Source organism: Streptomyces sp. NPDC047880 (assembly GCF_040706515.1).
GTDB lineage: Bacteria > Actinomycetota > Actinomycetes > Streptomycetales > Streptomycetaceae > Streptomyces.
In genome coordinates this window covers 1-56,226 of sequence record NZ_JBEZOK010000036.1, presented here as the reverse complement: position 1 = coordinate 56,226, position 56,226 = coordinate 1, and the positions used below count along the sequence as shown (strand labels likewise).

At 71.9% G+C, this 56,226-nt stretch carries 52 protein-coding genes and 1 pseudogene (1 of these 53 only partly in view); 24 read left to right on the top strand and 29 right to left on the bottom strand.

The annotated features are described in order from the left end of the window. Positions 1 to 475, top strand: partial view of a hypothetical protein gene (locus tag AB0937_RS35835; RefSeq protein WP_366717947.1) — the 3' portion only. 326 nt of this gene lie to the left of the window's left edge; 475 of the gene's 801 nt are visible here — the last part of the coding sequence; its start codon lies beyond the left edge, outside the window; it ends in the stop codon at positions 473 to 475. An 8-nt stretch (positions 476 to 483) separates the two neighbouring features. Here AB0937_RS35835 and AB0937_RS35830 read toward each other — a convergent pair whose 3' ends face one another. Continuing rightward, positions 484 to 2,214, bottom strand: a complete 1,731-nt coding sequence (locus AB0937_RS35830; protein WP_366717945.1) for a hypothetical protein — start codon at positions 2,212 to 2,214, stop codon at positions 484 to 486. Positions 2,215 to 2,411: 197 nt separating this feature from the next. Here AB0937_RS35830 and radA point away from each other — a divergent pair, with 197 nt between their 5' ends. Both radA and disA read left to right on the top strand, forming a co-directional pair. Next, a complete protein-coding gene (gene radA, locus AB0937_RS35825; protein WP_366717944.1) occupies positions 2,412 to 3,821 on the top strand; it encodes a DNA repair protein RadA in 1,410 nt (469 codons plus the stop codon). A gap of 80 nt (positions 3,822 to 3,901) precedes the next feature. Beyond that, positions 3,902 to 5,026 (top strand): DNA integrity scanning diadenylate cyclase DisA, encoded by a 1,125-nt coding sequence (gene disA, locus AB0937_RS35820; protein WP_234850028.1) that lies wholly within the window; start codon positions 3,902 to 3,904, stop codon positions 5,024 to 5,026. Positions 5,027 to 5,138: 112 nt separating this feature from the next. Here disA and AB0937_RS35815 read toward each other — a convergent pair whose 3' ends face one another. Beyond that, positions 5,139 to 5,984 carry a hypothetical protein gene (locus tag AB0937_RS35815; protein ID WP_366717941.1) on the bottom strand — a complete coding sequence of 282 codons (846 nt, stop codon included), beginning with the start codon at positions 5,982 to 5,984 and terminating at the stop codon, positions 5,139 to 5,141. 629 nt (positions 5,985 to 6,613) lie between these two features. On the opposite strand from AB0937_RS35815, the gene AB0937_RS35810 reads away from it, so the two are divergent. From AB0937_RS35810 to cseC, 5 genes are all read left to right on the top strand, one after another. Beyond that, positions 6,614 to 7,549: an A/G-specific adenine glycosylase gene (locus tag AB0937_RS35810; RefSeq protein ID WP_366717939.1), complete on the top strand. Its 936-nt coding sequence runs from the start codon at positions 6,614 to 6,616 to the stop codon at positions 7,547 to 7,549. A gap of 294 nt (positions 7,550 to 7,843) precedes the next feature. After that, complete coding sequence (locus AB0937_RS35805; protein WP_053673910.1) at positions 7,844 to 8,383, top strand: SigE family RNA polymerase sigma factor; 540 nt, start codon at positions 7,844 to 7,846, stop codon at positions 8,381 to 8,383. Further along, entirely contained in the window at positions 8,371 to 9,027 is a 657-nt protein-coding gene (locus AB0937_RS35800) for a hypothetical protein (protein ID WP_366717937.1), read from the top strand. The genes AB0937_RS35805 and AB0937_RS35800 overlap by 13 nt, the downstream gene beginning before the upstream one ends. A 162-nt stretch (positions 9,028 to 9,189) precedes the next feature. After that, positions 9,190 to 9,891, top strand: a complete 702-nt coding sequence (gene cseB / locus AB0937_RS35795) for a two-component system response regulator CseB (protein ID WP_366717935.1) — start codon at positions 9,190 to 9,192, stop codon at positions 9,889 to 9,891. A gap of 14 nt (positions 9,892 to 9,905) precedes the next feature. Continuing rightward, on the top strand, positions 9,906 to 11,261 hold the full coding sequence (gene cseC, locus AB0937_RS35790; RefSeq protein WP_366717933.1) for a two-component system sensor histidine kinase CseC: 1,356 nt from the start codon (positions 9,906 to 9,908) through the stop codon (positions 11,259 to 11,261). 196 nt (positions 11,262 to 11,457) lie between these two features. Here cseC and AB0937_RS35785 read toward each other — a convergent pair whose 3' ends face one another. From AB0937_RS35785 to AB0937_RS35775, 3 genes are all read right to left on the bottom strand, one after another. Beyond that, entirely contained in the window at positions 11,458 to 11,904 is a 447-nt protein-coding gene (locus AB0937_RS35785; RefSeq protein ID WP_366717931.1) for a VOC family protein, read from the bottom strand. Positions 11,905 to 11,971: 67 nt separating this feature from the next. Next, complete coding sequence (locus AB0937_RS35780) at positions 11,972 to 12,406, bottom strand: helix-turn-helix transcriptional regulator (protein WP_366717929.1); 435 nt, start codon at positions 12,404 to 12,406, stop codon at positions 11,972 to 11,974. A gap of 103 nt (positions 12,407 to 12,509) precedes the next feature. Next, positions 12,510 to 14,093, bottom strand: a complete 1,584-nt coding sequence (locus tag AB0937_RS35775; RefSeq protein WP_366717927.1) for an MDR family MFS transporter — start codon at positions 14,091 to 14,093, stop codon at positions 12,510 to 12,512. A 123-nt stretch (positions 14,094 to 14,216) separates the two neighbouring features. Here AB0937_RS35775 and AB0937_RS35770 point away from each other — a divergent pair, with 123 nt between their 5' ends. Then, positions 14,217 to 14,813 (top strand): helix-turn-helix domain-containing protein, encoded by a 597-nt coding sequence (locus tag AB0937_RS35770; RefSeq protein WP_366717925.1) that lies wholly within the window; start codon positions 14,217 to 14,219, stop codon positions 14,811 to 14,813. A 36-nt stretch (positions 14,814 to 14,849) separates the two neighbouring features. On the opposite strand, the gene AB0937_RS35765 is transcribed toward AB0937_RS35770, so the two are convergent. Further along, positions 14,850 to 15,557, bottom strand: coding sequence for a M23 family metallopeptidase (locus tag AB0937_RS35765; protein ID WP_366717923.1), 708 nt, complete (start codon positions 15,555 to 15,557; stop codon positions 14,850 to 14,852). Positions 15,558 to 15,998: 441 nt separating this feature from the next. Here AB0937_RS35765 and AB0937_RS35760 point away from each other — a divergent pair, with 441 nt between their 5' ends. Further along, on the top strand, positions 15,999 to 16,637 hold the full coding sequence (locus AB0937_RS35760; protein ID WP_366717922.1) for an HAD family acid phosphatase: 639 nt from the start codon (positions 15,999 to 16,001) through the stop codon (positions 16,635 to 16,637). 67 nt (positions 16,638 to 16,704) lie between these two features. Here AB0937_RS35760 and AB0937_RS35755 read toward each other — a convergent pair whose 3' ends face one another. Beyond that, a complete protein-coding gene (locus AB0937_RS35755) occupies positions 16,705 to 19,230 on the bottom strand; it encodes an ATP-dependent Clp protease ATP-binding subunit (RefSeq protein ID WP_366717920.1) in 2,526 nt (841 codons plus the stop codon). 430 nt (positions 19,231 to 19,660) lie between these two features. On the opposite strand from AB0937_RS35755, the gene AB0937_RS35750 reads away from it, so the two are divergent. Beyond that, positions 19,661 to 20,356 carry an SCO3374 family protein gene (locus tag AB0937_RS35750; protein WP_366717918.1) on the top strand — a complete coding sequence of 232 codons (696 nt, stop codon included), beginning with the start codon at positions 19,661 to 19,663 and terminating at the stop codon, positions 20,354 to 20,356. A gap of 9 nt (positions 20,357 to 20,365) precedes the next feature. Here the strand turns inward: AB0937_RS35750 and AB0937_RS35745 are convergent, their stop codons facing one another. The 10 genes and pseudogenes from AB0937_RS35745 to AB0937_RS35700 form a co-directional block, all read right to left on the bottom strand. Further along, on the bottom strand, positions 20,366 to 20,701 hold the full coding sequence (locus tag AB0937_RS35745) for an Lsr2 family protein (protein WP_053673923.1): 336 nt from the start codon (positions 20,699 to 20,701) through the stop codon (positions 20,366 to 20,368). A gap of 264 nt (positions 20,702 to 20,965) precedes the next feature. Continuing rightward, positions 20,966 to 21,499, bottom strand: coding sequence for an amino-acid N-acetyltransferase (locus AB0937_RS35740; RefSeq protein WP_234850358.1), 534 nt, complete (start codon positions 21,497 to 21,499; stop codon positions 20,966 to 20,968). Positions 21,500 to 21,508: 9 nt separating this feature from the next. Next, entirely contained in the window at positions 21,509 to 21,982 is a 474-nt protein-coding gene (locus AB0937_RS35735; protein WP_366717916.1) for a BlaI/MecI/CopY family transcriptional regulator, read from the bottom strand. 148 nt (positions 21,983 to 22,130) lie between these two features. Next, entirely contained in the window at positions 22,131 to 22,319 is a 189-nt protein-coding gene (locus tag AB0937_RS35730) for a hypothetical protein (protein WP_366717915.1), read from the bottom strand. 18 nt (positions 22,320 to 22,337) lie between these two features. Next, a complete protein-coding gene (locus AB0937_RS35725; RefSeq protein WP_366717913.1) occupies positions 22,338 to 22,991 on the bottom strand; it encodes a hypothetical protein in 654 nt (217 codons plus the stop codon). Between the two features lie 133 nt (positions 22,992 to 23,124). Continuing rightward, positions 23,125 to 23,922 (bottom strand): type III pantothenate kinase, encoded by a 798-nt coding sequence (locus tag AB0937_RS35720; RefSeq protein ID WP_361113391.1) that lies wholly within the window; start codon positions 23,920 to 23,922, stop codon positions 23,125 to 23,127. 14 nt (positions 23,923 to 23,936) lie between these two features. Next, positions 23,937 to 24,746, bottom strand: a complete 810-nt coding sequence (gene nadC / locus AB0937_RS35715; protein ID WP_366717972.1) for a carboxylating nicotinate-nucleotide diphosphorylase — start codon at positions 24,744 to 24,746, stop codon at positions 23,937 to 23,939. A gap of 201 nt (positions 24,747 to 24,947) precedes the next feature. Next, a pseudogene (locus AB0937_RS35710) lies at positions 24,948 to 26,627 on the bottom strand (L-aspartate oxidase); the annotation flags it as partial. Continuing rightward, a complete protein-coding gene (gene panC / locus AB0937_RS35705; protein WP_366717911.1) occupies positions 26,624 to 27,625 on the bottom strand; it encodes a pantoate--beta-alanine ligase in 1,002 nt (333 codons plus the stop codon). The gene panC and the pseudogene AB0937_RS35710, both read right to left, overlap by 4 nt. Then, on the bottom strand, positions 27,622 to 28,551 hold the full coding sequence (locus AB0937_RS35700) for a DUF2520 domain-containing protein (protein ID WP_366717909.1): 930 nt from the start codon (positions 28,549 to 28,551) through the stop codon (positions 27,622 to 27,624). The genes panC and AB0937_RS35700 overlap by 4 nt, the downstream gene beginning before the upstream one ends. 232 nt (positions 28,552 to 28,783) lie before the next feature. Here AB0937_RS35700 and AB0937_RS35695 point away from each other — a divergent pair, with 232 nt between their 5' ends. Then, positions 28,784 to 29,989: a beta-eliminating lyase-related protein gene (locus AB0937_RS35695; protein ID WP_366717907.1), complete on the top strand. Its 1,206-nt coding sequence runs from the start codon at positions 28,784 to 28,786 to the stop codon at positions 29,987 to 29,989. Here AB0937_RS35695 and AB0937_RS35690 read toward each other — a convergent pair. Then, a complete protein-coding gene (locus AB0937_RS35690) occupies positions 29,982 to 30,185 on the bottom strand; it encodes a hypothetical protein (protein WP_366717905.1) in 204 nt (67 codons plus the stop codon). The two genes, AB0937_RS35695 and AB0937_RS35690, sit on opposite strands and share 8 nt — an antisense overlap. A gap of 159 nt (positions 30,186 to 30,344) precedes the next feature. Here AB0937_RS35690 and AB0937_RS35685 point away from each other — a divergent pair, with 159 nt between their 5' ends. Beyond that, positions 30,345 to 31,451 carry a DUF5937 family protein gene (locus AB0937_RS35685; RefSeq protein WP_366717903.1) on the top strand — a complete coding sequence of 369 codons (1,107 nt, stop codon included), beginning with the start codon at positions 30,345 to 30,347 and terminating at the stop codon, positions 31,449 to 31,451. A 136-nt stretch (positions 31,452 to 31,587) separates the two neighbouring features. Here AB0937_RS35685 and AB0937_RS35680 read toward each other — a convergent pair whose 3' ends face one another. Then, a complete protein-coding gene (locus tag AB0937_RS35680; RefSeq protein WP_234749908.1) occupies positions 31,588 to 32,256 on the bottom strand; it encodes a response regulator transcription factor in 669 nt (222 codons plus the stop codon). Positions 32,257 to 32,382: 126 nt separating this feature from the next. Beyond that, entirely contained in the window at positions 32,383 to 33,576 is a 1,194-nt protein-coding gene (locus AB0937_RS35675) for a sensor histidine kinase (protein ID WP_366717900.1), read from the bottom strand. Positions 33,577 to 33,694: 118 nt separating this feature from the next. On the opposite strand from AB0937_RS35675, the gene AB0937_RS35670 reads away from it, so the two are divergent. Then, a complete protein-coding gene (locus AB0937_RS35670) occupies positions 33,695 to 34,705 on the top strand; it encodes an SAM-dependent methyltransferase (RefSeq protein ID WP_366717898.1) in 1,011 nt (336 codons plus the stop codon). 3 nt (positions 34,706 to 34,708) lie between these two features. On the opposite strand, the gene AB0937_RS35665 is transcribed toward AB0937_RS35670, so the two are convergent. Then, positions 34,709 to 35,860 (bottom strand): NADH-quinone oxidoreductase subunit D, encoded by a 1,152-nt coding sequence (locus AB0937_RS35665; protein WP_366717897.1) that lies wholly within the window; start codon positions 35,858 to 35,860, stop codon positions 34,709 to 34,711. A gap of 31 nt (positions 35,861 to 35,891) precedes the next feature. Between AB0937_RS35665 and AB0937_RS35660 the strand changes: the two genes are divergently transcribed. Further along, positions 35,892 to 36,422: a PH domain-containing protein gene (locus AB0937_RS35660; protein WP_366717895.1), complete on the top strand. Its 531-nt coding sequence runs from the start codon at positions 35,892 to 35,894 to the stop codon at positions 36,420 to 36,422. After that, positions 36,419 to 37,753 carry a PH domain-containing protein gene (locus AB0937_RS35655; protein ID WP_366717893.1) on the top strand — a complete coding sequence of 445 codons (1,335 nt, stop codon included), beginning with the start codon at positions 36,419 to 36,421 and terminating at the stop codon, positions 37,751 to 37,753. Before AB0937_RS35660 ends, AB0937_RS35655 begins: the two co-directional genes overlap by 4 nt. A 430-nt stretch (positions 37,754 to 38,183) precedes the next feature. On the opposite strand, the gene AB0937_RS35650 is transcribed toward AB0937_RS35655, so the two are convergent. Together AB0937_RS35650 and AB0937_RS35645 are read right to left on the bottom strand one after the other, a co-directional pair. After that, on the bottom strand, positions 38,184 to 39,431 hold the full coding sequence (locus tag AB0937_RS35650; RefSeq protein WP_366717891.1) for a hypothetical protein: 1,248 nt from the start codon (positions 39,429 to 39,431) through the stop codon (positions 38,184 to 38,186). Between the two features lie 135 nt (positions 39,432 to 39,566). Further along, positions 39,567 to 40,685, bottom strand: a complete 1,119-nt coding sequence (locus AB0937_RS35645; RefSeq protein WP_366717890.1) for an alpha/beta hydrolase-fold protein — start codon at positions 40,683 to 40,685, stop codon at positions 39,567 to 39,569. Positions 40,686 to 40,969: 284 nt separating this feature from the next. On the opposite strand from AB0937_RS35645, the gene AB0937_RS35640 reads away from it, so the two are divergent. From AB0937_RS35640 to AB0937_RS35615, 6 genes are all read left to right on the top strand, one after another. After that, the gene (locus AB0937_RS35640) at positions 40,970 to 42,754 is read left to right on the top strand and encodes a phosphatidylglycerol lysyltransferase domain-containing protein (RefSeq protein WP_366717888.1); all 1,785 of its coding nucleotides are present in this window, start codon (positions 40,970 to 40,972) and stop codon (positions 42,752 to 42,754) included. A gap of 58 nt (positions 42,755 to 42,812) precedes the next feature. Further along, positions 42,813 to 43,703: a dihydropteroate synthase gene (folP, locus tag AB0937_RS35635; protein ID WP_366717886.1), complete on the top strand. Its 891-nt coding sequence runs from the start codon at positions 42,813 to 42,815 to the stop codon at positions 43,701 to 43,703. Next, positions 43,700 to 44,206, top strand: a complete 507-nt coding sequence (locus AB0937_RS35630) for a nuclear transport factor 2 family protein (RefSeq protein ID WP_366717884.1) — start codon at positions 43,700 to 43,702, stop codon at positions 44,204 to 44,206. The genes folP and AB0937_RS35630 overlap by 4 nt, the downstream gene beginning before the upstream one ends. A 238-nt stretch (positions 44,207 to 44,444) precedes the next feature. Next, positions 44,445 to 44,804 (top strand): dihydroneopterin aldolase, encoded by a 360-nt coding sequence (folB, locus tag AB0937_RS35625; protein WP_366717882.1) that lies wholly within the window; start codon positions 44,445 to 44,447, stop codon positions 44,802 to 44,804. Beyond that, complete coding sequence (gene folK, locus AB0937_RS35620) at positions 44,801 to 45,412, top strand: 2-amino-4-hydroxy-6-hydroxymethyldihydropteridine diphosphokinase (RefSeq protein ID WP_366717880.1); 612 nt, start codon at positions 44,801 to 44,803, stop codon at positions 45,410 to 45,412. The genes folB and folK overlap by 4 nt, the downstream gene beginning before the upstream one ends. A 60-nt stretch (positions 45,413 to 45,472) precedes the next feature. Then, complete coding sequence (locus tag AB0937_RS35615) at positions 45,473 to 45,961, top strand: DUF3180 domain-containing protein (protein ID WP_366717878.1); 489 nt, start codon at positions 45,473 to 45,475, stop codon at positions 45,959 to 45,961. A 145-nt stretch (positions 45,962 to 46,106) separates the two neighbouring features. On the opposite strand, the gene folE is transcribed toward AB0937_RS35615, so the two are convergent. The 6 genes from folE to dacB all read right to left on the bottom strand — a co-directional run bounded on the left by folE (position 46,107) and on the right by dacB (position 53,685). After that, positions 46,107 to 46,712, bottom strand: a complete 606-nt coding sequence (gene folE, locus AB0937_RS35610) for a GTP cyclohydrolase I FolE (protein WP_234749931.1) — start codon at positions 46,710 to 46,712, stop codon at positions 46,107 to 46,109. Positions 46,713 to 46,841: 129 nt separating this feature from the next. Further along, positions 46,842 to 48,881: an ATP-dependent zinc metalloprotease FtsH gene (gene ftsH, locus AB0937_RS35605; RefSeq protein WP_366717970.1), complete on the bottom strand. Its 2,040-nt coding sequence runs from the start codon at positions 48,879 to 48,881 to the stop codon at positions 46,842 to 46,844. Positions 48,882 to 49,068: 187 nt separating this feature from the next. Further along, complete coding sequence (gene hpt / locus AB0937_RS35600) at positions 49,069 to 49,629, bottom strand: hypoxanthine phosphoribosyltransferase (RefSeq protein ID WP_053669745.1); 561 nt, start codon at positions 49,627 to 49,629, stop codon at positions 49,069 to 49,071. Between the two features lie 61 nt (positions 49,630 to 49,690). Continuing rightward, positions 49,691 to 50,722, bottom strand: a complete 1,032-nt coding sequence (gene tilS, locus AB0937_RS35595; RefSeq protein ID WP_366717875.1) for a tRNA lysidine(34) synthetase TilS — start codon at positions 50,720 to 50,722, stop codon at positions 49,691 to 49,693. 195 nt (positions 50,723 to 50,917) lie between these two features. Further along, entirely contained in the window at positions 50,918 to 52,057 is a 1,140-nt protein-coding gene (locus tag AB0937_RS35590; protein ID WP_366717873.1) for a zinc-dependent metalloprotease, read from the bottom strand. Between the two features lie 89 nt (positions 52,058 to 52,146). After that, a complete protein-coding gene (dacB, locus tag AB0937_RS35585; RefSeq protein WP_366717871.1) occupies positions 52,147 to 53,685 on the bottom strand; it encodes a D-alanyl-D-alanine carboxypeptidase/D-alanyl-D-alanine-endopeptidase in 1,539 nt (512 codons plus the stop codon). Between the two features lie 127 nt (positions 53,686 to 53,812). Between dacB and AB0937_RS35580 the strand changes: the two genes are divergently transcribed. Together AB0937_RS35580 and AB0937_RS35575 are read left to right on the top strand one after the other, a co-directional pair. Continuing rightward, positions 53,813 to 54,304, top strand: coding sequence for an inorganic diphosphatase (locus AB0937_RS35580; protein ID WP_003975424.1), 492 nt, complete (start codon positions 53,813 to 53,815; stop codon positions 54,302 to 54,304). A gap of 119 nt (positions 54,305 to 54,423) precedes the next feature. Continuing rightward, on the top strand, positions 54,424 to 56,121 hold the full coding sequence (locus AB0937_RS35575) for a threonine/serine exporter family protein (protein ID WP_366717869.1): 1,698 nt from the start codon (positions 54,424 to 54,426) through the stop codon (positions 56,119 to 56,121). Positions 56,122 to 56,226 lie beyond the last annotated feature (105 nt).

Sequence of the window (56,226 nt, the reverse complement as noted above, 5' to 3'; positions counted from 1 at the left end):
GGGCGGCTGGGTCTCCGAGGACGAGGACGGCGAGCGGCAGACGCGGCCCTACCAAGGCTCGTGCATCTTCCAGAACCGGCCCGGCTTCCCGGGGGGCGCGGGCTGCTCGCTGCACATCCTCGCCCTGAAGGAGGGCCGCGAGCCGCTGGAGACGAAGCCGGACGTGTGCTGGCAGCTGCCGGTGCGGCGGACGTACGAGTGGATCGACCGGCCCGACGACACGCGTGTGCTGCAGGTGTCGATCGGCGAGTACGACCGCCGGGGCTGGGGCCCGGGCGGCCACGACCTGCACTGGTGGTGCACGTCGGCCACCTCGGCGCACGGCGCGGGTGACCCGGTGTACGTCTCCTACCGGCCGGAGCTGATCGAGCTGATGGGCAAGGCCGGCTACGACCGGCTGGTCGAGCTGTGCGAGGAGCGTCTGGCCTCGCAACTGCCGCTGGTGGCACCCCACCCCGCGGATCCGGTGGTCTGACGGCCCCGCTACGACGTGACCGGGCTCGGGTCGCCGCTGTCCGAGGGCGGCGGCGTCGAGTCCGTCGGCTCGGTCGGGCCGGGGTCCGTGGGCGTGGGGTCCGGATCGGCCGACGGGGGCGGGGTGGTCGGCGTCGGGTCGGGGTCCGGGGCGGAGGTCGTGGGCGTCGGGTCGGGGTGGGTCGGGGCCGGGTCGCCCGGGCCGCCGGGGCGCGGGCCCGGGTCAGGGTCCGGGTCCGCGGGGCTGGGCGCGGTGCCGTAGCCCTCGATGTGGACGACGGCGCCCACCGGTGCGACCGCCACCTGCGCCTTCCACGGGCCGGCGGGCTCCCGCAGGTGATCGACGTAGACCTTGATCGTCACCGACTCGCCGGGCCGGAGCGTTCCCGAGGACCGGCTGAGGTAGAGCCAGCGGGCCCCGGTGGACGCGGACCAGCGGACCGGGGCCGGGCCGGTGGCGGTGAGGGTGACCAGGGTGGTGTCGCCGCTGTGGCCGGCCGTGACCTCCAGGGCGCTCGCGCGGCCCGCTCCGGCGACGCCGATGACCTCCACGGAGACGTCGGCCTTGCCGTCCTTGCCGAAGCGGGGGCCGGGGCGGGTGCTCGCGTTGCCCGTGTTCTCGTAGCCGCCGCCCGCCACCTCGCCGTCCAGGGCGAACGGGGCGTCCGCCTCGCGCGCGGAGGCCGAGCGGCCGTCCTGGCCCTCGCCGACCGGGGTGCCCCGGTAGGCGGCCCACAGGGCCAGAACGGGGGCGGCCACCACGGTGGCGACGACGGTCGTGGTGACGGCACGTGCGCGCAGGCGGTCCCTGCGGGCGGCGTGGTCCTTGGGGTCCATCGGGAAGCCGCGCCGGTCGAATCGGGGCGCGGCGCTCCGCGCGCGCGGGTGGTGGGCCATGGCGACGTGCAGGGCCGCGCGGGGCGCCGCCAGCACAGGCAGTTCGGCGGGCGTCACGCTGGTGCCGGGCCAGCGGCCGGGGATGGCGCGCTCGGCGGTGCGACGGCAGCGCGGGCAGTCGTCGACGTGCCGGACGAGCTCGCGGCGCAGGGCCGTGCCGAGCACCAGCCGGTCGTCGCCGACGAGGTGCGCGACGCTCGGACATGCCCCCGTCTCGACCACGGCGAGAGCGGCACGCGTGCGTTCCACCTCGCACGCGGCGGAGGCGAGCAGGTCCCGGGCTGCGGCCGGGGCCATGCCGAGGACGGCGGCGACCTCGTGGGCGGCGAGGTGGTGACGCACGGCCAGTTCGAGCGCCTCGCGTTGCTCCGGGGTGGTGCCGGCGGCCTCCGGCCAGGCCAGCAGGGCCAGTTCGCGACGGCGTCGCTCCTGGACCTCCTCGGAGACCGCCGGAGCGGCCGGACGGTCGGCGCGCTGCCGGTCGGCACGGCCCGCAGCATGGCTGCTCTGACGTTTCTGCTTGATCTCGGCCAGCTTGCGCAGGCACGCCCAGCGGGCCAGCGCGTAGAGCCAGGCCCTGCGGTCGGCGGGTGCCTCGGGGGCCTGCCGGCCGCGGCGTTCGGCGAGTGCGAGGACGTCGCCCAGGGCCGCGGTCGCGGCCTCGTGGTCGCACAGCACCGACAGGCAGTAGGTGAACAGGCCGTCCAGGTAGGGCTCGTAGCTCGCGGGGGGCCGTTGCGCCAGCGTGCGCGCCGCCCCGCGGTCACGCGCTTCCCGGTGCGACCGGTGTGCGCCGGCCGAGCGGGTCGAGCGGGTCGAGATCTCCGGAGTACTGCTCGTCATTCGGCGACCGTAGGGGGCCGGAGGTGGCACCTTCCGGCGGCTTGAGCACATTTAATCCGTACGGGTGAAACGATCCCTCAATCGGGGAGCTGCACCGGTTGTCCCACGGCCTGCAAGGGGTGGCGAGCCCCTGGCGCGCAGGGGGGCGCCGGCGGCCGGTCTCCGCGATGTCAGTGCCTGCGGCTACGGTTCCGTCCATGGCTGCCCGTACGAAGACCACCAAGGACCGCCCGTCCTACCGCTGCACGGAGTGCGGCTGGCAGACGGCGAAGTGGCTCGGCCGCTGCCCCGAGTGCCAGGCCTGGGGGACGGTCGAGGAGTACGGCGCGCCCGCGGTGCGCACCACGACACCGGGCCGGGTCACCACCTCCGCCCTGCCCATCGGCCAGGTGGACGGACGGCAGGCCACCGCCCGCCCCACCGGCGTGCCCGAGCTGGACCGCGTACTCGGCGGCGGGCTGGTGCCCGGCGCGGTGGTGCTGGTCGCGGGCGAGCCGGGCGTCGGCAAGTCGACGCTGCTGCTGGACGTGGCGGCCAAGTCGGCGAGCGACGAGCACCGCACGCTGTACGTCACGGGTGAGGAGTCGGCGAGCCAGGTCCGGCTGCGGGCCGACCGCATCGGCGCCATCGACGACCATCTGTACCTGGCGGCCGAGACGGACCTGGCCGCGGTGCTGGGCCACTTGGACGCGGTGAAGCCGTCGCTGCTGATCATGGACTCGGTGCAGACGGTGGCCTCCCCCGAGATCGACGGAGCGCCCGGTGGCATGGCCCAGGTGCGGGAGGTCGCGGGCGCCCTCATCCGGGCCTCCAAGGAACGCGGCATGTCCACGCTGCTGGTGGGTCACGTCACCAAGGACGGCGCGATCGCGGGCCCGCGCCTGCTGGAACACCTGGTGGACGTCGTCCTGCACTTCGAGGGCGACCGGCACGCGCGCCTGCGTCTGGTGCGCGGCGTCAAGAACCGCTACGGCACCACCGACGAGGTCGGCTGCTTCGAGCTGCACGACGAGGGCATCACGGGCCTGGCCGACCCGAGCGGGCTCTTCCTGACCCGCCGGGCCGAACCCGTCCCGGGCACCTGCCTGACCGTCACCCTGGAGGGCCGCCGCCCGCTGGTCGCCGAGGTCCAGGCGCTCACGGTCGACTCGCAGATCCCCTCCCCGCGCCGCACCACCTCGGGTCTGGAGACCTCCCGCGTCTCGATGATGCTGGCCGTGCTGGAACAGCGGGGCCGGATCAGCGCCTTGGGCAAAAGGGACATCTACTCCGCGACGGTCGGCGGGGTGAAGCTCTCGGAGCCGGCCGCCGACCTGGCCGTGGCCCTCGCACTGGCGAGCGCCGCGAGTGACACACCTCTCCCGAAGAACCTCGTCGCGATCGGCGAAGTGGGTCTCGCGGGCGAGGTGAGACGGGTCACGGGCGTGCAGCGCAGACTGGCGGAGGCCCACCGTCTGGGCTTCACACATGCCCTGGTGCCGGGCGATCCGGGCAAGGTCCCGTCGGGCATGAAGGTCCTGGAAGTCGCGGACATAGGGGACGCCCTGCGGGTCCTCCCCCGCTCCCGTCGCCGAGAGGCCCCACAGGACGAGGAGGGTCGCCGGTAGACTTTGCCCTGGTCTCGCCCGTCCGTGCGAACCGAGCGCGCGACACGGGGGCGCCCAGAACCTGCGACCGGAGGAGTGCAGTGGCAGCCAACGACCGGGCATCGTCTCCCGGAAAGTCCGGCGGGAGTGCCGGTACCGATGGCCTGATGCGCGCCTCCCTGAGCGCCGTGGCACCCGGCACCGCCTTGCGTGACGGCCTGGAGCGCGTGCTCCGCGGCAACACCGGCGGGCTCATCGTGCTCGGCTCCGACAAGACCGTCGAGGCGCTGTGCAGCGGCGGTTTCGTGCTGGACGTCGAGTTCACCGCGACCCGTCTGCGCGAGCTGTGCAAGCTGGACGGCGGCATCGTGCTGTCCTCGGACCTGTCGAAGATCCTGCGCGCCGGCGTGCAGCTGGTGCCCGACCCGACCATCCCCACGGAGGAGACGGGCACCCGGCACCGCACCGCCGACCGCGTCAGCAAGCAGGTCGGCTTCCCGGTGGTCTCCGTCTCCCAGTCGATGCGGCTGATCGCCCTGTACGTCGACGGCCAGCGCCGTGTCCTGGAGGACTCGGCGGCGATCCTGTCCCGCGCCAACCAGGCGCTCGCGACCCTGGAGCGCTACAAGCTCCGCCTCGACGAGGTCGCGGGCACGCTGTCGGCGCTGGAGATCGAGGACCTGGTGACCGTCCGGGACGTCTCGGCGGTCGCCCAGCGCCTGGAGATGGTCCGCCGCATCGCCACGGAGATCGCCGAGTACGTGGTGGAGCTGGGCACGGACGGCCGGCTGCTGGCCCTCCAGCTCGACGAGCTGATCGCGGGCGTGGAGCCCGAGCGCGAGCTGGTCGTCCGGGACTACGTCCCCGAGCCCACGGCCAAGCGCTCCCGCACGGTCGACCAGGCCCTCGCCGAACTCGACGCCCTCACCCATGCCGAGCTGCTCGAACTGTCCACGGTGGCGCGGGCGCTGGGCTACACCGGCGCGCCCGAGACGCTGGACTCGGCGGTGTCCCCGCGCGGGTACCGCCTCCTCGCCAAGGTGCCCCGGCTCCCCGGCGCGATCATCGACCGCCTGGTCGAGCACTTCGGCGGGCTGCAGAAACTGCTCGCCGCGAGCGTCGACGACCTGCAGACGGTGGACGGCGTGGGCGAGGCCCGGGCCCGCAGTGTCCGCGAGGGGCTGTCGCGGCTGGCGGAGTCGTCGATCCTGGAGCGGTACGTGTAGCGACGCGCAGAACACCGTGCCGAGACGGCCGAGGGCGGTACCCGGGAAGGGGTACCGCCCTCGTGCGTTCTCGCCGACGGGCCCCGGCCAGGGGCGGCCGCCCGCCGCGGCCCTAGTCGGCCGAGAGCACGAACGACGTCTGTACCTTCGCGAAGCCCGGAGCCTTGGCTTCCACCAGGTACGTGCCCGACCCGGCCGAGCCGGCGGGAGGCGTGGCGCACTTGGGAGCGCTCGGCTTGCGGTCCCACTTCACGGTGTAGGTGATGCCGCTGCCGGCGGCGACCCGGTACAGCTGGTGCGCGGCGGCCTTGGGGCAGTCCTCGGAGGACCAGTAGTCGTCGTCGCTGCTCGCCGGGGCGATGGTGAACACCGCGTTCTTCGGCCCGAGATCGATCTTGCAGTCGCTGCCGGAGACGTTCCGTGCGGTCAGCAGGAACGTGGGCGTCTGCTCGGGGTCGTAGGTGTTGTGCCGGCTGCGCAGGCTGAACTTGACCGCACTGGCCGTGCAGTTGGGGAGGGTGGAACCGGCGGGCAGGGTGTCGCCCTCGCCGACGCCGCCCGCGGTGGCGCCGCTCCCCGGGCCGCCGTCACCGCCCGCCCCCTCGGAGCCGCCGGAGCCGGAACCGTCTCCCGAGCCGTCCCCGGAGCCGGCGCCCGGGTCGTCACCGGAGCCGGACGACGAGCCGCCCGAACCGCCGGAACCGCCGCCGCCCGACTCGTCTCGTCCGCCGGGTGCCTGGCTGATGGCCGGACCCGAACTCGACGGGCCGGGCGTGATGGAGGGCGCGGGATTCTTGCCGTTGGCGCCGTTGTCGCCGTCCTTGTCGCCCCCGCCGCCCATCATCACGATCCAGGCGGTCAGCAGCGCCAACACGGCGACCACAGACACCAGTACGACCCTCCGACGCCAGTAGATGGAGGAGGGAAGCGGCCCGACCGGATTGCGCAGTGATCCCACGGCCCAAACCTTACGAGAGATCGGCACGTTCACCGGTCCCACCCGCCGCTACGACCTACAACTTTTCCGGATCATCATCCCGGAAATCAGTCCCCACCCCGGTCTTTCGTCAGGTGCGGCACACGGTGATCGCGGGGTGTGACGATTTTTGGTCCGCCGCCCACCGTCCGTGATCACGCGCCGGGCACCCCGAGGTGGGTACAGCGCAGACCCGGACAGGGACGCAAGCCGGACTGCCGGTGGTCGCCGCGCTGTTCGCCGCGGACTGTGCGGTGCCCGCCACCACAGCCCCAGACCCTTGCTGCGTCGGCCCTTGCACCTCCGGCCACGTCGGGTGCGCGCCGACCCGGACACGGCGCCCTTCCCGTCGCACGAGACGCCCGTGCGCCCCTGAGCCGGGCCGCACGGCGCGCAGCCGGTGCGCAACGCCCGTGCGCCGTCCGGCAGTTAGCGGCTCGGCTCCCTCGGCACACCCAGGCGGAGGGGTGGTTGAGGGCGGACGAGGTGGCCGAAGCGGCCCCCTCGCGTGATCAGCCACTCGAACAGATGCCTGCGATCGCCGGGCGACCGCCCCGGCGGGGTGGCGGTGTGCCCGATTCGGCGCCTCACCGTGGCACCATCAAAGAGCCATGACTGCTCCCACGAAGCCCCAGCACCCCACCGCCGACTCCGCCTCCTCCGGCCGGCCGCTCGGAGAGGATCTGCACTCCCCCGTCATCGACTGGTTCGGCGAGAACGCCCGTGACCTGCCGTGGCGGCGTCCCGAGGCCGGGGCGTGGGGGGTGATGGTCAGCGAGTTCATGCTCCAGCAGACGCCGGTGAGCCGTGTCCTGCCCGTCTACGAGCAGTGGCTGGAGCGGTGGCCGCGCCCCGCCGACCTGGCCAAAGAAGCGCCGGGCGAGGCCGTCCGGGCCTGGGGGCGGCTCGGCTACCCCCGCCGCGCGCTCCGGCTGCACGGCGCCGCCGTCGCCATAACGGAACGGCACGGCGGTGACGTACCGGCCGACCACGCCCAGTTGCTGGCGCTGCCCGGCATCGGCGAGTACACGGCCGCGGCCGTCGCCTCCTTCGCCTACGGACAGCGGCACCCGGTGCTGGACACCAACGTGCGCCGGGTGTTCGCCCGCGCGGTCACCGGCGTGCAGTACCCGCCGAACGCCACCACCGCCGCCGAGCGCAAGCTGGCCCGCGCGCTGCTGCCCGAGGACGAGCCGACCGCCGCCCGCTGGGCCGCCGCCTCCATGGAGCTGGGCGCGCTGGTGTGCACGGCGAAGAGCGAGTCGTGTCACCGCTGCCCGATCGCCGCGCAGTGCGCGTGGCGGCTGGCGGGCAAGCCGGAGCACGACGGGCCGCCGCGCCGCGGCCAGACCTACGCGGGCACCGACCGGCAGGTGCGCGGACGGCTGCTCGCTGTGCTGCGGGAGTCCCACGGTTCCGTTCCGCAGGCGGCTCTGGACCGGGTGTGGCACGAGCCGGTGCAGCGCGCCCGCGCCCTCGACGGTCTCGTCGCCGACGGTCTGGTGGAGCCGCTGGAGGACGGTTCGTACCGGCTGCCGCTGACCTGACGCACAGACACATCACAGCGCGGGCCGCCGTCCGTCACAGTCCACGGCGTGCACCCGGGGTGGACAAATCACCTCTAAACCGCCTCAACACTCCCACCGCTCTACCCCGTTCGGATTTCCGTTACACAACCGACGGACAGCCGAGCGCTGGCCGCAGGCTGCTTCGGACAGCGCCGTGACAACGCCTCCGTACCTTCAGATGCGTTCCCGGACGACACGGGACGACTGAAGACCACAAGCAGTACACGGGCGGCGGGGAGCCGGCCCGAACGGGGAAACGGGAGGCGGTTCACCATGGCGCAGGGCGAGGTGCTCGAGTTCGAGGAGTACGTCCGCACCCGGCAGGACGCGCTGCTGCGCAGTGCCCGCCGCCTGGTCCCGGACCCGACGGACGCGCAGGACCTGCTGCAGACGGCGCTGGTACGGACGTACGGCCGCTGGGAGACCATCGAGGACAAGCGCCTGGCGGACGCCTACCTGCGCCGAGTGATGATCAACACCCGCACGGAGTGGTGGCGGGCGCGGAAGCTGGAGGAGGTCCCGACCGAGCAGCTCCCGGACGCCTCGGTCGACGACGCCACCGAGCAGCACGCGGACCGCGCCCTGCTCATGGACGTCCTGAAGGTCCTCGCCCCGAAACAGCGCAGTGTCGTGGTGCTGCGACACTGGGAGCAGATGTCCACGGAGGAGACGGCCGCCGCCCTCGGCATGTCGGCCGGAACGGTCAAGAGCACGCTGCACCGGGCGCTCGCCCGGCTCCGCGAGGAGCTGGAGTCCCGCGACCTGGACGCACGCGCGCTGGAGCGTGAGGAGCGGGAGCGGTGCGCGGCCTGACCGGCGAGGGTTCTGCACGGACCCGGGGCAGTATCCAGGCGGTGAGCGCGGCACTGGCCGTGCCCACCGCCCTCGCCCTTTTGGTGTCCGGGTGCGGTGCGGGCGGCACCGGCGCCCGTGACGAGGGCCCGGCGCACGCCGACTCGGTGGCGGGCGCCGCCGCCGCGACACCGTCCGCCGCACCGTCGAAGTCACCCGACACCGTGAACGCGGTCAAGCTCGTCAAGGACGACCCGAAGATCGCGCCCGAGGTGAAGCGCGAGCTCAAGCCGTGCGTGGGCAACGAGTACCCGGTCGACGTCTCCTACGGCAATCTCACGAAAGGCTCCGCGGACGACGTCGTCGTCAACGTGCTGACCTGCGGTGACGCGGTGGGCGTCGGCAGCTACGTGTACCGCGAGCACGGCGGCTCCTACGAGAACGTGTTCACGTCGGAGGAGCCGCCGGTCTACGCGGAGATCGACCGCGGCGACCTGGTGGTGACCAAGCAGGTGTACGACAAGGGTGACCCGGTGTCGAGCCCTTCCGGAGAGAACGTGATCACGTACAGATGGACCTCCGGCCACTTCGCCGAGAAGTACCGCACGCACAACGACTACGGGAAGGTCGCCGGCGACAGCGCGACGCCGGTGCCCGCGAGCTGAGGCGCGGGGCCGCGTGACCCGCTCGGGGACACTCGGACCGGCTCCTCGGTGAACGCATCGCCGCGCCCGTGCGTCCCAGCAGGAGAACGCACCTTCGCCAATCGCATGTACGTGCCACAGCAGAACACACCCCCCACGGACCACAGAGGACAGAGAACCGGGATGGCAGACCAGACCCACGTCCTGTTCGTCGAGGACGACGACGTCATCCGCGAGGCCACGCAGCTCGCCCTGGAACGGGACGGCTTCGTGGTCACCGCCATGCCCGACGGGCTGTCGGGTCTGGAGGCGTTCCGGGCGGACCGCCCCGACATCGCGCTGCTGGACGTCATGGTTCCGGGCCTGGACGGTGTCAGCCTGTGCCGCCGGATCCGCGACGAGTCGACCGTGCCGGTGATCATGCTGTCGGCACGGGCCGACTCCATCGACGTCGTACTGGGCCTGGAGGCGGGTGCGGACGACTACGTCACCAAGCCGTTCGACGGTGCCGTCCTGGTCGCCCGGATCCGCGCGGTGCTGCGCCGCTTCGGACACGCGGGCGGTGGCCGGACCGAGGAGCCGGACGCCCCGGCGAGCGGCGGAGTGCTGGCCTTCGGGGACCTGGAGGTCGACACCGAGGGCATGGAGGTCCGCCGCGCCGGGCAGCCGGTCGCGCTGACGCCGACCGAGATGCGGCTGCTGCTGGAGTTCTCCTCCGCGCCCGGCACGGTGCTCTCCCGGGACAAGCTGCTGGAACGGGTGTGGGACTACGGCTGGGGCGGGGACACGCGGGTCGTCGACGTGCACGTGCAGCGGCTGCGGCAGAAGATCGGCCAGGACCGGATCGAGACGGTCCGCGGCTTCGGCTACAAGTTGAAGGCCTGAGCAGGGGCAGGGATATGAGGGGGCACTTCCGGCGCCTGGTCGCCGCGGGCCTGGAACGGGCGGGCATCCGCACGGGCCTCAGATGGAAGCTGAGCGCTGCCATCGCCCTGGTGGGCGCGCTGGTGGCGATCGCGCTGAGTCTCGTGGTGCACAACGCCGCCCGGGTCTCGATGCTGGACAACGCGCGTGACCTCGCCGACGAGCGGATCATGATCGCCCAGCGCAACTTCGAGCTGTCGGGGCGGATGAACTTCCCCAACACCAAGATCAACGACCCGGATCTGCCGCATGCGCTGCGGGAGCGGGTCGAGGCGGGCCAGCGGGCGACGTACGTGGCGGACCGGCCGGGTGACGTGCCCGACATATGGGCCGCCGTGCCGCTGAAGAACGGGCAGGTGATGTCGCTGCACTCGGGCTTCACCGACCGCAGCTCGGACATCCTCCAGGACCTCGACCAGGCCCTGCTCATCGGGTCCATCGCGGTCGTCCTCGGCGGCAGCGCGCTCGGGGTGCTCATCGGCGGGCACCTCTCGCGACGGCTGCGCAAGGCGGCCATCGCGGCGAACCAGCTCGCGGGCGGCGAGACCGACGTGCGGGTGCGGGACGCCATGGGCGGGGTCGTACGGGACGAGACCGATGACCTGGCGAGCGCCGTGGACGCCATGGCGGACACGCTGCGCCAGCGCATCGAGGCCGAGCGGCGGGTCACCGCCGACATCGCGCACGAGCTGCGCACCCCCGTCACCGGCCTGCTGACCGCCGCCGAACTGCTGCCGCCCGGGCGCCCCACCGAGCTGGTGCTGGACCGGGCCAAGGCCATGCGCACGCTGGTCGAGGACGTGCTGGAGGTGGCCCGGCTGGACGGGGCATCGGAGCGGGCGGAGCTGCAGGACATCATGCTGGGCGAGTTCGTCGCCCGGCGGGTGGCGGCCAAGGACCGGGCCGTCGAGGTGCGCGTCGTGCACGAGTCGGAGGTCACCACCGACCCGCGCCGCCTGGAGCGCGTGCTGTTCAACCTCCTGGCCAACGCCGCCCGGCATGGCAAGCCGCCCATCGAGGTCAGCGTCGAGGGCCGGGTCATCCGCGTGCGCGACCACGGCCCGGGCTTCCCCGAGGACCTGCTCGCCGCCGGGCCGAGCCGCTTCCGCACCGGCAGCAAGGACCGGGCAGGGCAGGGGCACGGGCTCGGCCTGACCATCGCGGCCGGGCAGGCCCGGGTGCTGGGCGCCCGGCTGACCTTCCGCAACGTCCGCACGCCCGGGACACCGGAGCATCTGCCGGCCGAGGGCGCGGTCGCCGTGCTGTGGCTGCCGGAGCACGCGCCGACCAACACGGGGAGCTACCCGATGCTGCCGGGCTCGGGGACCTAGTGCCGCGGCGGGCGCCGTTCGCCCGTGACGGGGCGGCGTCCGGTGCGTGCTCTCGGCGTGCCGGCCGGAAGCCCTCGTACGGGGCGTACTCGGGCTTTCGGCCGGTGCGGCGAGATGGCGTGCCGGGCGTCGCGACAGGGCGGACGGTGCCTGCCGCGGCACCGGGTCGGACACGGCCCAGGGCCGCGGTCCCGGTTCAGCAGGACCAGTCCTGGTCCATGTCGAGGCCGCCCTCGCGGGGCTGGGTGAACGAGAACCAGTTGCCGGAGTCGTCGCGGAACAGCGCCTCCGTGCCGTACGGACGCTCCTGCGGCTCCTGGAGGAACTCCACGCCGTTGTCCTTGAGCTTCTTGTAGTCGCCGTGGATGTCGTCCGTGGTCAGCACGCCCGCGCCGAGCGCGCCCTTCGTGACGAGCTTCTTGAGCATCTCGGCGGACTCGGGGTCCATCGCGGGCCCGCCGGGCACCATCAGCGTCAGCTCGACGTCGGGCTGGTTCGGCGAGCCGACCGTGAGCCAGCGCATGCCGCCCTCGCCCATGGTCATGTCCGTACGGACCTCGAGGCCCAGCTTCTCGGTGTAGAACTCCTTGGCGCGGTCCTGGTCGAGGACCCAGACGGTCGAGATGGCGAGACCCTTGATCATGGCGTGCTCCTGCTCTGACGCTGCGGCCGGTGGTGCCTGTGCTCTGCCACGGTAGGCAGCGGGGGTGTCAGTGCGCTTCTCCGGAATTGCGCTGTTCGCCGGCACCGGGGGCGGGTCGGAAGCCGCCGGCCCAGAGCATGGCGTAGCAGCCGGGTATGAGGGCGGCGCCCCGGCCCACGTGCTTCGTGCGGTACTCGCTGGGTGTCAGCCCGGTCCAGGCCTTGAAGCGGGCCGAGAACGTGCCGACGCTGCTGAAGCCGACCAGGTGGCAGATCTCCGTCACCGAGAGGTTCGCCGTGCGCAGCAGGTCCTCGGCGCGTTCTATGCGGCGGTGCGTGAGGTACTGGCCGGGGGTCTCGCCGTACACCTCCTTGAAGGCGCGGATGAAGTGGTAGCGCGAGTACCCGGCGTGCGCGGCGACGGTGTCCAGGTCGAGCCCGGGGTCGGCCCAGTCCCGGTCCATCGCGTCCTTGGCCAGCCGGACCTGGCGCGTCCTGTCCATGCGACCGATGGTGACACGGGGGTCCGACATCGGTTCCCGGCTCGTGGCCGGGCATCACGGAGGCCCCCAGGCGGACACTCCCGGAGGCCTTCGCGCGGTGCGGTCAGACGGCCTCGACCACGGGCGCTTGCGCCGCCGTGGCGTCCGGCGTGCCGTCCTCCTTCGGTCCCGCTCCCTTCAGCGGCACCTCCTTGACGAAGACGGCCGCCGCCAGCGCGACCACCGCCACCACGGCCCCGAGCAGGAACGCCGAGTGCGTGCCGGCGGACACCGCGTGCTGGTACGCCTCACGGACCAGCACGGGCAGCTTCTCCAGGCTCTTCGCGTCGAGCTGCGCCGACTGCTCGGTCACCTTGGAGCCCAGCGCCCCGCCCCGCTCCGCCATGACGTCCTGGACGCGGTTGTTGAACAGCGCGCCCATGATCGCGACGCCGAAGGAGGAACCGAGGGTGCGGAAGAGCGTGGTGGACGAGGACGCGACGCCCATGTCCTTCATCTCCACGCTGTTCTGCGCGACCAGCATGGTGATCTGCATCAGGCAGCCCATGCCGAGCCCGACCACGGCCATGAAGACCCCGGACGTCAGACGGGACGTCCCGGTGTCCATCGTGGACAGCAGGTACAGCCCGACGATCATCAGGGCGCTGCCGAGGACCGGGAAGACCTTGTACTTGCCGGTGTTCGTGGTCACCCGCCCGGCGACCATCGAGGTCACGAGCATCGCCCCGAGCATCGGAAGGAGCAGCAGCCCGGAGTTCGTCGCGGACGCGCCCTGCACGGACTGCTGGTACAGCGGCAGGAAGAGCGTGGCGCCGAACATCACGAAGCCGGTGATGAAACCGATGACGGACATCAGCGTGAAGTTGAGGCTGCGGAAGATGTGCAGCGGCACCACCGGTTCCGCGGCCCTGGTCTGCCAGAACACGAACCCGACGAGTGCCGCGACCCCGATGCCGATCAGTTCCATGATCCGCGCGGAGCTCCAGGCGTACTCCGTGCCGCCCCACGTCGTGACGAGCACGATCGCGGTGATGCCCACGGTCAGCAGCGCGGCGCCCAGGTAGTCGATCCGTGCCTTGGAGCGCTTCTTCGGCAGGTGCAGCACGGCGGTGACGGCGACCAGTGCGACCACGCCGAGCGGCAGGTTGATGTAGAAGGCCCAGCGCCAGCCCCAGTTGTCGGTGATCGTGCCGCCGACCAGCGGACCGCCGATCATGGCCAGCGCCATGACACCGGCCATCATCCCCTGGTACTTGCCGCGCTCCCGGGGCGGGATCAGGTCACCGATGATCGCCATGACACCGACCATCAGACCGCCGGCGCCGAGACCCTGCACCGCGCGGAAGCCGATCAGCTCGCCCATGTTCTGGGCCATGCCGCTGAGGGCGGAGCCGATCAGGAAGATCACGATGGAGGAAAGGAACGTGCCCTTGCGGCCGTACATGTCGCCGAGCTTGCCCCACAGCGGGGTGGAGGCCGCGGTCGCGAGGGTGTAGGCGGTGACGACCCAGGAAAGGTGCTCGAGCCCGCCCAGCTCACCGACGATCGTCGGCATCGCGGTGCCGATGATCATGTTGTCGAGCATCGCGAGCATCATGGCGATCATCAGGGCGAGCAGCACGACCCGTACGCTCTTGGGCTGTTTCCCCCCGGCGTCGGCCGCCGGTGTGTCCGTTGTGTCCGTCATCGCTTCCCACTCCCCCAGCTACCGCTACTTACTTGCCGACCGGCTAGTGACTACACTCGGAAGCTAGCCGCGGAACTAGCCGGGCGTCAAGTAAGTTTTATGGAAAGCGGGCGGCGTAGGAGGATGGGCGGCACCATGGACGGCACCAGGCAGCGGCGCCGCGGGAACACCCGCCGGCGCATCCAGGACGTGGCCCTCGAACTCTTCGCCGAGCAGGGCTACGAGAAGACCTCACTGCGCGAGATCGCGGAGCGCCTGGAGGTCACCAAGGCGGCGCTCTACTACCACTTCAAGACGAAGGAAGAGATCCTCGTCAGCATCTTCGAGGACCTCACGCAGCCGATCGAGGACCTGGTCGAGTGGGGCCGGCAGCAGCCGCACACCCTCGCGACCAAGCAGGAGATCATCCGCCGCTACGCCGACACGCTGGCCGAGGCGACCCCGCTGTTCCGCTTCATGCACGAGAACCAGGCGACGGTCAGGGACCTGCGGATCGGCGAGTCCTTCAAGGAGCGCATCCACAGCCTGCGCGACATCATCGTCGACCCCGACGCCGATCTGGTCGACCAGGTCCGCTGCGCCAGCGCGATCTTCACGCTGCACGCCGGGATGTTCCTGCTCCAGGACATGGGAGACGACCCCGAGGAGAAGAACAAAGCCGTCCTCGAGGTCGCCACGGATCTGGTGACCCAGGCCCACCGGGGAGCCGGGGGCTCCTAGTGCCGCGGCCCTGACGGGCCCGCACGGTCAAGCGGGTCAGACCTTCACGCCCTTGGCGCGCAGGAACTTCACCGGGTCGACCGCGGAACCGTAGTTCGGGGTCGTACGGATCTCGAAGTGCAGGTGCGGGCCGCTGGAGTTGCCCGTGTTGCCGGACCTGGCGATCTCCTGGCCGGTCTTGACTATCTGGCCGACGTGCACCTTGACCTTCGACAGGTGGGCGTACTGGGAGTACGTGCCATTGCCGTGCTTGATGACGATGGCGTTGCCGTACGCCGGGCCGTCGCCGGCGCCGTTGCCACCGGCCTTGACCACGGTGCCGCCGTGGGTGGCGAAGACCTGGGTGCCGCTCGGCACGGCGAAGTCCTGACCACTGTGCTTGTGCGCCCACATGCCGCCGTTCTGGGCGAAGCTCGCGGAGAGCGTGTACTTCTTCACCGGGTCCACCCAGGAGGGCGCGGCCTTCTTGGCGGCGGCCTTCTTCTCGGCCTTCACGGCCGCCTTCTTGGCGGCGGCGGCCTTGGCGGCCTTCTCGGCCTTCACGGCCTCGGCCTTGGCGACCTTGGCCTGGGCGGCGGCCTGCGCCTGGACGGCACCGGCGGCCCCGGACGCGGCCGTGGTGTCGGCGGCGGACGCGACCCCGGCTCCCAGTGCGACCGAGACACCAAGGCCGGCGGCCAGCACGGTCGCACGGGTGCGGAGCTGGGACGTACGGGAAGAACGGGACGTGACGCGCTGGGACATCGAAACCTCGCGGGGAAGGGGACGGAGAAAACCACCCGGCGCACAACCGCTCGCCGCATGGCCATCCCTTGGTAACCCGGAGTCCGACAAACTCCCAAAAGCGTGATCTACGACGCTAGTTAGTAAATTGGTTCAGTGTTCTACGTCTCTTGACACAGCAGTCATTCGGGATGAATCAGGACACTGGCCAGCACTTCCACCTCCGCACGGGCAGAAAAATCCCTTTCCTCCCAGCCCGTTATCCACTATTCCAGCTAGTAACGGACATATCGCCTGTGCGGCATGTCACCGGGGGCCCACTTCGGCCATTCCGAAAATGTGGCGCACGCCTCTAGGCGCCTACCGTCCGGTAACCCTACGGTTCCCTTCGCGCCACCCTCGCGCACAAGCATGCACACGACATGTTGGCAGCGTCACGGACGTGAGAGGACCCCCCACGACATGCAGACCCGACGCCCCTGGTTGCGCCGCGCATCAGTGACCGCCGTCTCGGCGGCAGCCCTCGTGGCGATGGCCGCACCGGCAGACGCCGCGACCGCCGCCCGGGCCTCCACGGCCACCGCCACCGCCACCGCCACCTCCGCGGACGTCGACTACGGCACCTGGCAGAAGGACTGCCAGGCCGTGATGGACCAGGCGCTGCCCTATCTGAAGCAGCGGATAGCAGCCACGAAGCCGGGCGAGAAGCAGGCCATCGTCTTCGACATCGACAACACGACGCTGGAGACGGACTTCGGTTTCAGCTACCCCCAGCCGGCCAACAAGCCCGTCCTGGAAGCCGCCAGATACGCGCAGGAGCGCGGCGTGGCGCTGTTCTTCGTGACGGCGCGGCCGGACATCATCGCCGCGTTCACCCAGTACAACCTGAAGCAGACCGGCTACCTGGTCTCCGGCCTCTACGTCCGCAACTTCATCGACCTCTTCAAGAACGTCGCCGACTACAAGACCGCCCAGCGCGTCGACATCGAACGCAAGGGCTACACGATCATCGCGAACATCGGCAACAGCGCCACCGACCTGTCGGGCGGCCACGCAGAGAAGACCTTCAAGCTGCCGGACTACGACGGGCAGCTCTCGTAGGGCGCGGACATGCGGAAGGGGGCCGGTGCCTTTCGGCACCGGCCCCCTTCTCGTCAGGCCGTGACGCTTACGCGTCCTTGCTCAGGTTCGGACCCGTGCCACCGGCCGCCTGCTCGATCGGCGGGACGTCCGGCAGGGCCGACTTCTCCTCGCCGCGGAAGGTGAAGGTCTTGGCCTCGCCCTCGCCCTCGGTGTCGACGACCACGATGTGACCGGGACGCAGCTCGCCGAAGAGGATCTTCTCCGACAGCGAGTCCTCGATCTCGCGCTGGATGGTGCGGCGCAGCGGGCGCGCACCCAGCACGGGGTCGTAGCCCTTCTTCGAGAGCAGCTCCTTGGCGGACTGGGAGAGCTCGATGCCCATGTCCCGGTCCTTCAGGCGCTCGTCCACCTTGCCGATCATCAGGTCGACGATCTTGAGGATGTCGGCCTGGCTGAGCTGCGGGAAGACGACCACGTCGTCGACGCGGTTGAGGAACTCGGGCCGGAAGTGCTGCTTGAGCTCGTCCTGGACCTTGTTCTTCATGCGCTCGTAGTTGGTCTTCGTGTCACCCGAGGCCGCGAAGCCCAGGTTGAAGCCCTTGGAGATGTCCCGGGTGCCGAGGTTGGTCGTCATGATGATGACCGTGTTCTTGAAGTCCACGACCCGGCCCTGGGAGTCGGTCAGGCGACCGTCCTCCAGGATCTGCAGCAGCGAGTTGAAGATGTCCGGGTGGGCCTTCTCGACCTCGTCGAAGAGGACGACCGAGAACGGCTTGCGGCGGACCTTCTCGGTCAGCTGGCCGCCCTCCTCGTAGCCCACGTAGCCGGGGGGCGAACCGAAGAGGCGCGAGACCGTGTGCTTCTCGCTGAACTCCGACATGTCGAGGGAGATCAGCGCGTCCTCGTCACCGAAGAGGAACTCGGCGAGCGCCTTGCTCAGCTCGGTCTTACCGACACCGGACGGGCCGGCGAAGATGAACGAGCCACCGGGACGCTTGGGGTCCTTCAGACCGGCACGCGTACGGCGGATCGCCTTCGACAGCGCCTTGACGGCGTCGTTCTGGCCGATGACCCGCTTGTGGAGCTCCTCCTCCATGCGCAGCAGGCGGGAGGACTCCTCCTCGGTGAGCTTGAAGACCGGGATGCCGGTGGCGGTCGCGAGGACCTCGGCGATCAGCTCGCCGTCGACCTCGGCGACGACGTCCATGTCGCCGGCCTTCCACTCCTTCTCCCGCTTGGCCTTGGCAGCGAGGAGCTGCTTCTCCTTGTCGCGCAGGGAGGCGGCCTTCTCGAAGTCCTGCGAGTCGATCGCGGACTCCTTGTCGCGGCGGACGCCGGCGATCTTCTCGTCGAACTCGCGCAGGTCCGGCGGCGCGGTCATCCGGCGGATGCGCATCCGGGAACCGGCCTCGTCGATCAGGTCGATCGCCTTGTCCGGCAGGAAGCGGTCCGAGATGTACCGGTCGGCCAGGGTGGCGGCCTGGACCAGCGCCTCGTCGGTGATGGAGACGCGGTGGTGCGCCTCGTACCGGTCACGCAGACCCTTGAGGATCTCGATCGTGTGCGGCAGGGACGGCTCCGCGACCTGGATGGGCTGGAAGCGGCGCTCCAGGGCCGCGTCCTTCTCCAGGTGCTTGCGGTACTCGTCCAGCGTGGTGGCACCGATGGTCTGCAGCTCACCGCGGGCCAGCATCGGCTTCAGGATCGAAGCGGCGTCGATGGCGCCCTCGGCGGCACCCGCACCGACCAGCGTGTGGAGCTCGTCGATGAACAGGATGATGTCGCCGCGGGTGCGGATCTCCTTGAGGACCTTCTTCAGGCGCTCCTCGAAGTCACCGCGGTAGCGGGAGCCGGCGACCAGGGCGCCGAGGTCCAGGGTGTAGAGGTGCTTGTCCTTGAGGGTCTCGGGCACCTCGCCCTTGACGATGGCCTGGGCGAGGCCCTCGACGACGGCGGTCTTGCCGACGCCGGGCTCACCGATCAGCACCGGGTTGTTCTTCGTACGGCGGGACAGCACCTGCATGACCCGCTCGATCTCCTTCTCGCGCCCGATGACCGGGTCGAGCTTGGACTCACGAGCGGCCTGGGTGAGGTTCCGGCCGAACTGGTCGAGGACCAGGGACGTGGAGGGGGTGCCCTCGGCAGGACCGCCGGCGGTGGCGGTCTCCTTGCCCTGGTAACCGGAGAGCAGCTGGATGACCTGCTGCCGCACGCGGTTCAGATCTGCGCCCAGCTTCACGAGGACCTGGGCGGCGACGCCCTCGCCCTCGCGGATCAGGCCGAGCAGGATGTGCTCCGTGCCGATGTAGTTGTGACCCAGCTGAAGGGCCTCGCGGAGCGACAGCTCCAGGACCTTCTTGGCACGGGGGGTGAAGGGGATGTGGCCGGACGGGGCCTGCTGGCCCTGGCCGATGATCTCCTCCACCTGCTGGCGGACCGCCTCGAGCGAAATCCCGAGGCTCTCAAGGGCCTTGGCGGCGACACCTTCACCCTCGTGGATCAGGCCCAGGAGGATGTGCTCAGTGCCGATGTAGTTGTGGTTGAGCATCCGGGCTTCTTCCTGAGCCAGGACGACAACCCGCCGCGCGCGGTCGGTGAACCTCTCGAACATCGTTAATCGCTCCTCAGAGCGGTCAGGCAGTGGGGGGAACTTCCCCTCCCTGTCCTTCCGCAGCTTAGTCCCGCAAGCGGGGACCGCTCATTCCAACTGCCGACACCGTCCTTGGCCTCCTGACCCCGAACGCCGACATCTGCTCCAACCCGATGGTGCGAGACGATGTTCCCGCAGGCCAGGCAGATACCCCACTCGCCAGTACGCCGATGGCGAACGTGAGACGTCCTTTCCTGCGTGTCGCCCCCTCCCACTAGGGATGTCTTACCCGCAGGGACCAGAAGACCATGCCGAGCACCCTGTTTCCCTCCGCTACGGGCGAACAACCTTGCGCCTCCCCGCACCACCCACGCGCCCCCATGTCGCGACCCTGCGCACCCGGAGCGCCACCCAACGTAACCAACGCGGCCTTCCGGCTGTTGCACGTGGCATGTTCGGCGCCCCTCAGCCCGTGACCGCATCCTCGTCCCCGCTCGTTCCGCTCCTCCGCCGGCCGCTCGCCCCGGCCGGCGCGAGCGGTCAGGTCCGGCGGTGGTACGAGAACGAACTGGGGTGGCCGACGGTGCCCGGCGATCCGCTGCGCCTGGTCATGGGGGTGCGTTACGACGTCCTGGACGTACCGGCCGAGGCGGGGCACGCGGCGCTGCGGCACTCGGCGCCGGGCTCTCCCGTCGCCCTGCGCGGCGACCGGATGCTGCTCTGGGTGGCCGCGGGCAGCGCGGAGGAGCTTCCGGGGCTGCTGGAGTGGCTGGACTGGGGGGACCTGCCGCTGGATCTGGTCGCGATCGGCGCGGGCGGCCTCATGGAGGCGCCGTCACCCCCGGGGCCTCACGGGGACAGGGCGGTGCCGTCGTCGTGCGCGCCGCACCCTGCGGCGCCCTGCGGGGCGGGTGTTCCGCCTGCTCCGCGGGGCCGGTTCGGTTCCCAGGGGGCCGCTGTGTGGCTGCGGCCCCCCGAGCCGGGATGCGAGGTCGAGGCCTCGCTGCCGACGTTGTCGGCGCCGGGGGGCGCTGGGGACGCCCCCGATCTCGTGCGGCTGGTGAGCACGGTGGCCACGCGGTGCCACCGGATCCGGCTGCGGCGCGCGGGCGCCCAGCCGCCGGCCGTGCGTACGCAGGGTCGGTAGTGCCGCTGTTCAGCCGTTGGCCTTCTCGTAAGCCTCGCGGATGGTCGCGGGAACACGGCCGCGGTCGTTGACCTCGTAGCCGTTCTCCTTCGCCCAGGCGCGGATCGCCGCGGTGTCCTGGCTGCCGCTCGACGCGGCGCGCGCCTTTCCGCGCCCGCCCGAAGCACGGCCTCCGGTACGACGACCGCCCTTCACGTAAGGCTCGAGAAGGCCACGGAGCTTGTCCGCATTGGAAGTGGTGAGATCGATCTCGTACGTCTTGCCGTCCAGCGCGAACGTCACGGTCTCGTCCGCCTCGCCACCGTCGAGGTCGTCGACAAGAAGGACCTGAACCTTCTGTGCCACCGGATTTCCTTTCATCGATATCTTCAGGGCCGGGGTGTGCCGGCGTCCGCCGTATCGCCGTCCCCTGTTATATGCAGTACTGCAGTACCTCGGAAAGCAAACCGCTTTTGCCGGAAAAACACAAACCCCCGGCTGAGACCGGCAGCCCGGGCTCGGTCCGGAAACGTGCGCGTTTCGGACATAGGGAACCGGGGCAGGGCGGCCGGGCGGAATATGCCTTGACGAACCGGCCGTGCCCTCTTGCGGCCGGCCGGCATCCGGCGATCACAGATGCAAGAGCATCCGGCTGTTGCCCAAGGTGTTCGGTTTCACTCGTTCGAGTCCGAGGAACTCCGCGACACCCTCGTCATAGGAACGCAGCAGCTCCGCGTAGACATCCGTGTCGACGGGTGTCTCGCCGATCTCCACGAAGCCGTGCTTGGTGAAGAAGTCGACTTCGAAGGTCAGACAGAAAACCCGGCGAACGCCGAGCCAGCGGGCGGTCTGCAGCAACTTCTCCAGGACACGGTGTCCGACACCCGCGCCCTTCAGGCCGGGCTTCACCGCGAGAGTGCGGACTTCCGCGAGGTCTTCCCACATCACGTGCAGCGCCCCGCAGCCGACGACCTCGGCGTTGTCGTCCCGTTCCGCGACCCAGAACTCCTGGATGTCCTCGTAAAGCGTCACCGTCGCTTTGTCGAGCAGGATGCGGCCGCGCACGTAGGCGTCAAGGAGGCCGCGCACGGCCGGGACATCGCTGGTGCGGGCCCGCCGGACGGTGATGGCTTTTGCGGCGGCTTCGGGGCTCTTCGCGGACATGACGGGACGCTATCGCCCGTCCCGATCCTGAGCGGAGGCGGGGTTCTCCGGAGGGGCTTCCCCGGGTTCCGGCCGTTCGGGCCGTTCTGCGGATTCCGACGGAACGGTCGGTTCCTGGGTTTCCGGACCCTGCACGATCCGTACGGCATCGCTGAGTGACTGCCGCTGTTCCTCGCTCATCATGCCGAAGAAGGCGACGAGAGCGGCGGCGGGGTTGTCGCTCTGCGACCAGGCCTCGTTCATCAGGGCGGCCGCGTAGGCGGCGCGGGTGGAGACCGCCTCATATCGATAGGCACGGCCTTCCGCCTCGCGGCGCACCCAGCCCTTCTGATGGAGATTGTCCAAAACGGTCATCACGGTGGTGTACGCGATGGACCGCTCCTTCTGAAGATCTTCCAGGACTTCTCGAACGGTCACCGGGCGGTTCCACTTCCACACCCGCGACATGACCGCGTCTTCGAGTTCTCCCAATGGGCGAGGCACAGCTCAGAACAATAGTGGGAGATCCGGGTAATGGCGTGGCGGACGTGCGCTTCACCGGCGAAAGTGAACAAAAAGGGCGTACGGCTCGGGAGCGCGGGCGCCGCGGGGTGCGGGTCCGCCGAGTCGTACGCCCTCGGAGGGGGTGAGGTCAGGCGTCGGCCGTCGGAGACGTCACGCCGGACTGGCGGGCGCCCTCCACGCGCGCGAGGGCGGCGTCCACGGCCGCGTCCTCCTTGGCCTTGTTGGCGCCGCCCTGGGTCTTCACGATCACCCGGATCACGCCGATGAAGAAGACGGCCATGACGGCCGGGGGCAGCAGCGCGGAGACGTAGTCCATGGCTCCAGGGTAGCCACGTCAGCCCGCGGCGAGCTGCTGGGGGCCGGCGGGCGGGGGCGGGGCCGGCTTGCGGCGCGGGAAGACCTCGCCCGGGGTGGGGATCGGGCGGGAGGGCTTGGGTGCGCCGGGGGCGGGGGCGGGCTTGGGAGGCGCGGGCTTGCGTGCGGGCTTCTTCTCGGGCTGCTTCTCCGGGCCGTCGGCGGCGTCACCGGCCGGCGTGCAGCGGCCGCCGGCGATCGCCAGGAGGCGGGTGCGGGTGCGCGAGCCGGGCACGACGGCCACGGGGGCGGGCGCGGCGACCGCCGGGGCGGGCGTGCAGCGGTCCAGGAGGGCCGCCGCGGCGGGATTGCCGCGCAGGGCGCGCAGGGCGGCGAGGTCGTCGGGGACGGGGCCGTAACCGGCGCCCAGGGCCTCGTCCAGGAGTGCGAGATAGCCGGCGGCGGTGCCGGGGAGGGCAGCGCGGTACCGGCCCAGGTCGGCCACGAGGAAGGCACGCAGCCTGGCTCCCTCCCGCAGCGCCTCGTCGAGCGACTCTGCGAGACGGAGACAGTCCTGGACGTCTTCGGCCGAGGCGGGGGTGGGGTGGAGGGCAAGGGCGAGAGCGCGGCGGAGCACACGCAGCTCCTCCACACCGAACGCCATGCCGCCGCGGGATCCGTAGGGCGTGGGCATGCGGCGACGATACGCGCTAATCAGACAAATCTCGCATAGGGGACGGGTGTGGCGCGGGGGACCACTCGTCCCGCCTAGGGCAGGGGCGGGGGGTGGCGGGCTTCGCTCACCCCGACCGCCGGCCGCCGGCCACTCACATGCGTGACACGTTCCGCTCGTACACCAGCCGCAGTCCGATCAGCGTCAGCCACGGTTCGTGCTCGTCGATCACCGACGACTCGCCCAGGACCATCGGCGCGAGGCCGCCCGTCGCGATGACGGTGACGTCGTCGGGGTCCTCCGCCAGCTCGCGGGCCATACGGTTGACGACGCCGTCGACCTGGCCGGCGAAGCCGTAGATGACGCCCGACTGCATCGCCTCGACCGTGTTCTTGCCGATGACGCTGCGGGGCCGGGCCACCTCGATCTTGCGCAGCTGGGCGCCGCGGACACCCAGCGCCTCCACGGAGATCTCGATGCCGGGCGAGATGACCCCGCCGACGTACTCCCCTCGCGCGCTGACCGCGTCGAACGTCGTCGCCGTGCCGAAGTCGACGACGATGGCGGGGCCGCCGTACAGCTCGACCGCGGCGACCGCGTTGATGATGCGGTCGGCGCCGACCTCCTTGGGGTTGTCCATGAGGATCGGCACGCCCGTCTTGACGCCCGGTTCGACGAGGATGGCGGGCACGTCGCCGTAGTAGCGGCGGGTCACCTCGCGGAGCTCGTGCAGGACCGAGGGGACGGTCGCGCAGATGGCGATGCCGTCGATGCCGTCGCCCAGCTCGTCGCCGAGGAGCGGGTGCATGCCCATCAGGCCCTGGAGGAGGACCGCCAGTTCGTCGGCGGTGCGGCGCGCGTCCGTGGAGATGCGCCAGTGTTCGACGATCTCGTCGCCGTCGAACAGGCCGAGGACGGTGTGGGTGTTTCCTACGTCGATCGTCAGCAGCATGGCCCGTACCGCCCCTACTCCGCCGGCCGCAGGTCCAGGCCGATGTCCAGGATCGGCGAGGAGTGGGTGAGGGCTCCGACGGCGAGGTAGTCGACACCGGTGTCGGCGTACGCCTTGGCGTTGTCGAGGGTGAGGCGGCCGGAGGCCTCCAGGGCGGCGCGGCCCTGGACGATGGCGACGGCCTCCGCGCACTGCGCCGGGGTGAAGTTGTCCAGGAGGATCAGGTCGGCGCCGGTGTCCAGGACCTCGCGGAGCTGGTCCAGGGTGTCGACCTCGACCTCGATGGGGACGTCGGGGAAGCGTTCGCGGACCGCCTGGAAGGCCTGGGCGACGCCGCCCGCGGCGACCACGTGGTTGTCCTTGACCAGCGCCGCGTCCGACAGGGACATGCGGTGGTTGACGCCGCCGCCGCAGCGGACCGCGTACTTCTCCAGGGAGCGCAGTCCCGGGGTGGTCTTACGGGTGTCGCGGACCCTTGCCCTGGTGCCGTCCAGGACGTCCGCCCACGCGCGCGTGGCCGTCGCGATGCCCGACAGGCGGCACAGGATGTTCAGGGCGCTGCGCTCGGCCGTGAGGAGGTCGCGGGTGCGGGTGGTGACGGAGAGCAGCTTCTGGCCCGCCTCGACGCGGTCGCCGTCCTCGGCGTGGCGCTCGATCTCGAGCTCCTCCTCGCAGACGACCGAGATGACCGCCTCGGCGACGCGCAGGCCGGACACGGTGCCCGCCTCGCGTGCGGTGAAGTCGGCCGTGGCCACCGCGTCCTCGGGGATGGTCGCCACCGTCGTCACGTCCACGCCGTGGGCCAGGTCCTCCTGGAGGGCCACGTTGGCGATGTCCTCGACCTCGACGGGGTCGAGGCCGGCGTCGGCCAGGAGCTGGGCGAGTGCGGGGTCCAGGCCGCACTCCAGGTATGCCTCGTCGTCCGCGCCGCAGGCGCAGCCGTCTCCGCAGCCTCCGGAGGAGGCGAGGGGAAGGTCGGGGGTGCTCACGTCGGTCACTGCTCCTGGGGGGGCCTGGGTGGGGAGGGTCGGGGGGAAGTGTGTGGTGTCCGTGGTGCGCACGGCCAGCGTGCGGTCCGGATTCAGGGTGACGACGATGTGGCGCCGCCAGGTGGTGTCGTCGCGCTCGGGGCGGTCCTCGCGCCAGTGGCAGCCCCGGGTCTCCTCGCGCAGCAGGGCGGCGGCGACCAGGACGCGGGCCACGCACAGCAGGTTGGTGGCCTCCCAGGTGTCGACGCCGGCCTCGGCCGTCTTGCCGTTCTCGGCGAGGGCCTCCCGGGCGTCGGTGTGCAGGCGCTGGAGCTGGTCGGCGGCCTTGCTGAGGGAGCCGGCCGACCGCAGGACGCCCGCCCCGCCCGTCATGATCCGCTGGATGGCGAAACGGGCTTCCGGGGTCTGCAGGGGGTGCTCGGGGATCTCCGGGTGCGGGACCGGCTGGGGCACGCGCGCACCCAAGCCGTTCGCCACGATGTCGTCCGCGAGGCGCTCGGCGTAGACGAGGCCTTCGAGCAGGGAGTTGGAAGCCAGCCGGTTGGCTCCGTGCACGCCGGTGCAGGCGACCTCGCCGCACGCGTACAGGCCGGGGACGGTCGTACGGCCGTGGGAGTCGGTGCGGACGCCGCCGGAGGCGTAGTGGGCGGCCGGGGCGACCGGGATGGGGTCGGTGACCGGGTCGATGCCGTGGGCGCGGCAGGCGGCCAGGATCGTCGGGAAGCGGTGCTCCCACATCTGCGCGCCGAAGTGCCGGCCGTCCAGGTACATGTGCTCGGCGTCCTGCTCCAGCATGCGGCGCAGGATGCCCTTGGCGACGATGTCGCGGGGGGCGAGTTCGGCGAGCTCGTGCTGTCCGACCATGAAGCGCACGCCGTCGGCGTCGATCAGGTGGGCGCCCTCGCCGCGCACGGCCTCGGAGACCAGGGGCTGCTGCCCCTCCGCGTCCGGTCCGAGGAACAGCACGGTCGGGTGGAACTGGACGAACTCCAGGTCGCTGACCTCCGCCCCGGCCCGCAGCGCGAGCGCCACGCCGTCGCCCGTCGACACCGACGGGTTGGTGGTCGCGGAGAAGACCTGGCCCATGCCGCCGGTCGCGAGGACCACGGCGGGGGCGTGGACGGCCCCCACACCGTCGTGCTGGCCCTCCCCCATGACGTGCAGGGTCACGCCGGCGGTGCGGCCCTCCTCGTCCGTGAGGAGGTCCAGGACGAGCGCGTTCTCGATGGTGCGCATGCCCCGCGCGCGTACCGCCTCGACCAGGGCGCGGGAGATCTCGGCGCCGGTGGCGTCACCGCCGGCGTGGGCGATGCGGCGGCGGTGGTGACCGCCCTCGCGGGTGAGCTCCAGCCCGCCCGCGGCGGACTCGTCGAACCGGGCGCCGGTCTCGATGAGGCGGCGTACGGCGCCGGGGCCCTCGGTGACCAGGAGCCGGACCGCGTCCTGGTCGCAGAGGCCGACGCCCGCGACCAGGGTGTCCTCGAGGTGCTGCTCGGGGGTGTCGCCCTCGCCGAGGGCCGCGGCGATGCCGCCCTGGGCCCAGCGGGTGGAGCCGTCGTCGAGACGGGCCTTGGTGACGACGACCGTGTGCAGGCCGGCCGCCTCGCAGCGCAGCGCCGCGGTCAGGCCGGCGACACCGGAGCCGACGACGACCACGTCCGCGGAGATGGACCAGCCGGGGGCGGGCGCGTGCAGACGTATGCCTGTGGTGGTCACGAGGCGGCTCCGAAGCGTGTGAAGGTGAGCGGGACGTTGTCGATCAGCCGGGTCGCCCCGACCCGGGCGGCGACGGCGAGGACCGCGTCGCCCGTGAAGTCGTCCCCGATCTCGGTGAAGTCGGACGGGTCCACCAGGGCGAGGTAGTCCAGCACCAGCGGCGGCTCGAGGCGGGCGGCCTCGTCCAGGACCTGGCGGGCGGCGGCGCGGACGGCCGACGGTCCGCCCGGGACGGCCGTCGCCACGGCGTGCGCGTCCGCCGCCGCACGGGACTCCCCTATGGCGCTGAGCGCCTCGGCACGCGCGCGCGTGGCGGGCACTTCGCGGGCCCGGGCCCGCAGCGCCTCCTGCGCGGCATGCCGGTCCTGGCCCGCGAACAGCGCCCCGGACAGGGCGAGGGCGGTGCGCCGCTCCGCCGCCGACAGGTAGCGGTTGCGGCTCGACAGGGCCAGGCCGTCCTCCTCACGGACGGTGGGCACGCCGACGATCTCCACGCCGAAGTTCAGGTCCCGCACCATGCGGCGGATCAGGGCCAGCTGCTGGGCGTCCTTCTGGCCGTACAGGGCGACGTCGGGCCGGGTGAGGTGCAGCAGCTTGGCGACGACGGTGAGCATGCCGTCGAAGTGGCCGGGGCGGGACGAGCCCTCCAGTCGCCCGCCCATGGGGCCGGCGGTGATGCGGACCTGCGGTTCGCCGCCCGGGTAGACCTCGTCGACGGCGGGGGCGAAGACGACGTCCGCGCCCGATTCCCCGGCGAGCGCGAGGTCGGCGTCCAGGGTGCGCGGGTAGCGGTCGAGGTCCTCGCCCTGGCCGAACTGCAGCGGGTTGACGAAGACGGTGACGACGACCTCGCCGTCCGGGCCGGCGATGCCGCGCGCGGTGCGGATGAGGGTGGCGTGGCCCTCGTGCAGGGCGCCCATGGTCATCACCACGGCGCGGCGGCACGCACGCGCGCGTGCGTGCAGCTCGGCGGCGGTGCGCAGGAGGGTGGTGGTCATCGGGCGTCCCCTTCGGTGCCGTCGGTCCCGTGGGCGAGTACCCCGAGGAGGTCCTCGGCGAGTTCCGGCTTCAGCAGGCCGTGGGCCAGGGCCCGGTCGGCGGTCGCCCGGGCCATCGCCAGGTAGCCGTCGACGGCCTGGGGAGCGTGCCGGCGCAGCTCGGTGACGTGCGCGGCGACCGTGCCCGCGTCGCCGCGCGCGACCGGGCCGGTGAGGGCCGCGTCGCCGGAGCGCAGGGCGTTGTCCAGGGCGGCGCCGAGCAGCGGGCCGAGCATCCGGTCGGGGGCCGCGACACCGGCCGCGCTCAGCAGTTCCATGGACTGGGCGACCAGCGTGACCAGATGGTTGGCGCCCAGGGCGAGCGCCGCGTGGTAGAGCGGCCGGTTCTCCTCGGCGATCCACTCCGGCTCGCCGCCCATCTCGATGACGAGGGCCTCGGCGGCCAGGCGCAGCTCCTCGGGGGCGGTGACGCCGAAGGAGCAGCCGGCCAGCCGCTGGACGTCGACGGGTGTGCCCGTGAAGGTCATCGCGGGGTGCAGGGCGAGCGGCAGGGCGCCCGCGCGCAGGGCGGGGTCCAGGACCCGCGCGCCGTACAGCCCGGAGGTGTGGACGAGGAGCTGCCCGGGCCGGACGGATCCGGTGTCGGCGAGCCCGGTGACGAGGTCGGGCAGGGCGTCGTCGGGGACGGTCAGCAGCACCAGGTCGGCCCGCTTCAGGACCTCGGCGGGCGGCATCACCGGCACGTCCGGCAGCAGGTGCGCGGCGCGGCGCCGGGAGGCGTCCGAGACCGCGGAGACGGCGACCGGGCGGTGCCCGGCGAGCTGCAGGGACGCGGCGAGCGCGGGACCCACACGGCCGGCGCCGACGACGCCGACGGTGAGCCGCGCGGGGCGGTCCTTGGGATCTGGCTGTGGGGTTGTGTTCACTCGACGGCGGCCTTCCCGTTCCAGTCCGCTCCGGGTACCGGACGATTTCTCGTCATGTTAACGCGATCGGTTCGAGGGGCGTTCGGCTGTCCACAGGCTGCTGTCCACAGGCTGTGCATGCCCGAGCGGCATTCCCCCAAGGGCGTGCGGCCATGCGGACGCCCGGCCGCACGCGCGCGGGTCAGGGAAATGCGGATGCCATGCCGCACGCGCGCGGGGCAGGATCCGGGGCATGACCGATACGGCGGAACGCGACGACCGGGTGACGGACGACCAGGTGACCCGGGTGACGGACGAGGACCGGGGCGCAGGGCTGCGCGCGAGGCGGCTGGCCGCCCATCGCACCGCCCGGCGCGTGCTCGCCCGGTTCGGCTTCCACCAGACCCTCCGGGAGCGGCTGTCGGTGCTGGAGGAGGCGGCCGCCGTCCACGACCTCGACCAGCTGTCCGACCTGTACGGCGGCGGTGTCGTCGAGGCGCTGGAGACGAAGGTCGCCGGACTGCTCGGCACCGAGGCTGCCGCGTTCTTCCCGACGGGCACGATGGCCCAGCAGGTGGCCCTGCGCTGCTGGGCGGGCCGCACCGGGAACCCGACCGTCGCCCTGCACGCGCTCAGCCATCCCGAGGTGCACGAACGCAACGCGTTCAGCGAGGTCGGCGGGCTGCGCCCGGTGCGGCTGACGAGCGAGCCGCGGATGCCGTCCGCCGCCGAGGTACGCGACTTCGAGGAACCCTTCGGGGCGCTGATGCTCGAACTGCCGCTCCGGGACGCCGGTTTCGTGCTGCCCACCTGGGAGGAGCTCACCGAGGCGGTCGACGCCGCGCGGGAGCGGGACGCGGTGGTGCACTTCGACGGGGCCCGCCTGTGGGAGTCCACCGTCCACTTCGACCGCCCCCTGGCGGAGATCGCGGGTCTGGCCGACAGCGTCTACGTGTCGTTCTACAAGTCCCTGGAGGGCTTCGGCGGTGCGGCGCTCGCGGGCCCCGAGGAGCTCGTCGAGGAGGCGAAGACCTGGCGCCACCGGTACGGCGGGATGGTCTTCCAGCAGTTCCCGACCGTGCTGTCGGCGCTGGTCGGCCTCGAGCGGCAGCTGCCCCGGCTGCCGGAGTACGTGGCCCACGCGCGCGTGGTGGCCGCCGCCCTGCGCGAGGGGTTCGCCGCGGCCGGGCTGCCGTGGGCGCGCGTGCACCCGGAGGTGCCGCACACCCACGACTTCCAGGTGTGGCTGCCGTACGAGGCGGACGTCCTCGCCGAGGCCGCGGTCCGGACGGCCGAGGAGACCGGGGTCGTCCTGTTCGGCGGCGGCTGGGATCGGGGAGGGCCCGGTATCGCGCTCACGGAGGTGCATGTGCGGGCCGCCGGACTGGAGTGGAGCGCCGAGGACGTGAAGGCGGCGGTCGCGGAGTTCGTGGCACGGCTGCCGGAGCAGGTCAGGTAGGGCGCCGCCGCCACCGGCTCAGGGCGTCCCGGAACCGGGGCCGGACCGGGCGGCCCGCGAGGACCGCGCGGAGCCGCCGTTCCTCGCGCCGTTCCCGCACGACCCGCCGGTCGTGGGTGCCGGGAGCCGGCGGGGCGGGCTCACCGAGGGACCGGGCGCGGTGGGTGTCGAGGAGGTACTGCTGCGTGACGCTCATGCTGAATCGCCTCTGCCGGAGGGGGTGATGGAGGTCCGAAGGCTCCGCGGCTGCCCCAGTCGTCCCACCGTGCTCCCGGGCCGGTCACGGCGTCGCGCCGATTGACGAGGCCCGTCAATCGACGGGGGCGTTGTCGGTGGCCGGGTGCACCATGAGGGCATGAGCGTGCACATCGACATCGGGGGGCTGCGGCCCGAGGCGGTCGCCGTCGTGCCGTCGCCCCTGGCCGAGCTCGGCATGGCGCTGCACGCGCTGTCCGAACCGGCGCACCACCCGGGCCTGCAGGGCTGGGTGACGTCCGTGACGGCCCGGCTCGACCCGCATCTGGCCGACCGGATGTGCGAGGCGGACTTCCTGTGGCGGACGACGTTCTCGGATCTGTTCCTGCCCTGGGCGGGCCTGCCCGACCGGCACACGCTCCCGGGGGCGACCCTCGCCGAGGAACTGGACCAGCTCGACAAGCTGTCCGACGAGCAGTTCGTGGACACGGCGCTGGAGTTCACCTGTTCCCCGGGCTACGGCGAGTGCGGGCCCACGGCGCTGTCCGACCCGCAGACGCGCCGCCGGACACTGGAGCTGGCCGCCGCCCGCGGACCGCGGCAACTGAACTTCGGCGAGCGGCTGCTGGCCGATCCGCCCCGGATCCGGGCCTGGCTGCGCCAGTTCCTCCGGGACTGTGAGGAGGCGTTCTTCGCGGACGTCTGGTCCCGGCTGCACCACCAACTCGCGGCGGACGCCCGGCACAAGACGGATCTGCTGCGGCGCAGGGGCCTGGCCGAGGGACTGGCCGCGGTGTCCCCGGCGGTCACGCTCGACGCGGCCGCCGGCCGGATCACGGTCGACAAGCTGGGCGACGGCCGTACGGCGACGGGCGACGGCGGCCTGGTGCTCGTCCCGACGAGCCTCGGCTGGCCGCATCTGATGGTTCTGCACCGGTACGGCTGGCAGCCGGTGCTGCTCTACCCGGTCGGCTCACCGGAGCTCGCCGCACCGCAGGCGCTCGAGCAGCTGGCACTGCGGATGACCGCGCTGTCCCATCCGGTGCGGATGCGCATGAGCCGCCATCTGGCCCGCAGCGCGCACACCACCAGCGAGCTGGCGCAGTCGCTCGGCATGACGGCCCCGGAGATATCCCGGCACCTGGCCGTGCTGAAGAAGGCGGGCTTGATCACCACCCGCCGCCGCGGCCGCTACGTGCTGCACCAGCTGGACGTGACGGTGGTGGCCCGGCTCGGCAGCGAGTTCCTCGAAGGGATCCTCCGGTAGCCGGCCCGGCCCTCAGGCAGCCGACCCGCGCCGCCGGATCGGCGTCGGCGGGTCCGCGTCGGCGGGTCCGCGTCGGCGGATCGGCGTCGGCGGATCGGCGTCGGCGGGTCCGCGTCGGCGGATCAGCGCCCGCGGATCAGCCGTGTCCGCCCGCCCGCACCAGTCCGGTCTCGTAGGCCAGGACCACGACCTGCACCCGGTCCCGGAGCCCCAGCTTGGTCAGGATGCGGCCCACGTGTGTCTTCACGGTCGCCTCCGACAGCACCAGCCGTGCCGCGATCTCGCCGTTGGACAGCCCCTGCGCGACCAGCACCATGACCTCGCGCTCACGGTCGGTGAGCCGCTCCAGCTCCTTGTGCTGGGGCTGCTTGGTGCCCGGCAGCATCGGTGCGAAGCGGTCCAGCAGACGGCGGGTGGTGGAGGGCGCGACGACCGCGTCCCCGCTGTGCACGGCCCTGATCGCGGTCAGGAGCTCGGCCGGCGGCACGTCCTTCAGCATGAAGCCGGAGGCGCCCGCCTTCAGCCCGGAGAAGGCGTACTCGTCGAGGTCGAAGGTGGTCAGGATCAGCACCTTCGGCGGGTCGGTGTCGGCGCAGATCCGGCGGGTCGTCTCCACCCCGTCGAGCTTGGGCATGCGGACGTCCATCAGCACCACGTCGACCTCGGTCGTCCGCAGTTCCTGGAGGGCCTCGACGCCGTCCCCCGCCTCCGCCACGACCTCCATGTCGGGCTGGGCGGCGAGCACCATCCGGAACCCGGTCCGCAGCAGCACCTGGTCGTCGACGAGCATCACGCGGATCGTCATCGGGCCTCTTCCATGTCGGGGTCGTCACACGGGGCGTTACAGGTCAGTGCACGTCATGCACGTCATGCACGTAGTTACAGGTCATCGCGGGTCGTTCCAGGTGTCACCGAGGGGCGTGCGGCCACGTCAGTGCGCGGGTTTGAGCGGCAGCAGGGCGCTGATGCGGAATCCTCCGCCCGGGCGCGGGCCCGCGTCCAGGGTGCCGCCGACCATACCGACCCGCTCGCGCATGCCGATCAGACCGTGGCCCTGCCCGTCGAACCCGCCCTCCTCGTACAGCTCGTGCGGGGCCCCCTTGCCGTCGTCCTCGACGAGCAGGCCGAGTCCGTCGTCGAAGTAGACCAGTCGCACGCTCGCGCCCGCGTTGGCCCCGCCGTGCTTGCGGGTGTTGGTGAGCGCCTCCTGCACGATGCGGTAGGCGGTGAGCTCGACGCCACTGGGCAGCGGGCGGGGGGTGCCCTCGACCTTGAAGTCGACGGGCAGCCCGGACGTGCGGCACTGCTCGACGAGGTCCTCGATCTGCTGGACGTCGGGCTGTGGCACGTACTCGCCGGCCTCCTGGTGCTCGCCGGTGCGCAGCACGCCGAGCAGGCGGCGCATCTCGGCGAGGGCCTGGCGGCCGGTGGAGGAGATGGTCTCCAGGGCCTTCTTCGCCTGGTCGGGCGCGGCGTCGAGGACGTAGGCGGCGCCGTCGGCCTGGACCACCATCACCGAGACGTTGTGCGCGACGACGTCGTGCAATTCGCGTGCGATCCGGGCGCGTTCGGCGGCGACGGCGACCTTGGACTGCGCCTCGCGCTCCTTCTCCAGGCGGGCGGCGCGCTCCTCCAGTTGCGCGAAGTAGGCGCGGCGGGTGCGGATGGAGTCGCCGAGCACCCAGGCGAGGGCGAACGGAACGGTCTGCAGGACCGCCAGGGCGATGTCGCCCGCGAAGCCCGTCTGCTCGTTCGACCAGCGCAACTGCGCGAGAGGCGCCGCGCACAGACCGGCGACCAGCGCGAAGCGTGACGCCCAGCGGGCACCCTCCACCGCGACCGTGTAGACGATCACCAGCATGGCGAAGTCGGCGGGCAGGATCGCGACGTCGGTGATCAGCTGCGCCACGCCGACCGCGGCAGCCAGCAGCAGCATCTTCTCCGGCATCCGTCGGCGCAGCGCGACCACGAGGCTCAGCAGCAGCGTGATCGGGACGACGGCGGCCCACGGGCCGATCCGCTCGCCGGCCGCCCCGCCCAGCACCGAAATCCCGAGGAGGACCACGGCCCAGGAGCCGTCGACCCACATCGGGTGCCTGCGGAGGAAGTCATAGAGGCGCTGCACGTAACCCAGCGTAGGGAAGCGCGATAGGTGCAGGGGTCAACCGGAGGGCCGATCCGCACCGGGCGCGCGTACTCCGCAAGGTGGAGTTGCGTGCGTTGTGTGCGCATAGCCTGGCCCGGTGACGGCACGGACGAGCGACGAGTGGCGTGGGTGGCAGGGGTGGCGCGGGTGGCGTGCCGCGGCGCAGCACGCCCTGTACGCGCCGGGGGGCTTCTACCGGCGCGCGGAAGGGCCGGCCGGACATTTCAGGACGTCCGTGCATGCGTCGCCGCTGTTCGCCGGTGCCGTGGCCCGGCTGCTGTGCCGGGTCGACGAGGCGCTGGGGCGGCCCGGGACGCTGGACTTCGTCGACATGGCGGCCGGGCGGGGTGAGCTGACGAGCGGGGTGCTGGCCGCACTGCCCGCCGACGTGGCGGCGCGCACGCGCGCGTACGCCGTCGAGATAGCCGAGCGGCCCGCGGGGCTCGATCACCGGATCGAGTGGCGCGCCGCGCCCCCGGAGGGGACGACCGGGCTGCTGTTCGCCAACGAGTGGCTGGACAACGTGCCCGTGGAGGTCACGGAGGTGGACGCCACCGGCGCCACGCGGCTGGTCATGGTCCGGCAGGACGGGACCGAGCGGCTCGGGGAGCCGGTGACGGGGGCGTCGGCGCGGTGGCTGGAGCGGTGGTGGCCGCTGCCCGGCGAGGAAGGGCTGCGCGCCGAGATCGGCCTGCCCCGGGACGAGGCCTGGGCCGGGGCGGTCGCGACGCTCCGGCGGGGCCTCGCCGTGGCCGTGGACTACGCGCACACGGCGGACACCCGGCCGCCGTTCGGGACACTCACCGGGTTCCGGGAGGGCCGGGAGACCACACCCGTCCCGGACGGTTCCTGCGACATCACGGCCCATGTCGCGCTGGACGCGTGCGCACTGCCCGGCGGCCGCGTGCTCCCCCAGCGCGAGGCGCTGCACACCCTGGACGTGACCGGCGCACGCCCCCCGCTCACGCTGGCCTCCGCCGATCCTGCCGCGTATGTACGGGCCCTCGCGAGCGCCGGGGAGGCCGCCGAGCTCACCGCGCCGGGCGGCCTGGGCGACTTCGGCTGGCTGGTCCAGCCGGTCGGGATCACGGACCCCTTCCGGGGATGAGCCCTACTTGTCGATGTCCCCGACCACGAAGAACATCGACCCCAGGATCGCCACCATGTCCGCCACCAGCGTCCCCGGCAGCAGCTCCGTCAGCGCCTGGATGTTGTTGTACGACGCCGAGCGCAGCTTCAGCCGGTAGGGGGTCTTCTCGCCCTTGCTGACGAGGTAGTAGCCGTTGATGCCGAGGGGGTTCTCGGTCCACGCGTACGTGTGGCCCTCGGGGGCCTTCAGGACCTTCGGGAGCCGCTGGTTGACCGGCCCGGGCGGCAGCTCGGCGAGCCGGTCGAGGCAGGCGTCGGCCAGGTCCAGCGCGTTGTGCGTCTGCTCCAGGAGGCACTCGAAGCGGGCGAGGCAGTCGCCCTCCTGCCGGGTGACCACCTTCAGGGTGTCCTGGAGGTCGCCGTAGGCGAGGTACGGCTCGTCCCGGCGCAGGTCGAAGTCGACGCCCGAGGCCCGCCCGATCGGCCCGCTGACCCCGTAGGCGTGCACGGCCTCGGCGGTGAGGGTGCCCACGCCCCGGGTGCGGCCCCGGAAGATCTCGTTGCCGAGCACCAGGTCGTCGAAGCGGTCCATCCGGGAGCGCACGTCGGCGACGGCCGTGCGCGCGCGTGCGGTCCACCCGGCCGGCAGGTCCTCCTTCAGGCCGCCCACGCGGTTGAACATGTAGTGCATCCGCCCGCCGGAGACCTCCTCCATGACGTGCTGGAGTTCCTCGCGCTCGTGGAAGGCGTAGAAGATCGGGGTGATCCCGCCCAGCTCCAGGGGGTACGAGCCGAGGAACATCAGGTGGTTGAGCACCCGGTTCAGCTCGGCGAGCAGCGTGCGCAGCCACACCGCGCGCTCGGGCACCTCCATGCCGAGCATCCGCTCCACGGCGAGGACGACGCCCAGCTCGTTGGAGAACGCCGACAGCCAGTCGTGGCGGTTGGCGAGCATGATGATCTGGCGGTAGTCGCGCGCCTCGAAGAGCTTCTCCGCGCCGCGGTGCATGTAGCCGATCACCGGCTCGGCGTGCGTGATCCGCTCGCCGTCCAGGACGAGCTTCAGCCGCAGCACGCCGTGGGTGGACGGGTGCTGCGGTCCGATGTTGAGCACCATGTCGGTGCTCTCCGCGGCGCCGCCGATTCCGACCATGGTCTCCGTCGTGGGAGTCATGGACACAGTCTCTCCTACGTACGCTGGCCCCATGGATACGGGGAGTCCGCAGAACGCAGTGCCGGTGGGACCGCAGGGCACGGTCGAGGCCGCCGGGGGTGAGCCGGTGTGGATCGCGCTGCCGCCCGGCCTGCTGAAGATGCGCCGGCTGCTGCTGGTCGTGTGGCTCGGGCTGATCGCCCTGGCGGCCGGGCTGCTGCCGGGGCTGCTGGCCGGTCCCGCCTGGGCCGCGTTCGCCCTGGCGCCGCTGGCGCTGATGGCCTGGGGCTGGGTGATGACCGAGCGCAACTGGCGTTCCTGGCGGTACGCCGAGCGGGCCGACGACCTGCTGATCAGCCGGGGCGTGCTGTGGCGCGAGGAGACGGTGGTGCCGTACGGGCGGATGCAGCTCGTCGAGGTCACCTCCGGGCCGGTCGAGCGGCACTTCGGGCTGGCCAGCGTGCAGTTGCACACGGCCGCCGCGGCGACCGACGCGACCATCCCGGGGCTGGACCCGGCCGAGGCGGAACGGCTGCGCGACCGGCTCACCGAGCTGGGCGAAGCCCGGTCGGCGGGGCTGTGACGGCGCCCGGGGCCGCGGAGGTCCCCGAGGCCGCCGACGGGATCACCGAGCGGCGGCTGCACCCCGTCACCCCGCTGCGCCGCGCCTGGGCCCCGGTCGCCGTGCTCATCGGCTGGGCCGTGCACGACCCCGACGGGGCACAGCGCCATCTGACCCGGCTGACGACGACCACGCTGCTGATCGGTGTCGCCGTGCTCGTCCCGGCCGCAGCCCTCTACGGCTTCTGCTCCTGGTGGTTCACCCACTTCGCGGTGACCGGGACCGAACTGCGCATCCGTACCGGGCTCGTCTTCCGGCGCACCGCTCACATCCGGCTGGAGCGGATCCAGGCCATCGACGTCACCCAGCCGCTGCTCGCCCGGGTCGCGGGCGTGGCCAAGCTCAAACTCGACGTCATAGGCACCGACAAGAAGGACGAACTGGCCTTCCTCGGCGCGGACGAGGCACGGACGCTGCGGGCCGAACTGCTCGCCCGGGCGGCCGGTTTCGCGCCCGAGACCGCGCACGAGGTCGGGGAGGCCCCGGTCCGGCAGCTGCTGCGGGTGCCGCCCGGGGTGCTCGCCCTGGCGCTGGTGCTGACGGGCGCGACCTGGGGGTCGCTGGCCGCCGCGCTGGTCGTCCCGCCGGTGCTGTGGCTGGTCACCCACAGCCTGTGGACGGTCCTCGCGGTCGCCCTGCCGCTGCTGGGCGCGGCGGGCGCGAGCAGCGCGGGTCGGTTCGTCGCCGAGTACGACTGGACGGTGGGCGAGTCGCCCGACGGGCTGCGCATCGACCACGGGCTGCTGGACCGGGCCCACGAGACGGTGCCGCCGGGGCGCGTGCAGACCGTGCGGATCGTGGAACCGCTGCTGTGGCGGCGGCGCGGCTGGGTGCGGGTGGAGCTGGACGTGGCGGGCTCGTCCAACTCCGTGCTGGTGCCGGTCGCTCCGCGCGCCATCGCCGAGGAGGTCGTCGCGCGGGTGCTGCCGGGGGTGAGCGTGCCGGGGCCCGCGGCCCTGTCACCGGCACCACGCCGCGCACGCTGGTGCGTACCGCTGTGGTGGCGCGGATACGGACTCGCCGTCACGGACGCGGTGTTCGCGGCCCGGTCCGGGCTGCTGCAGCGAAGCCTGGCGCTGGTGCCGCACGCCAAGGTGCAGAGCGTGCGGATGACGCAGGGGCCGTGGGAGCGGGCCCGGGGCGTCGCCGACGTGTGTGTGGACACGGGCGCGAACAAGACCGTGCGGGCGCGGCTGCGGGACACCGACGAGGCGCGGGCGCTGCTGGCGGCACAGGCGGAACGGTCCCGAACGGGACGCAGGGCCGCAGGGCCGGACCGCTGGATGGCGTGACCCGCCGAGCACAGGGACCCACGGCCGGAACCACAAGACAGCCGGACCCGCCCAGCACAGGGACCCACGGCCGGAACCACAAGACAGCCGGACCCGCCCAGCACAGGGACCCACGGCCGGAACCACAGGACAGCCGGACCCGCCCAGCACAGGGACCCACGGCCGGAACCACAGGACAGCCGGACCCGCCCAAGCACAGGGACCCACGGCCGGAACCACAGGACAGCCGGACCCGCCCAAGCACAGGGACCCACGGCCGGAACCACAAGACAGCCGGACCCGCCCAAGCACAGGGACCCACGGCCGGAACCACAAGACAGCCGGACCCGCCCAGCACAGGGAGGGACCTGCGCCGGGCCGCCGGGGTCTGACCACCGTTACGGCGAAGGGCCCCCGGCCGCGGCCGGGGGCCCTTCGCCGTATCCGGGCTTCAGGACACCGCGCTGCGCAGTCCCTGTACGTCGATCTGTTCCGTCTCGTCGTGCGCGGTCAGGTCGATGACCTGGCCGATACCGCGCGACTCCTCGTCGGCCGGCTTGTAGCGGGCCTCGGTCTCGGCCTTGTGCAGGGCGAGCGCCTCCTGGCCGACGACATCGGCGAGGTCCTCGTTCTGCACGGCCTCCAGGGCCGCCGGCGACGCGCCGGCCTTCGTGCCGAAGAAGTCGAACCCGCCCCCTGCCTGCGGACGCCGCACCGGCGACTGCGGCGGGACGGCCACGGCCGTCGGCACGGTGAAGTGCCCGGAACGCCGCTCCGCGGACTGCTCGGCCCGCGCGGGCTCCGGAAGGCGGCCGCTCTCGCCGTCCGCCACGGCCGTCTCGGCACCCGCCGCGGTCGTCACGACGGCCGGCATGGACGTCTCGGCGGTCGTGCGCTCGTGGTCGTCGGCCACCCCGGACCGCTCCTCGGCCTCCTCCACAGGCGCCGGCTCCGACTGCTCCCGCTCCTGCTCCTGCGCGGCCTCCGTGTCCTGCGCGTCCTCGTCCTTCGGCACGCCGTCACCGTCACCGTCGCCGCCGCCGTCCGGGTCGGGAACCGTCTCGCCGTCGAACCGGGCGAGCGCCGCCGCGGCCCGCAGGAACAGGCGGGATCCCTCCGGGGAGAACACGGCCGGAACTCCGGGCTCCTCCTCCACGGTGAGGGCGGCGGGAGCCTCGTCCGGCTCCGCCGGAGCATTCGCCGCGTCCGACGCCCCCGCGGGCAGTGCGGCCCGCACCGGAGCGGTCGCCTCTATCTCGAGCACCCGGCGATCCTCCAGGACGCTCGCGCGCTCGGCCTCCGACGTGGCGTACCGGCGCAGCAGCGCGGCGTGCTCGTTGCGCAGGCCGGCCAGTTCCGTGCGCTTGGCGCGCAGCCGCTGCTCCAGCTTCGCGCGCAGCTCGCGCGACTCCTCGAGGTCGGCCTCCAGTTCGGCGACCCGCTCCTCGAAGCGCCACTCGTCGCTCGCACGCGCGCGCGTGAGGTCGGCGACGCGCTTGCCCGCCTGGGTGTCCCAGCGACGCAGCACGACCGCGCCGATGACCGCCGTCGCCGCGGCGGCCGCGGCCAGACCGCGGAGCACCATCGGCTCCGTGAACACCCAGGGCCCCAGGGCGCAGACGAGGGAGACGCCTGCGATCGCCGACGGGGGCAGCATCCTGTGCAGGGGCGGGGAATGGCGGTGACGTCCACGTGGCATGGCCAGAAACTTACCGCGCGTAGGCGAATCATGGTGACCCACCCCGCAAAAACAAAGCCACACCGAAACGTTCACACCACATCAGAACTCGAGGAGAACCGGAATCGACCGTTCATCCAATTCCCAAGATCATTTTCAGGAGCCGTTCAGCCGCCCGCTCATCCACTCCAGCGCCGCCGGAATCTCGCGCCGCCAGGTGTTGAAGTTGTGCCCGCCGCTTTCGAGGATGATCGACGAGATCCGCGTCCGCCCGGTGTCCTTCACCCGCTCGATGAACCGCAGCGTGTCCTTGTAGTCCTTCTCCCCGACCTTGCTGCTGCCGACCAGCAGGGACGTATCGGGAGCGGGCCTGTGCGCGAGGTACCACAGCAGGTCCGCGTCTTTCCGCAGCGTCTTGTCGCCCTGGAACAGATCACCTGTCGTGGCGTCGATCGGCGCCTTGAAGTACGGCGACAGCCCCGCCCCGGCGGCGTACACATCGGGATGGTGCAGGGCGATCTTCAACGCGCAGTAACCGCCCGTCGAGTTGCCGATGATGCCCAGACCGCCCGGCTTTTCGGCCACCCTGTAGTGCGTGCGCAACGCGTCGGGGAGATCCTTCGCGAAGAACGACTCCGTCTGCGGACCGCCCGGGATGTCGACGCACTCGGTGTCCCGGGGCGGCGCCACCGTCGGCCGCAGCATCACGAGGATCATCGGCTTCGCCCGGCCCGCCCGGGCCAGTTCCAGCGCCGTACGCGGATAGTGGAGCTTCTCCACCAGCGCCGACGCCGTGCCCGGATAGCCCGTCAGCACGACGGCCGTGGGGAACCGGTGGGTACGGTACCGCGGCTGGAAGTACTCCGGCGGCAGATAGACGTAGGCGGGCGAGGCGATGTGCGTCGTACGGCCCACGATGTCGACCTGCTGGATCCGGCCGCCGGCCTGCGGCAGCGCGCCGCCCGCCCCGGGCACCCGGCGCGAGCCGACCACCTCCAGCGGGCCCCCGCCCGCCGGGTGGTCGACGACGACACCCTGGTCCTTCTCCTGCCCGAACAGGTCCGCCCAGCTCGCGTAGAACCCGAAGGACTGGTTGGCGGCGAGGCCCACCGCGGCGAACAGCGCCAGCTGTGTGCCCAGCAGCAGGCCGACACGCCCGCCGACGGCACGCCGGCTCCGCCGTGCCAGCCGCGGCCACAGCCAGACCGTGCCGGAGAACAGCAGCACAGCGGACAGCACCGCCAGCACCAGCACTTTGTTGCTCGTCAGACCCATGGGTTGGTTACCTGTCCGCGCTCTCCGCCCCGGACCGCCCCGCGCTCACACCTTCGCAAGGGCTTGTCCCGGACTTTCCCCGACCGTTGAAACTGCTTTGACGTGGGGAGTGAACCTCTCTCCCCGAGACACCGTCCTAGAGGGCGCAATGTCGCCGGATGCCCGTATCGGTACCGGATCCAAGGTCTCTCGCAGAACTACGGGATGCGATGTCTGTCAGGACAGATGAGGAAATGTCAGCCGGGGTTCCGCGCCGCGGCAGCGCCACGGCACGCCCGGGCCTGATGAGCCGGATACCGCGCGGGCCACGCCCCGAGGCCGTCCCGGTCCTCGTCGGCAGAGCCTGCGCCCTGGTGGGCGTCCTGGACATCGCCGCGGGCGTCTTCCCCCGGTTCCGGCACAGCCGGATGCACGCCCTCGCCGAGGTCCTGCCCGGCGCGCTCGGCCCGTTCGCGGCCGCACTGTCCCTCAGCACCGGTGTGCTGTTGCTGCTGCTCGCCCACGGCCTCAAGCGCTCCAAGCGCCGGGCCTGGCGGGCCGCGGTGGCGCTCCTGCCGGCCGGGGCCGTCGCCCAGTTCACCTACCGGCACTCGCTCGTGGGCGTCCTGATCTCCCTGGCGCTGCTGGCCCCCCTGCTGCGCCACCGCGACCAGTTCAACGCCCTGCCCGACCCGCGCAGCCGCTGGAAGGCCCTCGCCAACTTCGTGCTCATGAGCGCCGGTTCGCTCGCGCTCGGACTGCTCGTCGTCAGCGTCCACAGCGGACGCATCGTCGGCGACCCCAGCCTCGCCGACCGCATCACCCACGTCATCTACGGCCTGTTCGGCTTCGAGGGCCCGGTCGACTACCGGGGCGACACCTCCTGGACCGTCGCCTTCTCGCTCGGCGCCCTCGGGCTGATCACCGCCGTCACCACCATCTACCTGGCCTTCCGCCCGGAGCACCCGGCCGCACGGCTCACCGAGGAGGACGAGGCCCGGCTGCGCGCCCTGCTGGACAAGCACGGGCGCCGCGACTCCCTCGGCCACTTCGCGCTGCGCCGCGACAAGGCCGTCGTCTTCTCCCCCAGCGGCAAGGCGGCGGTGACCTACCGCGTCGTCTCCGGCGTGATGCTCGCCAGCGGAGACCCGATCGGCGACGTCGAGGCCTGGCCCGGCGCCATCGAACGGTTCATGGACGAGGCCAGGGCCCACTCCTGGACGCCCGCCGTCATGGGATGCTCCGAGACCGGCGGCGAGGTGTGGACCCGCGAGACGGGGCTCGACGCCCTCGAACTGGGCGACGAGGCGGTGGTGGACGTCGCGGTTTTCTCCCTCGCCGGCCGCGCGATGCGCAACGTGCGCCAGATGGTCAAGCGCATCGAGCGCGCCGGTTACGAAACCCGGGTACGACGTGTCCGTGACCTCGGCGAGGCCGAACTGGACCGCATTCGCCGCGCCTCCGACGACTGGCGGGGCACCGACACCGAACGCGGCTTCTCCATGGCCCTCGGCCGCATCGGCGACCCCGCCGACGGCGACTGCCTCATCGCCACCGCCCACAAACAGGACGACCACCCGGGCCCTTACGGCGACCTCAAGGCGATCCTGCACTTCGTGCCCTGGGGCACCGACGGCGTCTCCCTCGACCTGATGCGCCGCGACCGCTCGGCCGACCCCGGCATGAACGAACTGCTCATCGTGGCCGCCCTCCAGGCCGCACCCCGGTTGGGCATCGCGCGGGTCTCCCTCAACTTCGCCATGTTCCGCGCGGCCCTGGCCCGCGGCGAGAAGATCGGCGCCGGCCCGGTGCTGCGCGCCTGGCGCGGACTGCTGGTCTTCCTCTCCCGCTGGTTCCAGATCGAGTCCCTGTACAAGTTCAACGCCAAGTTCCAGCCGCGCTGGGAGCCGCGCTTCGTCGTCTACCGCGCCTCCGCCGACCTGCCCCGCATCGGGTTCGCCGCCATGCAGGCCGAAGGCTTCGTCAACCTCGCCCTGCCCCTGCCGCGCTTCCTGCGCCGCCGCCGCACGGCCGCCCCGCGCCCCTGCGCCCACGGCACCACGGCCGAACGCGACGTCCGGGCGGCGTGACCCCGCCCCACCCGGGCCGCAGCGCCAGGCGGCCCCCGCCGGGGCCTACGCTGAAGATATGAGCAACCAGAGCGGACGCGGGCGCGTGGCGGGCCTACCGGAACGGGACCGCTGCGCGGTCATGGGAGTCGTGAACGTCACTCCGGACTCCTTCTCCGACGGCGGCCGCTTCTTCGACACCACGGCCGCCGTCAAACGCGGCCTCGGCCTGGTCACCGAGGGCGCGGACCTGATCGACGTCGGCGGCGAGTCCACCCGCCCCGGCGCCACCCGGGTCGACGAGGACGAGGAACTGAGGCGCGTCATCCCCGTCGTCCGCGGCCTGGCCTCCGAGGGCGTCACGGTCTCCGTCGACACCATGCGCGCCTCCGTCGCCGAACGGGCCCTCGCGGCCGGGGCCGCCCTCGTCAACGACGTCAGCGGCGGCCTCGCCGACCCCCGCATGATCCCGGCCGTCGCCGACGCCGGCGCCCCCTTCGTGGTCATGCACTGGCGCGGCTTCCTCCAGGGCGGCAACGTCAGGGGCGAGTACGCCGACGTCGTCACCGAGGTCGTCGACGAACTGCACGCGCGCGTGGAGGCCGTCCTGGCCGGCGGCATCGCCCCCGACCGGGTCATCGTCGACCCCGGCCTCGGCTTCTCCAAGGACGCCGAGCACGACCTCGCCCTCCTCGCGAGCCTCGACCGTGTCCTCGACCTCGGCCACCCGCTGCTCGTCGCCGCCTCCCGCAAACGCTTCCTCGGCCGGGTCCTCGCCGGCCCCGACGGCCCCCCACCGCCCGCACGCGAACGGGACGCGGCCACCGCCGCCGTCTCCGCGCTCGCGGCGCACGCCGGCGCGTGGGCGGTCCGCGTCCACGAGGTGCGCGCCACGGCCGACGCCGTCCGCGTCGCCCGCGCCATCGCGGGGGCCCGCACGGCCGGAACCAGCGCAGAAGGAGCCCGGTGAGCGCCCCGCACACCGACGTCGAACAGGTCGAGGCCGCCAACACCGCCTTCTACGAGGCACTCGAGCAGGGCGACTTCGAGGAACTGGCGTCGCTCTGGCTGACCCCTTCCGACCTGGGCGTCGACGAGACCTACCACGACCCGGCCGACACCGGCGTGGTCTCCTGCGTCCACCCCGGCTGGCCCGTGCTCACCGGCCGCGGCGAGGTCCTCAGGTCGTACGCGCTGATCATGGCGAACACCGACTACATCCAGTTCTTCCTGACCGACGTGCACGTCTCGGTCACCGGCGACACCGCCCTGGTGAACTGCACGGAGAACATCCTCAGCGGCGGCCCCGCCCCCGAGGGCGCCGGCGAGGAGCTCGGCCCGCTCGTCGGGCAGCTCGTGGTCGCCACCAACGTGTTCCGGCGCACGCCCCAGGGGTGGAAGCTCTGGTCGCACCACGCCTCCCCCGTCCTGGCCGAAACGGACGAGGACGAGCAGGACGACACCCCGGCCTGAGTGGGTACGCGCCAGGAAGTGGTTGGAATCACCTACGCCCGGGTAGGGGCGGCTACCAACCTGTGCACCGACGGGTTCCCCAGGGGAAACGCTGGATGAATCCTGCCGGGCCCGGCCGCAGCCCCCCGGCCCCGTGGCCCGGGCCCGTCCGCGCTCGCAGGTAGATTCGACCGAGGCCGGTGTGCCGACCGCACACGGCACCGACCGGCCCTGACCGACGATTGCAGGAGTGATTCGCGTGGATCGTGTCGCGCTGCGCGGCCTCAAGGCCCGCGGGCACCACGGTGTGTTCCCCGAGGAACGCGCAGAGGGCCAGACCTTCATCGTGGACCTCGTCCTCGGCCTGGACACCCGACCGGCCGCGGCCGACGACGACCTGGCGAAGACCGTGCACTACGGCATCGTGGCGGAGGAGGTCGTGGCCGTCGTCCAGGGCGAGCCCGTCGACCTCATCGAGACGCTCGCCGAGCGCATCGCCCAGGCCTGTCTGCAGCACGAGGGAGTGCAGGAGGTCGAGGTCTGCGTGCACAAGCCGAACGCCCCGATCACCGTCCCCTTCGACGACGTGACCGTCACCATCTCCCGGAGCCGAGTATGACCGCGCCCTTCATCAAGGGTCCGACCGACCCGACCGTACAGCCGGTGCCCGCCTCCGTCGTCGAGAAGGTCGACGCCGCCGACACGACCCTGTCCAACCCCAAACGGGCCGTGGTCGCCCTCGGCTCCAACCTCGGCAACCGGCTGGAGACCCTCCAGGGAGCCATCGACGCCCTGGAGGACACGCCCGGCGTCCGCGTCAAGGGCGTCTCCCCCGTCTACGAGACCGAGCCGTGGGGCGTGGACCCCGGCAGCCAGCCCGCCTACTTCAACGCCGTCGTGGTCCTCAAGACCACCCTCCCGCCGTCCTCGCTCCTGGAGCGCGCGCACGCCGTCGAGGAGGCCTTCCACCGCGTCCGGGACGAGCACTGGGGCCCCCGCACCCTCGACGTCGACATCGTCTCCTACGCCGATGTCGTCTCCGACGACCCGCAGCTCACGCTTCCCCACCCCCGCGCCCACGAGCGCGCCTTCGTCCTGGCCCCCTGGCACGACCTGGACCCCGAGGCCCAGCTGCCCGGCCGCGGCCCCGTCGCCGGTCTCCTCGACGTCGTCACCCGTGAGGGGGTCGCGCCCCGCGAGGACCTGGAACTCCGGCTGCCCGAGTAGCCGTTAAGGTCAAGACGGCCGCGAACCGGGCCGGAGAGCCGGGGGAACCGAAGGGACACCGTGAGAGAGCTGCGTATCCGGGTGCTGGCCGGCGTGTTCGTCGTGGCCGGAGTCCTGTCCTGGGCGGGCGCCCGCCTGTGGAACTCGGTCGGAACACTCCCGAGCGTCCCGCTGGCCGCCCCCATCGTCCTGGCCGTGATCGCCGTGGTCCTGCTGGCCACGGCGCTCTCGATCCGCTCCCGGCTGAAGGCCCAGCGCGAGCGCCGCCCCGAGGCGAAGGGCGTCGACCCCCTCATGGCGGCCCGCGCGGTCGTCTTCGGCCACGCCAGCGCCCTGGTCGCCGCCCTCGTCGCCGGCATGTACGGCGGCACCGGCGTCTTCCTCCTGGAATCCCTCGACATCCCCGCCCGCCGCGACCAGGCCATCTACGCCGGCCTCTCCGTCCTCGCGGGCATCGGCGTCATAGCGGCCGCCATCTTCCTGGAGCGTGTCTGCAAACTCCCGGAAGACGACGAGAACGACGGCACGGGAGTGGCACCGACCGTCTGACACCGCCGGAGCTCACCAGGGCTGACGGGCGAGATGCCCACGGCTTTCACCGTCTGCCTGCTCGGCAGCCCGTGGTGCTCACGCATTCCCCCTGATCAGTGCACAGCCTGACCGGGGACAGCCGCGGGCACCACTGACGATCGGACTATCGCGCCATGATCAGGCTCATGGCCTCGTTACGGGTCGCCGAATCACGAAGCTGGCCCCGCACCGCCGAGGTGATCGTCTTCGCACCCGGCTTGCGGACCCCACGCATCGACATGCACATGTGCTCGCACTCGACGACGACGATCACGCCCCGCGGCTCCAGGATCTGCATCAAGGAGTCGGCGATCTGCGTGGTGAGCCGCTCCTGCACCTGCGGGCGCCGGGCATAGACGTCCACGAGCCGGGCCAGCTTCGACAAGCCTGTGATCTTGCCTTCGACGGACGGGATGTAACCCACGTGCGCAACCCCGACGAACGGCACGAGGTGATGTTCGCAGGAGCTCAGCACCTCGATGTCCTTCACCAGGACCATCTCGTCGTGCCCCAGGTCGAACGTCGTCGTCAGTACGTCCTCGGGCTGCTGCCACAGCCCCGCGAATATCTCCTTGTACGCCCGCGCCACGCGCGCCGGTGTCTCTCGGAGGCCTTCGCGGTCCGGGTCCTCGCCGACCGCGATCAGAAGTTCGCGTACGGCGTTCTCGGCGCGCTTCTCGTCGAACTCGCCGATCTGGCCATCGCCGTCCAGCGCCACGGGGTCGGTCATCTGGTGCCTCGTTCCTGTGTCCATCACGGGGCGGCCTGCGGAAATGGCGAAAAGCCGCGCCCCCCAGGCTAAAACCTGGGGAGCGCGGCATCCATTCCGGGGCCTGTGGGCCGACCGGGAGAGCTCGGGTCAGCTCTCGGGGCGGTCCTCCGGGGTCCGCTCGGGCGCCGGGGCGGGCTCCGCCACGGTGCTCTTCGCGGTGGAGATGGCGGGCGTCGCGCCGTTCGCGCCGTTCGTCAGGGCCAGCTCCTTGGGGGAGAGGACCGGCGGACGGGTCGACGGCGTGCGGCGGGAGGAGCCGGTCCAGGCGGGCCTGGGCGGACGCTTGACGATCGGGGCGAAGATCTCGGCGATCTCCTCCTTGCCCAGCGTCTCCTTCTCCAGCAGCTGCAGCACGAGGTTGTCGAGGACGTCGCGGTTCTCGACGAGGATCTCCCACGCCTCGTTGTGCGCCGTCTCGATGAGCTTCTTGACCTCTTCGTCCACGAGCGCGGCGACCTCTTCCGAGTAGTCGCGCTGGTGGGACATCTCACGGCCGAGGAACGGCTCGGTGTTGTCGCCACCGAACTTGATCGCGCCAAGACGCTCGGTCATGCCGTACTGCGTGACCATCGCGCGGGCCAGGCCCGTGGCCTTCTCGATGTCGTTGGCGGCACCCGTGGTCGGGTCGTGGAAGACGAGCTCCTCGGCCGCGCGGCCGCCCAGCATGTAGGCCAGCTGGTCCAGCATCTCGTTGCGCGTGGTCGAGTACTTGTCCTCGTCCGGCAGCACCATCGTGTAGCCGAGGGCGCGGCCTCTCGACAGGATCGTGATCTTGTGGACGGGATCGGAGTTGGGCGAGGCCGCCGCGACCAGGGCGTGTCCGCCCTCGTGGTACGCGGTGATCTTCTTCTCCTTGTCCGACATGATCCGGGTCCGCTTCTGCGGGCCCGCGACCACACGGTCGATCGCCTCGTCCAGCATGTGGTTGTCGATCAGCTTCTGGTCGCTGCGGGCCGTCAGCAGGGCGGCCTCGTTCAGCACGTTGGCCAGATCGGCACCCGTCATGCCGGGCGTGCGGCGGGCGACGGCCGACAGGTCGACGTCGGGCGCCACCGGCTTGCCCTTCTGGTGGACCTTGAGGATCTCCAGACGGCCCTGCATGTCCGGGCGGTCGACGGCGATCTGCCGGTCGAAGCGGCCGGGGCGCAGCAGCGCCGGGTCGAGGATGTCGGGCCGGTTCGTCGCGGCGATGAGGATCACGCCGCCCTTGACGTCGAAGCCGTCCATCTCGACGAGGAGCTGGTTCAGGGTCTGCTCGCGCTCGTCGTGACCGCCGCCGAGGCCGGCGCCGCGGTGGCGGCCGACCGCGTCGATCTCGTCGACGAAGACGATCGCCGGGGCGTTCGCCTTGGCCTGCTCGAACAGGTCACGGACCCGGGAGGCACCGACACCGACGAACATCTCGACGAAGTCGGAACCGGAGATCGAGTAGAACGGGACGCCGGCCTCGCCCGCGACGGCACGCGCGAGCAGGGTCTTGCCGGTGCCGGGAGGCCCGTAGAGCAGGACGCCCTTGGGGATCTTGGCACCGACGGCCTGGAACTTGGCCGGCTCCTGGAGGAACTCCTTGATCTCGTGGAGCTCCTCGACGGCCTCGTCGGATCCGGCGACGTCGGAGAAGGTGGTCTTGGGGGTGTCCTTGGTGATGAGCTTGGCCTTGGACTTCCCGAAGTTCATGACCCGGGAGCCGCCGCCCTGCATCTGGTTCATCAGGAACAGGAACACGACCACGATCAGCACGAAGGGCAGCAGGGAGAGCAGGATGCCGACGAACGGGTTCTGCTTGGACGGCGAGACCGTGTAGCCGTCCGGGATCTGCTTGTCCTGGTACTTGTTCTGCAGCGTGTTGGCGATGTCCACGCCCTGGTCGCCGATGTAGCTCGCCTGGATCTTCGAGCTGCCCTCGACCTTCACGCCGTCCTTGAGGGTGGCCTTGATGGTCTGCTCGTCACCGGTGGTGAGCTTGGCCGACTCCACCTTGTTCTGGTTGATCGCCTGGACGACCTGGCCGGTGTCCACCGTCTTGTAGCCGCCGGACGAGCCGACGACCTGCATCAAAACGACCACGGCGAGGACGGCCAGCACGATCCACATGACCGGCCCACGGAAGTATCGCTTCACGTCCATCCATACGGAGCGGTGCCGCCCCGTCCCTCCTGCCATAGTGAGTTTGATAAAGACTGTTCTTCGGACGGTACCCCAGCATTGTCACCTGAAGCCGCGTGGGACGGCTGGCGATCCGCCTACGCCTGCTCCAACGGCGGGACGCCCGCTGGGGTTCCCGATCACCGGCACGGCACTCCGGCCGGGATTCTCAGCCGCCGTACACGTGAGGCGCGAGCGTACCGACGAACGGGAGGTTCCGGTACTTCTCGGCGTAGTCGAGTCCGTATCCCACGACGAATTCGTTGGGGATGTCGAAGCCGACCCATTCCACGTCGATGGCGACCTTCGCGGCCTCGGGCTTGCGCAGCAGCGTGCACACCTTGAGGGAGGCGGGCTCGCGCGAGCCGAGGTTGGAGAGCAGCCAGGACAGGGTCAGGCCGGAGTCGATGATGTCCTCGACGATCAGGACGTGCCTGCCCTTGATGTCGGTGTCGAGGTCCTTGAGGATCCGCACCACACCGGAGGACTGGGTGCCCGCCCCGTACGAGGATACGGCCATCCAGTCCATGGTGACGGGGGTGGACAGGGCCCGCGCGAGGTCGGCCATGACCATGACCGCGCCCTTGAGGACTCCGACGATCAACAGGTCCTTGCCCGCGTACTCCGCGTCGATCTTCGCGGCCAGCTCGGCCAGCTTGGCGTCGATCTCTTCCTTGGTGATGAGCACCTTCTCGAGGTCGGCACCCATGTCTTTCGCGTCCACCCGCATCACTTTCGGTTGTCCCACCGGCCGAGCGGCCCCTCCGCCGGCTGCGGGGAGGGGTCGTGCTTCAGCCTTGCCGAATCACCAGTCTGCCACCCTGCCGCCGAGCCACGACCTTGCCGGGGAGGTTGATGGCTCCCTGACCGCGCCAGCCGGTGATCAGCCGGTCCACTTCCTCGATGTGGCGGGCGAACAGCGAGCCCGCGGGCGCACCGGCCGCGATGGCGGCCCGGCGCAGGACGCGGCGGCGTACGGCGGGCGGCAGGGCGTAGAGCTTGGCGCACTCCAGCTGCCCGGTGGCGTCGCGGACGGTGGCCTCGGCCTGGCCGGCCCAGGAGTCGAGGGCGTCGGCGTCGTCGCGGGAGAGCCGGGCCGTCCGGGCGAGGGCCTCGACGACGCCTTTGCCGAGGGCCTTCTCCAGGGCGGGCAGGCCCTCGTGGCGCAGCCGGGAGCGGGTGTAGGCCGGGTCGGCGTTGTGGGGGTCGTCCCAGACGGGCAGGGACTGGACCATGCAGGCCTTGCGGGCGGTCTGCCGGTCGAGCTCCAGGAAGGGGCGCCGGTAGCGGCCGCCGGCCCCCGAGACCGCGGCCATTCCGGACAGGGAGCGGACGCCGGAGCCTCGCGCGAGGCCGAGGAGGACGGTTTCGGCCTGGTCGTCGCGGGTGTGGCCGAGCAGGACGGCGGCGGCGCCGTGGCGTTCGGCGGCGGTGTCGAGCGCGGCGTAGCGGGCGTCGCGGGCGGCGGCCTCGGGTCCGCCGGCGCGGCCGACGGTGACGGCGACGGAGTCGACGGGGTCGAGGCCGAGTTCGCGCAGGCGCTGGACGACTTCCGCGGCGCGGGCGTCGGAGCCGGTCTGGAGGCCGTGGTCGACGGTGACGCCGCCGGCTCTGACGCCGAGCTTGGGGGCTTCGAAGGCGAGAGCGGAGGCGAGGGCCATCGAGTCGGCGCCGCCGGAGCACGCCACGAGCACGAGCGGCGACGGCTCGTGCGGGAGGGCGTGCGGGACCGCGGCGGGAGCGCGGTGGTGTTCGGTGAGGAGGTCGTGGAGGACGCGGCGTACTGCCAGGCGTATCGCCGCGACCGCAGGATGGGGACCCATGTCCGGTTCCCTTCATGAAGTTTTCGGGGGGTGAGCCCGAGTGCCGGTCACGCAGAGTGTGTAGATGGTGACAGAACCGGGCCGTTCCCCGAGCATTGCACGCCTACCCCTGCGTCACGGTCCCTCGGACGGGTGATTGGTGGGGCGTTCGCCTGCCGACGGCCGGTTTCCTTGCACGACCTTCCGGCGTGTTCACTACTCGGCCCTGCGATGCACCCGCGCGACCCAGTCCGCCGGTTTGGCGATCTCCGACTTGGTGGGGAGGGTGTTGGGCGAGGTCCACACGCGGTTGAAGCCGTCCATGCCGACCTCGTCGACGACGGCCCGCACGAAGCGTTCGCCGTCCCGGTACTGGCGGAGCTTGGCGTCCAGGCCGAGCAGCTTGCGCAGGGCGAGGTCGAGGCGGGAGGCGCCCTTGGCGCGGCGCTGCTGGAACTTCTCGCGGATCTCCCCGACGGTCGGCACGACGGACGGGCCGACGCCGTCCATCACGTAGTCGGCGTGGCCCTCCAGCAGGGACATCACGGCGGTGAGGCGGCCGAGGATCTCGCGCTGGGCGGGGGTCTGGACGATCTCGACGAGGGAGCGGCCGCCGTCGTCCTCCTCCGCCTCGGGGCGGCCCCCGGCGAGGGTCTGGGCGGCTTCCCGGACGCGTTCCAGGACGGTCATGGGGTCGACGTCGGTCTCCTGGAGGAACGACTGGATTTCACCCTCGAGGTGGTCCCGCAGCCAGGGCACGGCGGTGAACTGGGTGCGGTGCGTCTCCTCGTGCAGGCAGACCCAGAGCCTGAAGTCGTGGGGTTCGACGTCGAGTTCGCGCTCCACGTGGACGATGTTCGGGGCGACCAGCAGCAGCCTGCCGCCGCCCGGCCCGTCGGAGGAGCCGCCGGAGGGGAGGTCGCCGGCGGCGGGGGCGAAGGTCTCGTACTGGCCGAGGACGCGGGAGGCCAGGAAGGACAGCAGCATGCCGAGTTCGACGCCGGTGACCTTGCCGCCGACGGCGCTCATGACCCCGCCGCCGGGGCTGGTGCCGCGCCGTTCCTGCATCTTGTCGAGCAGGGGCCGCAGGATCTCCCGGAACCCGGCGACGTTCGCCCGGATCCAGCCCGGCCGGTCGACGACAAGGACGGGGGTGTCCTGCCCCTCCTCGGTGCCCAGCCGGGTGAATCCGCGGACGTGTTCCTCCGAGGCCTTGGCATGCCGGCGCAGCTCCGCGACGACGGCCCGGGCCTCGTCGCGACTGATCTCGGGGCCCGGCCGTACGAGCCGGGTCGCGGTCGCCACCGCGAGGTTCCAGTCGACCATGCCGGTTGAAGCACCACCGATGCTCGTCATGCGTCAACCGTACGTGAGGGCCGCCCGCTGGGGCAGGGCGGCGACGGCCGGGCGCCGGTTCGCCCCGGCCGAGGGCGGGTCACCGTCCGTCACCTGCAGCCGCACGCCGCCAGGGTCGTGGCGACCCGGTCCAGCGCGTGCTGGGACGCCGTCGGACTGCCGGGGTCCGTGCCGGAGGCCATGAACGCGAAGGCGAGCAGGCGGCCGTCCTCGTCGACCAGGGTGCCGGCGAGGGCGTGGACGCCCGAGAGGGTGCCGGTCTTGGCGCGGACGACGCCGGACGCCCCGTCCGTGTAGCGGCTGGTCAGGGTGCCGGTGAAGCCGGCGACGGGCAGGCCGGTGAGGGCGGGGCGGAACTCGGGGTGGGCGGGGTCGGCCGCCTTGGCGAGCAGCGCGGTGAGGAGGCCGGGGGTCAGCCGGTCGGCGCGGTTCAGGCCGCTGCCGTCCTTGAAGACGGCGCCCTTGACGGGGAGGCCGAGCTTGCGGAGCCGGGAGCCGATGGCCTTGCCGGCCCCGGCGAAGTCGGCCCGTTCGCCCGTGGCGATCGCCGTCTGCCGGGCGAGGGCCTCGGCGATGTCGTTGTCGCTGTTGGTCAGCATGCGCTCGACGAGGGCGGAGAGCGGCGGCGAGGAGACGGCCGCGAGGGTCTCGGCGCGGGTCGTGGCCTTGGACGGGCCGGGGCTCGTGGTCTTGATGCCGTGCGACGTCAGCAGGTCCCCGAACCGGCGGGCGGCGTCGGCCGCCGGTTCCTTCACACGCTCGACCGGGCCGCTCGCCGAGTCGTTCGTGCGGCCTTCGTCGGCCATCAGGGGGCTGACGAGGGCGAGGTTGGGGTTGACCCCGATCGGGTGTTTTTCGTCGCCTGCGTAGAGGGTCGTGTCGTAGGAGAGGGTCACCTCGCGCATGCCCCGGTCGGCGAGCGCGGCGGCCGTTCGGGCGGCCAGGGTGCGCAGGCTCGCCGAGCCCCCGGTCTTCTCCCGGGCGGTGAGCGTGGGGTCGCCGCCCCCGACCAGGACGACTTCCTTGGTGTCGGGTTCCAGGGCGGCGCGGGTGGTGAGGCGGTGGTCGGGGCCCATCGCGGACAGCGCGGCGACGGCCGTAGCGATCTTCGTGGTGGAGGCCGGGGTGAGCGCCGTGCCCGCGCCGGAGCCGAACAGGCGCCGTCCGGTGGTCACGTCCAGGACCGCCCCGGCGGGCCGCGGGCCGAGGGCCGGGTCCTTGAGCAGGGGGCGGAGGGCGTCCGCGAGCGCCTTGCCGTCCGGGGCGGACTTGACGGTGCTGACGCCGCCGAGGCCGGTCAGCACGGGTCCGGCGCTGGGGGCGGGCCGGGGCCGGCCGGGCGCGCCGGGGGCGCTGCCGTGATCTGTGCCACCCGCGCGGCCCAGGGCCACTGCCCGGTCCCGCTCGGCCGTACGCTGACCCGTGGAGTCCCAGGGACCGGCGGCGGTCACCACACCGGCCGCCAGTGCGAGTCCGGCGGTGGCGGCGCCTGCGGTGTACTGCCAGGTCTTCGGCGGCATCACATGCGTGAGCTGCGGTTTCCCGGCTCGGACGAGCCGCGCGAGCCGTGGTTCGGCAGCCGCCGCGGCCCGGGCCAGGCGCGGTCGTACGGCTTCCGCGAGCCGCATCACGTGCGGTTTCGCGGCTCGCCAAGGCCTCAGCTCTGGCACGACCACCAGCCCCTTTCGCGATCACACACCTGCGTGAGGGACACTTAATCACCAGAACTATGTGTTGATCATGGAGGAGCCACCGGTGGAGTTCGACGTCACGATCGAGATTCCGAAGGGTTCGCGCAACAAGTACGAGGTGGACCACGAGACCGGTCGTATCCGCCTGGACCGGCGACTCTTCACCTCGACCGCCTACCCGACCGACTACGGCTTCGTCGAGAACACCCTCGGCGAGGACGGCGACCCGCTGGACGCGCTGGTCATCCTCGACGAGCCGACGTTCCCGGGCTGCCTGATCCGCTGCCGCGCGATCGGCATGTTCCGCATGACGGACGAGGCCGGCGGCGACGACAAGCTGCTGTGCGTGCCGTCGACGGACCCGCGCGTGGAGCACCTGCGGGACATCCACCACGTGTCGGAGTTCGACCGCCTGGAGATCCAGCACTTCTTCGAGGTCTACAAGGACCTGGAGCCCGGCAAGTCGGTCGAGGGTGCCGACTGGGTGGGCCGCACCGAGGCCGAGGCCGAGATCGAGCGGTCCTACAAGCGTTTCAAGGACCAGGGCGGTCACTGACCTCCTCTCCTGATGCTGACGGGCCGCACGCCTGCGTGTGCGGCCCGTTCGTCCGTCTGTGCGCATACTGAGGCTGTGGAGGGTACGAGGCTGACGTGTCGTACAGGGAGCGCCAGGCAGTGACGGACGCGGAGGACCGCAAACCGAAGTCGGACGAGGCAAGGAGCGCGTTCCTGCCTCCGGCCGGGTCCGGCGTCGACGGGGACATGTCGACGACGTCGGAGTTCGCGATCCCCGAGGGGCTGGCCCTCCACAGAACGGCCGGTGCGGAGTCCGAGACGACGTCCGAGTTCGCCGTGCCGCAGGGGCTGGACGTCCACGCGGCGCCCTCGGCGGAGCAGGAGGGGTCGGCGTTCACCCCGCCGAGCACCTACAGCTCGAAGCACGCCCCGACGGCCTTCACACCGCCGAGCGGGATCCCCGTGGTCAGCCTGACCAAGGACGTGCCCTGGCAGGACCGGATGCGCACGATGCTGCGCATGCCGGTGGCGGAGCGGCCCGCGCCGGAGACCAGCCACCGCGGCACCGACGAGAGCGGGCCCGCGGTGCCCCGCGTGCTCGACCTGACGCTGCGTATCGGCGAGTTGCTGCTGGCGGGCGGTGAGGGCGCCGAGGACGTGGAGGCGGCGATGTTCGCCGTCTGCCGCTCGTACGGCCTGGACCGCTGCGAGCCCAACGTCACCTTCACGCTGCTGGCGATCTCCTACCAGCCGTCCCTGGTCGACGACCCGGTCACGGCGTCGCGGACCGTGCGGCGCCGGGGCACGGACTACACGCGGCTGGCGGCCGTGTACCAGCTGGTGGACGACCTCAGCGACGACGAGACGGCGGTCTCCCTGGAGGAGGCCTACCGGCGGCTGGCGGAGATCCGCCGTAACCGGCACCCCTACCCCGGCTGGGCGCTGACCGGGGCGAGCGGGCTGCTGGCCGGTGCGGCGTCGGTGCTGGTGGGCGGCGATCTGATCGTGTTCGTGGCCGCCGCGCTGGGCGCGATGCTCGGTGACCGGCTGGCGTGGCTGTGCGCGGGACGCGGGCTGCCGGAGTTCTACCAGTTCACGGTGGCCGCGATGCCGCCGGCCGCGATCGGGGTGGCGCTGACGCTCGGCCATGTCGACGTGAAGGCCTCCGCGGTCATCACCGGTGGGCTGTTCGCGCTGCTGCCCGGGCGGGCTCTGGTGGCCGGGGTGCAGGACGGTCTGACGGGCTTCTACATCACCGCGTCCGCGCGGCTCCTGGAGGTCCTGTACTTCTTCGTGGGCATCGTCGCGGGTGTGCTGCTGGTGCTGTACTTCGGTGTGCAGCTGGGGGCGCGGCTGAACCCCGACCAGGCGCTCGGGGCGTCCGACGACCCGGTGATGATGATCGGTGCGTCGATGCTGCTGTCACTGGCCTTCGCGGTGCTGCTCCAGCAGGAACGGTCCACCGTGCTGTGGGTGACGCTGAACGGCGGCGTCGCGTGGGTCGTGTACGGCGCGATGCACCTGGTGGGGGACATCTCGCCGGTGGCGTCCACGGCGGCGGCCGCGGGACTGGTGGGACTGTTCGGTCAGTTGCTGTCCCGGTACCAGTTCGCCTCCGCCCTGCCCTACACGACCGCGGCGATCGGGCCCCTGCTGCCGGGTTCCGCGACGTACTTCGGACTGCTGGCGATCGCGCAGAGCGAGGTGGACGAAGGGCTGGTGTCGCTGTCGAAGGCGGTGGCGCTCGCCATGGCCATCGCCATCGGGGTGAACCTCGGGTCCGAGATCTCCCGGATGTTCCTGAGGATCGGGTCGGCCGAGAAGCGGCGGGCCGCCAAGCGCACCAGGGGCTTCTAGTGCCGCGGCAGGCAACGTTTGCCCGTGAAGGAGCGGCGTCCGGTGCGTGCTCTCGGCGTGCCGGCCGGAAGCCCTCGTACGGGGCGTACTCGGGCTTTCGGCCGG

Bases quoted from the DNA above. Each gene is read 5' to 3' on its own strand.
- AB0937_RS35680 (WP_234749908.1), bottom strand. From the start codon at position 32,256: ATGACGATCCGCGTGATGCTCGTCGACGACCAGGTGCTGCTGCGGACC.
- cseB (WP_366717935.1), top strand. From the start codon at position 9,190: ATGGCAGACCAGACCCACGTCCTGTTCGTCGAGGACGACGACGTCATC.
- tilS (WP_366717875.1), bottom strand. From the start codon at position 50,722: ATGGGTCCCCATCCTGCGGTCGCGGCGATACGCCTGGCAGTACGCCGC.
- AB0937_RS35765 (WP_366717923.1), bottom strand. From the start codon at position 15,557: ATGTCCCAGCGCGTCACGTCCCGTTCTTCCCGTACGTCCCAGCTCCGC.
- AB0937_RS35805 (WP_053673910.1), top strand. From the start codon at position 7,844: ATGGCGCAGGGCGAGGTGCTCGAGTTCGAGGAGTACGTCCGCACCCGG.
- AB0937_RS35740 (WP_234850358.1), bottom strand. From the start codon at position 21,499: ATGTCCGCGAAGAGCCCCGAAGCCGCCGCAAAAGCCATCACCGTCCGG.
- AB0937_RS35720 (WP_361113391.1), bottom strand. From the start codon at position 23,922: ATGCTGCTGACGATCGACGTAGGAAACACCCACACCGTCCTCGGCCTG.
- AB0937_RS35775 (WP_366717927.1), bottom strand. From the start codon at position 14,093: ATGACGGACACAACGGACACACCGGCGGCCGACGCCGGGGGGAAACAG.
- AB0937_RS35640 (WP_366717888.1), top strand. From the start codon at position 40,970: ATGAGCCGGATACCGCGCGGGCCACGCCCCGAGGCCGTCCCGGTCCTC.
- AB0937_RS35725 (WP_366717913.1), bottom strand. From the start codon at position 22,991: ATGCCCACGCCCTACGGATCCCGCGGCGGCATGGCGTTCGGTGTGGAG.
- hpt (WP_053669745.1), bottom strand. From the start codon at position 49,629: ATGCGGGTGGACGCGAAAGACATGGGTGCCGACCTCGAGAAGGTGCTC.
- folP (WP_366717886.1), top strand. From the start codon at position 42,813: ATGAGCAACCAGAGCGGACGCGGGCGCGTGGCGGGCCTACCGGAACGG.
- AB0937_RS35650 (WP_366717891.1), bottom strand. From the start codon at position 39,431: ATGCCACGTGGACGTCACCGCCATTCCCCGCCCCTGCACAGGATGCTG.
- radA (WP_366717944.1), top strand. From the start codon at position 2,412: ATGGCTGCCCGTACGAAGACCACCAAGGACCGCCCGTCCTACCGCTGC.
- AB0937_RS35780 (WP_366717929.1), bottom strand. From the start codon at position 12,406: ATGGACAGGACGCGCCAGGTCCGGCTGGCCAAGGACGCGATGGACCGG.
- AB0937_RS35690 (WP_366717905.1), bottom strand. From the start codon at position 30,185: ATGAGCGTCACGCAGCAGTACCTCCTCGACACCCACCGCGCCCGGTCC.
- cseC (WP_366717933.1), top strand. From the start codon at position 9,906: ATGAGGGGGCACTTCCGGCGCCTGGTCGCCGCGGGCCTGGAACGGGCG.
- AB0937_RS35645 (WP_366717890.1), bottom strand. From the start codon at position 40,685: ATGGGTCTGACGAGCAACAAAGTGCTGGTGCTGGCGGTGCTGTCCGCT.
- AB0937_RS35665 (WP_366717897.1), bottom strand. From the start codon at position 35,860: ATGACTCCCACGACGGAGACCATGGTCGGAATCGGCGGCGCCGCGGAG.
- AB0937_RS35730 (WP_366717915.1), bottom strand. From the start codon at position 22,319: ATGGACTACGTCTCCGCGCTGCTGCCCCCGGCCGTCATGGCCGTCTTC.
- AB0937_RS35810 (WP_366717939.1), top strand. From the start codon at position 6,614: ATGACTGCTCCCACGAAGCCCCAGCACCCCACCGCCGACTCCGCCTCC.
- AB0937_RS35830 (WP_366717945.1), bottom strand. From the start codon at position 2,214: ATGACGAGCAGTACTCCGGAGATCTCGACCCGCTCGACCCGCTCGGCC.
- AB0937_RS35785 (WP_366717931.1), bottom strand. From the start codon at position 11,904: ATGATCAAGGGTCTCGCCATCTCGACCGTCTGGGTCCTCGACCAGGAC.
- AB0937_RS35695 (WP_366717907.1), top strand. From the start codon at position 28,784: ATGACCGATACGGCGGAACGCGACGACCGGGTGACGGACGACCAGGTG.
- AB0937_RS35760 (WP_366717922.1), top strand. From the start codon at position 15,999: ATGCAGACCCGACGCCCCTGGTTGCGCCGCGCATCAGTGACCGCCGTC.
- AB0937_RS35755 (WP_366717920.1), bottom strand. From the start codon at position 19,230: ATGTTCGAGAGGTTCACCGACCGCGCGCGGCGGGTTGTCGTCCTGGCT.
- panC (WP_366717911.1), bottom strand. From the start codon at position 27,625: ATGACCACCACCCTCCTGCGCACCGCCGCCGAGCTGCACGCACGCGCG.
- folK (WP_366717880.1), top strand. From the start codon at position 44,801: ATGACCGCGCCCTTCATCAAGGGTCCGACCGACCCGACCGTACAGCCG.
- dacB (WP_366717871.1), bottom strand. From the start codon at position 53,685: ATGCGGCTCGCGGAAGCCGTACGACCGCGCCTGGCCCGGGCCGCGGCG.
- AB0937_RS35685 (WP_366717903.1), top strand. From the start codon at position 30,345: ATGAGCGTGCACATCGACATCGGGGGGCTGCGGCCCGAGGCGGTCGCC.
- ftsH (WP_366717970.1), bottom strand. From the start codon at position 48,881: ATGGACGTGAAGCGATACTTCCGTGGGCCGGTCATGTGGATCGTGCTG.
- AB0937_RS35770 (WP_366717925.1), top strand. From the start codon at position 14,217: ATGGGCGGCACCATGGACGGCACCAGGCAGCGGCGCCGCGGGAACACC.
- folE (WP_234749931.1), bottom strand. From the start codon at position 46,712: ATGACCGACCCCGTGGCGCTGGACGGCGATGGCCAGATCGGCGAGTTC.
- AB0937_RS35660 (WP_366717895.1), top strand. From the start codon at position 35,892: ATGGATACGGGGAGTCCGCAGAACGCAGTGCCGGTGGGACCGCAGGGC.
- AB0937_RS35590 (WP_366717873.1), bottom strand. From the start codon at position 52,057: ATGACGAGCATCGGTGGTGCTTCAACCGGCATGGTCGACTGGAACCTC.
- AB0937_RS35750 (WP_366717918.1), top strand. From the start codon at position 19,661: ATGTTCGGCGCCCCTCAGCCCGTGACCGCATCCTCGTCCCCGCTCGTT.